General features: G+C 30.6%; 65 protein-coding genes (1 of these 65 cut by a window edge). 34 read left to right on the forward strand and 31 right to left on the reverse strand.

Translation table 11 applies throughout. The features are described 5' to 3' along the window. Positions 1–915, forward strand: a 915-nt coding sequence (locus AJ884_RS04120; RefSeq protein WP_002934477.1) for a methyl-accepting chemotaxis protein, incomplete at its 5' end; no start/stop codon positions are given. A 120-nt stretch (positions 916–1035) separates the two neighbouring features. On the opposite strand, the gene AJ884_RS04125 is transcribed toward AJ884_RS04120, so the two are convergent. Genes AJ884_RS04125 through ilvE form a run of 4 tightly spaced genes read right to left on the reverse strand, consistent with a single transcriptional unit; the run spans position 1036 to position 4100 of the window. After that, positions 1036–1545 (reverse strand): DUF2393 family protein, encoded by a 510-nt coding sequence (locus AJ884_RS04125; protein ID WP_002861050.1) that lies wholly within the window; start codon positions 1543–1545, stop codon positions 1036–1038. After that, complete coding sequence (locus AJ884_RS04130) at positions 1545–2075, reverse strand: DUF2393 domain-containing protein (RefSeq protein WP_002861051.1); 531 nt, start codon at positions 2073–2075, stop codon at positions 1545–1547. The genes AJ884_RS04125 and AJ884_RS04130 overlap by 1 nt, the downstream gene beginning before the upstream one ends. 12 nt (positions 2076–2087) lie before the next feature. Continuing rightward, complete coding sequence (locus AJ884_RS04135) at positions 2088–3173, reverse strand: prohibitin family protein (RefSeq protein ID WP_070233696.1); 1086 nt, start codon at positions 3171–3173, stop codon at positions 2088–2090. Between the two features lie 12 nt (positions 3174–3185). Next, positions 3186–4100, reverse strand: coding sequence for a branched-chain-amino-acid transaminase (gene ilvE / locus AJ884_RS04140; RefSeq protein WP_044780359.1), 915 nt, complete (start codon positions 4098–4100; stop codon positions 3186–3188). A 175-nt stretch (positions 4101–4275) separates the two neighbouring features. Here ilvE and AJ884_RS04145 point away from each other — a divergent pair, with 175 nt between their 5' ends. From AJ884_RS04145 to AJ884_RS04200, 12 genes are all read left to right on the forward strand, one after another. Then, positions 4276–4482: a 4-oxalocrotonate tautomerase family protein gene (locus AJ884_RS04145; RefSeq protein ID WP_044779567.1), complete on the forward strand. Its 207-nt coding sequence runs from the start codon at positions 4276–4278 to the stop codon at positions 4480–4482. Further along, a complete protein-coding gene (bcp, locus tag AJ884_RS04150) occupies positions 4479–4934 on the forward strand; it encodes a thioredoxin-dependent thiol peroxidase (RefSeq protein ID WP_052858462.1) in 456 nt (151 codons plus the stop codon). Before AJ884_RS04145 ends, bcp begins: the two co-directional genes overlap by 4 nt. Continuing rightward, positions 4934–6025 carry an epoxyqueuosine reductase QueH gene (locus AJ884_RS04155; RefSeq protein WP_070233695.1) on the forward strand — a complete coding sequence of 364 codons (1092 nt, stop codon included), beginning with the start codon at positions 4934–4936 and terminating at the stop codon, positions 6023–6025. Before bcp ends, AJ884_RS04155 begins: the two co-directional genes overlap by 1 nt. Positions 6026–6119: 94 nt before the next feature. Next, positions 6120–6560, forward strand: a complete 441-nt coding sequence (fabZ, locus tag AJ884_RS04160) for a 3-hydroxyacyl-ACP dehydratase FabZ (protein ID WP_002851782.1) — start codon at positions 6120–6122, stop codon at positions 6558–6560. Further along, entirely contained in the window at positions 6560–7351 is a 792-nt protein-coding gene (lpxA, locus tag AJ884_RS04165; protein ID WP_002861057.1) for an acyl-ACP--UDP-N-acetylglucosamine O-acyltransferase, read from the forward strand. Before fabZ ends, lpxA begins: the two co-directional genes overlap by 1 nt. Beyond that, complete coding sequence (gene clpX, locus AJ884_RS04170) at positions 7344–8567, forward strand: ATP-dependent Clp protease ATP-binding subunit ClpX (protein WP_002860329.1); 1224 nt, start codon at positions 7344–7346, stop codon at positions 8565–8567. Before lpxA ends, clpX begins: the two co-directional genes overlap by 8 nt. Before the next feature lie 10 nt (positions 8568–8577). After that, positions 8578–9618 (forward strand): rod shape-determining protein, encoded by a 1041-nt coding sequence (locus tag AJ884_RS04175; RefSeq protein ID WP_002861059.1) that lies wholly within the window; start codon positions 8578–8580, stop codon positions 9616–9618. Beyond that, the gene (gene mreC / locus AJ884_RS04180) at positions 9608–10357 is read left to right on the forward strand and encodes a rod shape-determining protein MreC (RefSeq protein ID WP_070278332.1); all 750 of its coding nucleotides are present in this window, start codon (positions 9608–9610) and stop codon (positions 10355–10357) included. The genes AJ884_RS04175 and mreC overlap by 11 nt, the downstream gene beginning before the upstream one ends. A 260-nt stretch (positions 10358–10617) precedes the next feature. Beyond that, positions 10618–13884 (forward strand): carbamoyl-phosphate synthase large subunit, encoded by a 3267-nt coding sequence (gene carB, locus AJ884_RS04185; protein ID WP_070278330.1) that lies wholly within the window; start codon positions 10618–10620, stop codon positions 13882–13884. Then, complete coding sequence (locus tag AJ884_RS04190; RefSeq protein ID WP_070278328.1) at positions 13881–14732, forward strand: DNA-methyltransferase; 852 nt, start codon at positions 13881–13883, stop codon at positions 14730–14732. Before carB ends, AJ884_RS04190 begins: the two co-directional genes overlap by 4 nt. Continuing rightward, positions 14729–15250 carry a PD-(D/E)XK nuclease superfamily protein gene (locus tag AJ884_RS04195; protein ID WP_070233690.1) on the forward strand — a complete coding sequence of 174 codons (522 nt, stop codon included), beginning with the start codon at positions 14729–14731 and terminating at the stop codon, positions 15248–15250. The genes AJ884_RS04190 and AJ884_RS04195 overlap by 4 nt, the downstream gene beginning before the upstream one ends. Then, positions 15250–15672 carry a hypothetical protein gene (locus AJ884_RS04200; protein WP_002861062.1) on the forward strand — a complete coding sequence of 141 codons (423 nt, stop codon included), beginning with the start codon at positions 15250–15252 and terminating at the stop codon, positions 15670–15672. The genes AJ884_RS04195 and AJ884_RS04200 overlap by 1 nt, the downstream gene beginning before the upstream one ends. On the opposite strand, the gene AJ884_RS04205 is transcribed toward AJ884_RS04200, so the two are convergent. The 11 genes from AJ884_RS04205 to AJ884_RS04255 all read right to left on the reverse strand — a co-directional run bounded on the left by AJ884_RS04205 (position 15673) and on the right by AJ884_RS04255 (position 25841). Beyond that, positions 15673–16650 carry a transaldolase gene (locus AJ884_RS04205; protein WP_070233689.1) on the reverse strand — a complete coding sequence of 326 codons (978 nt, stop codon included), beginning with the start codon at positions 16648–16650 and terminating at the stop codon, positions 15673–15675. Beyond that, the gene (serB, locus tag AJ884_RS04210; RefSeq protein WP_070233688.1) at positions 16650–17273 is read right to left on the reverse strand and encodes a phosphoserine phosphatase SerB; all 624 of its coding nucleotides are present in this window, start codon (positions 17271–17273) and stop codon (positions 16650–16652) included. The genes AJ884_RS04205 and serB overlap by 1 nt, the downstream gene beginning before the upstream one ends. Next, positions 17273–17794: a chemotaxis protein CheW gene (locus AJ884_RS04215; protein ID WP_002826355.1), complete on the reverse strand. Its 522-nt coding sequence runs from the start codon at positions 17792–17794 to the stop codon at positions 17273–17275. The genes serB and AJ884_RS04215 overlap by 1 nt, the downstream gene beginning before the upstream one ends. Before the next feature lie 4 nt (positions 17795–17798). Next, positions 17799–20108: a chemotaxis protein CheW gene (locus AJ884_RS04220; protein ID WP_070233687.1), complete on the reverse strand. Its 2310-nt coding sequence runs from the start codon at positions 20106–20108 to the stop codon at positions 17799–17801. Between the two features lie 3 nt (positions 20109–20111). Next, the gene (locus tag AJ884_RS04225) at positions 20112–21068 is read right to left on the reverse strand and encodes a chemotaxis protein (protein WP_002934096.1); all 957 of its coding nucleotides are present in this window, start codon (positions 21066–21068) and stop codon (positions 20112–20114) included. Continuing rightward, on the reverse strand, positions 21061–21819 hold the full coding sequence (locus AJ884_RS04230; RefSeq protein WP_350223087.1) for a UDP-2,3-diacylglucosamine diphosphatase: 759 nt from the start codon (positions 21817–21819) through the stop codon (positions 21061–21063). The genes AJ884_RS04225 and AJ884_RS04230 overlap by 8 nt, the downstream gene beginning before the upstream one ends. Positions 21820–21828: 9 nt before the next feature. Beyond that, positions 21829–22314 (reverse strand): transcription elongation factor GreA, encoded by a 486-nt coding sequence (gene greA / locus AJ884_RS04235; RefSeq protein ID WP_070233686.1) that lies wholly within the window; start codon positions 22312–22314, stop codon positions 21829–21831. A gap of 11 nt (positions 22315–22325) precedes the next feature. Next, positions 22326–23420 carry a lipid-A-disaccharide synthase gene (gene lpxB, locus AJ884_RS04240; protein ID WP_070233685.1) on the reverse strand — a complete coding sequence of 365 codons (1095 nt, stop codon included), beginning with the start codon at positions 23418–23420 and terminating at the stop codon, positions 22326–22328. 210 nt (positions 23421–23630) lie between these two features. Beyond that, positions 23631–24203: a cytochrome c oxidase subunit IV gene (locus AJ884_RS04245; RefSeq protein WP_044779556.1), complete on the reverse strand. Its 573-nt coding sequence runs from the start codon at positions 24201–24203 to the stop codon at positions 23631–23633. A gap of 14 nt (positions 24204–24217) precedes the next feature. Further along, a complete protein-coding gene (locus AJ884_RS04250) occupies positions 24218–25024 on the reverse strand; it encodes a cytolethal distending toxin subunit B family protein (RefSeq protein ID WP_070233684.1) in 807 nt (268 codons plus the stop codon). 16 nt (positions 25025–25040) lie between these two features. Next, positions 25041–25841, reverse strand: a complete 801-nt coding sequence (locus AJ884_RS04255) for an RICIN domain-containing protein (protein WP_070233683.1) — start codon at positions 25839–25841, stop codon at positions 25041–25043. A gap of 479 nt (positions 25842–26320) precedes the next feature. Between AJ884_RS04255 and surE the strand changes: the two genes are divergently transcribed. The 3 genes from surE to AJ884_RS04270 are packed head-to-tail and all read left to right on the forward strand — an operon-like array spanning position 26321 to position 28522. Beyond that, entirely contained in the window at positions 26321–27097 is a 777-nt protein-coding gene (gene surE / locus AJ884_RS04260; protein ID WP_070233682.1) for a 5'/3'-nucleotidase SurE, read from the forward strand. Beyond that, positions 27087–27752 (forward strand): ThiF family adenylyltransferase, encoded by a 666-nt coding sequence (locus AJ884_RS04265; RefSeq protein ID WP_074470129.1) that lies wholly within the window; start codon positions 27087–27089, stop codon positions 27750–27752. The genes surE and AJ884_RS04265 overlap by 11 nt, the downstream gene beginning before the upstream one ends. Further along, entirely contained in the window at positions 27749–28522 is a 774-nt protein-coding gene (locus tag AJ884_RS04270) for an OXA-184 family class D beta-lactamase OXA-614 (protein WP_070233680.1), read from the forward strand. Before AJ884_RS04265 ends, AJ884_RS04270 begins: the two co-directional genes overlap by 4 nt. Here the strand turns inward: AJ884_RS04270 and AJ884_RS04275 are convergent. The 7 genes from AJ884_RS04275 to AJ884_RS04305 are packed head-to-tail and all read right to left on the reverse strand — an operon-like array spanning position 28478 to position 33654. Further along, entirely contained in the window at positions 28478–29359 is an 882-nt protein-coding gene (locus AJ884_RS04275; RefSeq protein ID WP_070233679.1) for a sulfate/molybdate ABC transporter ATP-binding protein, read from the reverse strand. The two genes, AJ884_RS04270 and AJ884_RS04275, sit on opposite strands and share 45 nt — an antisense overlap. Continuing rightward, positions 29356–30030: a molybdate ABC transporter permease subunit gene (gene modB, locus AJ884_RS04280; RefSeq protein WP_070233678.1), complete on the reverse strand. Its 675-nt coding sequence runs from the start codon at positions 30028–30030 to the stop codon at positions 29356–29358. Before modB ends, AJ884_RS04275 begins: the two co-directional genes overlap by 4 nt. Then, on the reverse strand, positions 30023–30424 hold the full coding sequence (locus AJ884_RS04285) for a molybdopterin-binding protein (protein WP_070233677.1): 402 nt from the start codon (positions 30422–30424) through the stop codon (positions 30023–30025). Before AJ884_RS04285 ends, modB begins: the two co-directional genes overlap by 8 nt. Next, positions 30421–31170, reverse strand: coding sequence for a molybdate ABC transporter substrate-binding protein (gene modA / locus AJ884_RS04290; protein ID WP_070278324.1), 750 nt, complete (start codon positions 31168–31170; stop codon positions 30421–30423). The genes AJ884_RS04285 and modA overlap by 4 nt, the downstream gene beginning before the upstream one ends. 50 nt (positions 31171–31220) lie before the next feature. Continuing rightward, the gene (gene bioC, locus AJ884_RS04295; protein ID WP_070233675.1) at positions 31221–31907 is read right to left on the reverse strand and encodes a malonyl-ACP O-methyltransferase BioC; all 687 of its coding nucleotides are present in this window, start codon (positions 31905–31907) and stop codon (positions 31221–31223) included. Next, a complete protein-coding gene (locus AJ884_RS04300) occupies positions 31904–32515 on the reverse strand; it encodes a pimeloyl-ACP methyl esterase BioG family protein (protein ID WP_070233674.1) in 612 nt (203 codons plus the stop codon). The genes bioC and AJ884_RS04300 overlap by 4 nt, the downstream gene beginning before the upstream one ends. Then, positions 32512–33654, reverse strand: a complete 1143-nt coding sequence (locus AJ884_RS04305; protein WP_070274992.1) for an aminotransferase class I/II-fold pyridoxal phosphate-dependent enzyme — start codon at positions 33652–33654, stop codon at positions 32512–32514. The genes AJ884_RS04300 and AJ884_RS04305 overlap by 4 nt, the downstream gene beginning before the upstream one ends. A gap of 67 nt (positions 33655–33721) precedes the next feature. Here AJ884_RS04305 and AJ884_RS04310 point away from each other — a divergent pair, with 67 nt between their 5' ends. After that, a complete protein-coding gene (locus tag AJ884_RS04310; RefSeq protein ID WP_070233672.1) occupies positions 33722–35005 on the forward strand; it encodes an adenosylmethionine--8-amino-7-oxononanoate transaminase in 1284 nt (427 codons plus the stop codon). On the opposite strand, the gene AJ884_RS04315 is transcribed toward AJ884_RS04310, so the two are convergent. From AJ884_RS04315 to AJ884_RS04325, 3 genes are read right to left on the reverse strand one after another with little or no spacing between them, the layout of a single operon-like run. Further along, positions 34992–35597: a dethiobiotin synthase gene (locus AJ884_RS04315; protein WP_070233671.1), complete on the reverse strand. Its 606-nt coding sequence runs from the start codon at positions 35595–35597 to the stop codon at positions 34992–34994. The two genes, AJ884_RS04310 and AJ884_RS04315, sit on opposite strands and share 14 nt — an antisense overlap. 9 nt (positions 35598–35606) lie before the next feature. After that, positions 35607–35921: a DMT family transporter gene (locus tag AJ884_RS04320; protein ID WP_002794052.1), complete on the reverse strand. Its 315-nt coding sequence runs from the start codon at positions 35919–35921 to the stop codon at positions 35607–35609. Positions 35922–35923: 2 nt separating this feature from the next. Then, entirely contained in the window at positions 35924–36262 is a 339-nt protein-coding gene (locus AJ884_RS04325; RefSeq protein ID WP_002892867.1) for a DMT family transporter, read from the reverse strand. Positions 36263–36393: 131 nt separating this feature from the next. Between AJ884_RS04325 and AJ884_RS04330 the strand changes: the two genes are divergently transcribed. The 17 genes from AJ884_RS04330 (at position 36394) to AJ884_RS04410 (ending at position 53181) form a co-directional block, all read left to right on the forward strand. Then, positions 36394–36930: a 50S ribosomal protein L25/general stress protein Ctc gene (locus tag AJ884_RS04330; RefSeq protein ID WP_002791314.1), complete on the forward strand. Its 537-nt coding sequence runs from the start codon at positions 36394–36396 to the stop codon at positions 36928–36930. Continuing rightward, a complete protein-coding gene (gene pth / locus AJ884_RS04335) occupies positions 36927–37472 on the forward strand; it encodes an aminoacyl-tRNA hydrolase (RefSeq protein WP_002892865.1) in 546 nt (181 codons plus the stop codon). The genes AJ884_RS04330 and pth overlap by 4 nt, the downstream gene beginning before the upstream one ends. A 1-nt stretch (position 37473) precedes the next feature. Next, positions 37474–38532: an LptF/LptG family permease gene (locus tag AJ884_RS04340; protein WP_070239976.1), complete on the forward strand. Its 1059-nt coding sequence runs from the start codon at positions 37474–37476 to the stop codon at positions 38530–38532. Between the two features lie 43 nt (positions 38533–38575). Beyond that, a complete protein-coding gene (gene lysA, locus AJ884_RS04345) occupies positions 38576–39784 on the forward strand; it encodes a diaminopimelate decarboxylase (RefSeq protein ID WP_070239978.1) in 1209 nt (402 codons plus the stop codon). Position 39785: 1 nt separating this feature from the next. Beyond that, positions 39786–40547 carry an HAD-IIA family hydrolase gene (locus tag AJ884_RS04350; RefSeq protein WP_070239980.1) on the forward strand — a complete coding sequence of 254 codons (762 nt, stop codon included), beginning with the start codon at positions 39786–39788 and terminating at the stop codon, positions 40545–40547. Then, positions 40541–41614 carry a prephenate dehydratase gene (pheA, locus tag AJ884_RS04355; protein WP_070239982.1) on the forward strand — a complete coding sequence of 358 codons (1074 nt, stop codon included), beginning with the start codon at positions 40541–40543 and terminating at the stop codon, positions 41612–41614. The genes AJ884_RS04350 and pheA overlap by 7 nt, the downstream gene beginning before the upstream one ends. Next, a complete protein-coding gene (gene hisC, locus AJ884_RS04360) occupies positions 41604–42698 on the forward strand; it encodes a histidinol-phosphate transaminase (RefSeq protein ID WP_002922251.1) in 1095 nt (364 codons plus the stop codon). Before pheA ends, hisC begins: the two co-directional genes overlap by 11 nt. A 53-nt stretch (positions 42699–42751) precedes the next feature. Beyond that, on the forward strand, positions 42752–44434 hold the full coding sequence (gene fliF, locus AJ884_RS04365; protein ID WP_002861099.1) for a flagellar basal-body MS-ring/collar protein FliF: 1683 nt from the start codon (positions 42752–42754) through the stop codon (positions 44432–44434). Further along, positions 44434–45462 (forward strand): flagellar motor switch protein FliG, encoded by a 1029-nt coding sequence (fliG, locus tag AJ884_RS04370; RefSeq protein WP_002854670.1) that lies wholly within the window; start codon positions 44434–44436, stop codon positions 45460–45462. Before fliF ends, fliG begins: the two co-directional genes overlap by 1 nt. A gap of 7 nt (positions 45463–45469) precedes the next feature. Next, complete coding sequence (fliH, locus tag AJ884_RS04375; protein WP_070233667.1) at positions 45470–46300, forward strand: flagellar assembly protein FliH; 831 nt, start codon at positions 45470–45472, stop codon at positions 46298–46300. Next, a complete protein-coding gene (dxs, locus tag AJ884_RS04380) occupies positions 46293–48140 on the forward strand; it encodes a 1-deoxy-D-xylulose-5-phosphate synthase (protein ID WP_070233666.1) in 1848 nt (615 codons plus the stop codon). The genes fliH and dxs overlap by 8 nt, the downstream gene beginning before the upstream one ends. Positions 48141–48225: 85 nt before the next feature. Further along, positions 48226–48636 (forward strand): peroxide-responsive transcriptional repressor PerR, encoded by a 411-nt coding sequence (perR, locus tag AJ884_RS04385; protein ID WP_070233665.1) that lies wholly within the window; start codon positions 48226–48228, stop codon positions 48634–48636. Positions 48637–48681: 45 nt separating this feature from the next. Further along, complete coding sequence (locus AJ884_RS04390; RefSeq protein WP_070233664.1) at positions 48682–49878, forward strand: hypothetical protein; 1197 nt, start codon at positions 48682–48684, stop codon at positions 49876–49878. A gap of 2 nt (positions 49879–49880) precedes the next feature. After that, positions 49881–50588 carry a bifunctional demethylmenaquinone methyltransferase/2-methoxy-6-polyprenyl-1,4-benzoquinol methylase UbiE gene (gene ubiE, locus AJ884_RS04395; protein WP_070233663.1) on the forward strand — a complete coding sequence of 236 codons (708 nt, stop codon included), beginning with the start codon at positions 49881–49883 and terminating at the stop codon, positions 50586–50588. Continuing rightward, on the forward strand, positions 50585–51748 hold the full coding sequence (xseA, locus tag AJ884_RS04400; protein ID WP_002859429.1) for an exodeoxyribonuclease VII large subunit: 1164 nt from the start codon (positions 50585–50587) through the stop codon (positions 51746–51748). The genes ubiE and xseA overlap by 4 nt, the downstream gene beginning before the upstream one ends. 9 nt (positions 51749–51757) lie before the next feature. Further along, complete coding sequence (gene serC, locus AJ884_RS04405; protein ID WP_002858670.1) at positions 51758–52834, forward strand: phosphoserine transaminase; 1077 nt, start codon at positions 51758–51760, stop codon at positions 52832–52834. Then, complete coding sequence (locus AJ884_RS04410; protein WP_002854323.1) at positions 52831–53181, forward strand: RidA family protein; 351 nt, start codon at positions 52831–52833, stop codon at positions 53179–53181. The genes serC and AJ884_RS04410 overlap by 4 nt, the downstream gene beginning before the upstream one ends. On the opposite strand, the gene AJ884_RS04415 is transcribed toward AJ884_RS04410, so the two are convergent. The 6 genes from AJ884_RS04415 to AJ884_RS04440 all read right to left on the reverse strand — a co-directional run. Beyond that, complete coding sequence (locus AJ884_RS04415) at positions 53178–54152, reverse strand: beta-ketoacyl-ACP synthase III (protein WP_002858639.1); 975 nt, start codon at positions 54150–54152, stop codon at positions 53178–53180. The two genes, AJ884_RS04410 and AJ884_RS04415, sit on opposite strands and share 4 nt — an antisense overlap. Further along, a complete protein-coding gene (gene plsX, locus AJ884_RS04420) occupies positions 54145–55131 on the reverse strand; it encodes a phosphate acyltransferase PlsX (RefSeq protein ID WP_070233661.1) in 987 nt (328 codons plus the stop codon). The genes AJ884_RS04415 and plsX overlap by 8 nt, the downstream gene beginning before the upstream one ends. Positions 55132–55136: 5 nt before the next feature. Beyond that, positions 55137–55283 (reverse strand): 50S ribosomal protein L32, encoded by a 147-nt coding sequence (rpmF, locus tag AJ884_RS04425; RefSeq protein WP_002858674.1) that lies wholly within the window; start codon positions 55281–55283, stop codon positions 55137–55139. A 23-nt stretch (positions 55284–55306) separates the two neighbouring features. Beyond that, entirely contained in the window at positions 55307–55660 is a 354-nt protein-coding gene (locus tag AJ884_RS04430) for a hypothetical protein (protein ID WP_070282973.1), read from the reverse strand. Continuing rightward, positions 55661–56074 (reverse strand): nucleoside-diphosphate kinase, encoded by a 414-nt coding sequence (gene ndk / locus AJ884_RS04435; protein ID WP_044780421.1) that lies wholly within the window; start codon positions 56072–56074, stop codon positions 55661–55663. A gap of 112 nt (positions 56075–56186) precedes the next feature. Next, positions 56187–56242, reverse strand: partial view of a DUF362 domain-containing protein gene (locus tag AJ884_RS04440; protein WP_002854354.1) — the end only. Its footprint extends 229 nt past the window's final position; 56 of the gene's 285 nt are visible here — the last part of the coding sequence; its start codon lies beyond the right edge, outside the window; the stop codon is at positions 56187–56189.

The following is a 56242-nucleotide window of genomic DNA, read 5'->3' on the forward strand; positions in this document are numbered from 1 at the left end:
ATCAACGAAAACATCCTTGCTACTAAAAAAGGTTTAGAACAAGACAATCAAGCTGTTAAAGAATCAGTTCAAACCGTATCAGTTGTAGAAGGTGGTAATTTAACAGCAAGAATTACTGCTAATCCAAGAAACCCACAACTTATTGAACTTAAAAATGTTCTAAATAAACTTCTTGATGTTTTACAAGCTAGAGTAGGTTCTGATATGAATGTTATTCATAAAATATTTGAAGAATACAAAAGCTTAGATTTTAGAAATAAAATCTCTAATGCTTCAGGAAGTGTTGAATTAACTACTAATGCTTTAGGCGATGAAATAGTTAAAATGCTAAAACAAAGTTCAGACTTTGCTAATGCTTTAGCTAATGAAAGTGGAAAATTACAAACTGCTGTTCAAAGCTTAACCACTTCTTCAAATTCTCAAGCTCAATCTTTAGAAGAAACTGCAGCAGCTTTAGAAGAGATCACTTCTTCTATGCAAAATGTTTCAGTTAAAACTAGTGATGTTATCACTCAATCTGAAGAGATTAAAAATGTTACAGGTATTATAGGAGATATTGCAGATCAAATTAATCTTCTAGCTTTAAATGCAGCTATTGAAGCTGCACGTGCTGGAGAACATGGTAGAGGCTTTGCTGTTGTGGCTGATGAAGTTAGAAAACTAGCTGAGAGAACTCAAAAGTCTTTATCTGAAATAGAAGCTAATACTAATTTACTTGTTCAATCTATCAATGATATGGCAGAAAGTATTAAAGAACAAACTGCAGGTATTACTCAAATCAATGATAGCGTAGCACAAATTGATCAAACTACTAAAGATAATGTTGAAATTGCTAATGAATCAGCTATTATTTCTAGTACAGTAAGTGATATAGCTAATAATATCTTAGAAGATGTTAAGAAGAAGAGGTTTTAACCTTAGATAACTAGCTAAAAAGCTAGTTATCTCTATAAAATAATATATGTTTAATTCTTTAAGATTTAATGAAATGTGATATAGACAAATTCTAATTATTAATATTAAGTATTTTCTAAATCAAATACATTTTAGAGTGTGATAAAATTCAGGGTTATCAAAACTTGGAGGAAAAGGAACACTGGCTCTAAATTCTTTATAAGTATTACCCGGAAGTTTGTCTATAATTTCTATAGTGTAAGAAACACTTGTATTTTGCATTTTGGCATTGCGAATATTTTTATCATTGAAAATTTCTCCCCCTACTTTTTTTTGGTTTAATATGCTAAGTATCAAATAGCATTTTCTGATTTCAAATTTAGTAAGATTTTGAACCTTTCCGCTCACGATAACACTTTCATGTCTTAGATCTCTTGTATAGGTTAGTTTGCTAAGATCGGCTTGAGTGGTGAATTGATTGATTGTTAGAAAAATAGAATATATCAAAAGTGCGGTAAAAATAGTAGCTATGGTATAAGAAATTAAAGCCATTTCTTTCTGTTTGACTTTTAGAAAGATTAAAATACAAATCAAGGCAAAGCAAATAAGTAAAATGATAAAAGCTATAATATGGAAAATCGTAAAATGCATTAAAAACACTCCGAAACTAAGCGTATGGTATAGTTATTTTCATAGTTAAAATTTTCAAAAGCAATTCTTTGAACTTGGGTTGCGTTTTTCTTTAGATCTTTAATTTCTCTACTTTTTTGTCTAAAAGGGATAAATTTCTTTTTATATTCTTCTATGATATTATCATTAGGTATTTTATCCGCAAAAATTTTAGCTGTAATTTTACATTCTTTAAAATTATTTTTTGAATTATTTGTAATGTTAAAATCAACAATTAAATCATTTGAGCTTTGTATTATTTTTTGATCCGTAATAGCGGTTTTTCGAGTTCTTACTTCATTGTCTATTAGTTTATACCCATAGATATAAACTAAAAAACAAATAATAATATCAAATGCAATAATAAAAAGTGCTGCTATAGGTCTATGGCGTAAAAATACACAAAGAAGTAAAACACAAGTGAAGAGAAAAAAAACTAATAAAATCAGCATATAATCCACTAAATATAAATGAGTAGTGTAAAAAAGCACGATTTCTCTTAGTTTTTCCATTTGCGTATCCTTTTAGTTCATGTTGGCAGAACTTTGCTTTTTAGTATCTTTGGTATCAACCCAAATGTTTGGTACTGCTCCACCTGGAGTTAAGAAAATTTTAGCATCTTGATTGACTTTTAAAGCTTCATTAAATTCTTTTTGAGTTTCAATTTGCTTTAAATTTAGTAAAGGAGTGTTTAAGCTGTTTGCGATTTCTTTATTAGAATAAGCTTGTGCATCTGCTTCTATTTTAACAGCCATAGCTTTACCTTTAGCACTAATTATGGTTGCGTTTGCTTCCCCTTCAGCTAAGGCGGCTTTTTTTAAGGCTTCTTGATTAGCTCTTTCTACTTCATACTTAGTTCTTTCAGCTTCTTGTTTTGCAATTTGTACGCGTTCGATTTGCTCTTTTACTTTTGAAGGTAAAATAATTTCTCTAAGTTGTACAGCACGAAGTTCTACAGGTTCATTTGGTTGAGCTTCTATAGTTTTTCTTATGCCTTCTTCTATTTGAGCGGCTATTGTATTACGATTAGTAGGAAGTTCCTCGGCTGTATATTTTCCTACAACACTTCGCACTACATCACGAACAACTGGATCGATAATTTTATTTTCCCAATTTAAGCTCCAAGTAGCTATGGTTTGAGGAACTTGCAAAGGATTTAAACGGTATTGCACTGTAACATCAATAGATACAGGCAATCCACGAGAGTCAAGTACAGAAATACTATTTTTATTAATAACACCTGAACCTGAAGATAAATTTTCATTACTTCCCTCTATAGAAGCATAGTTGATTTGTCTTACTCTAGTATCGATTATGGTTATTTTTTGTACAAAAGGCAAGAAAAAGTGAAGTCCTGGTTCTAATGGATTTGGGTCATATTTACCTGTTGTTGATTTAATACCCATTTCTCCAGAATTTATTACCATAAAAGGTTTTGCAACGATTAAAAATAAGATAATAATAATCACCCCATAAATAAGCGGAGAAAATTTTCCAAAACCTTTAAAATTAAATTCTGGTGCTTTGAAATTGAAATTTTGACGGTTGTTTCCGTTATTATTAGAATTTCCATTTTTTTTATTGAAATAATCATTCAAATCAGCTGGCATTTATTTCCTTTTTTAAATATAAGTTAGCATAGATGCGTATTTTTGATTGCGTCCATAAACTACATCAAAATAAGCATCTTGAAGTTTTTTAGTTACAGATCCTCTTAAACCATTTCCTATTATTCTTGCATCAATATTGTTAATAGGTGTGATTTCAGCGGCTGTTCCGGTAAAAAATGCTTCATCAGCAGTATAAACTTCATCTCTTGAAATTCTTTGGCGAAGCACAGTGACACCAAGATCATGAGCGATTTTAAGCACTGTATCTTGAGTAATGCTTTTTAAAGAAAAATCATTTGGAGGTGTGATTAAAACCCCATCTTTTACAATAAAGAAACATTCTCCTGTTCCTTCTGCGATAAAACCTTCTTCATCAAGCATTAAAGCTTCTTCATAACCTGCTTCAATAGCTTCAAATTTTGCAATTTGAGAGTTAAGGTAATTCGCGCTTGCTTTAGCTTTTCCCATGCATGATTTAACACTATTTCTTGCAAAAGACGAAATTTTTACTTTTATGCCTTTTTCTAAGCCTTCTTCTCCAAGGTAAGCGCCCCATTCCCAAGCTGCAATTCCAACTCTTACAGGAGCTTTTATATGATAAAGTCCCATAACTCCATCGCCTAAAAAAATCAAAGGGCGGATATAGACATTGCTTTTAAAATTGTTTGCTTTTAAGAGTTCAATTTGTGCATTTTCAAGCTCTTTTTGAGAAAAAGGACAATTTAAAAGAGTAATTTTTGCAGACTCTAAAAGTCTTTTGGTGTGATCTTCAAGTCTGAAAATTGCTAAGCCTTTATCTGTTTTATAGGCTCTAGTTCCTTCAAAAACAGCATTGCCATAATGTAAAGAATGGGTTAAAAAGTGCAAAGTTGCATCTTTAAAATCAACTAATTTTCCATCCATCCAAATTTTATCTGCTGAGATCATTTTTTTACCTTTTATAGTTGTTTATTTCTTAAAAAATATTATTTTAAGAATAAATCGGGATTTTATCAAAAATATACTAACAATAAGCTTTTATTAAATTAAGGTTTTTTGTTAAAAAAAATATTAGGTATTTTTTGAAATAATTATGAAAAATTATCGTTAAAAAGGAGAAATTATGCCATTGGTAAATATTAAATTAGCAAAGCCGTCTTTAAGCAAGGAACAAAAAGCGGAGCTTATAGCTGATATTACCAAACTTTTAAGCACGAAATATAATAAAAGTAAAGAAAGAGTTGTGGTGGTTTTAGAAGATGTAGAAAGTTATGACATAGGCTTTGGCGGAGAAAGTGTAGAAGCTATCAAAGCAAAGGCAAACAAATGAGTTTAAATATAGGAGATAAAGCGCCTCAGTTTGAGCTTTTAAATCAAGATGGGGTAAAAATAGCATTAAAAGATTTTATTGGTAAAAAGGTGATTTTGTATTTTTATCCAAAAGATAATACTCCAGGTTGCACTACAGAAGCTTGTGATTTTAGTTTAAATTATGATAAATTTGGTGATAAAAATGCAGTGATTATCGGTATCAGTCCTGATAGCGTGGCAAGTCATGAAAAATTTATCTCTAAATTTGATTTAAAGCATATTTTACTTAGTGATAGCGAAAAAGAAGTTGCTAAAGCTTATGGAGCTTGGGGGATTAAGAAAAATTACGGAAAAGAATACGAAGGTCTTATCCGATCTACTTTTGTTATCGATGAAACAGGTAAGATTGCTCAAATTTATAGTAATGTTCGTGTAAAAGATCATGCTTTAAAAGTACTTGAAAGTCTTTAATGTTAGTGCATATTTGTTGTAGTGTGGATAGTCATTATTTTGTTGAAGAACTTAGAAAGACCTATCCTGATGAAAAAATCATAGGGTATTTTTATGATCCAAATATCCATCCTTTAAGCGAATACGAACTAAGATTTTTAGATGTAAAAAGATCTTGTGATAAACTTGGTATTAAGTTATATAAGGGCGAGTATGAGTATGAAAAATGGCTTAATGCTGTGCGTGGTTATGAAGATGAGCCTGAAAAAGGTGCAAGGTGTGAAATTTGTTTTGATGTAAGAATGGGATCTAGTGTTAAATTTGCTGCTAAAATAGGAGAAAAAAAGCTTACTACTACGCTTTTAACCAGTCCTAAAAAAGATTTAGAACAGTTAAAAAATGCTTTGCAAAAAGAATGTGAGCCTTATGGAGTAGAGTTTTTAGCTCCTGATTTTCGTAAAAATGGCGGCACTCAAAGGCAGTTTGCTTTAGCAAAAAAAGAAATGCTTTATCATCAAAACTATTGTGGTTGTATTTATGGGCTTAAAAAACAAAAACAAGATAAGAATTTTATTGATGAGTTAATATCTCCTGTAAATAAGCAAATTTTACCTGCAAGTATAGAAGCAAGAATAGCTTTTTATAAAAAAGTAGTTTTATGGGAAAAAAAGGGTATAAAATTTGAAATTTTAAGAGAGAAATTTTTAAATTATCGTCTTTTAAGCGCTTTGATAAAATTAGACAAAAAGCCTGTTAAATCTCATATTTTATTTTATTCGCATTTTAAAAACGTTTATACAAGATTTTCTTTGGATGAGGAAAAATTAAAACAAAATTTAAAAGAAGGCTTTTATAGAAGTACTAAAGATGAAATGGTTTTTGTGGAATTTTGGCGTTTTAATGCATTTTTTAAAAACAAATGGAAAAATTTTGAAGATTTTTTAAAAAGACCTTTGAGTGTTCAAGCAGAAATTAAATGGCGTAATAAATTGTTTGGAGCTTATAATCTTAGCCCTATTATCATCCTTGAAAATATTTTACCTTCAAGATATGAAGTGATAGCAAAAAGTGAAATTTATCATGATAATCAAGAGATACTTGTAGAAATTTAAGAAATTTATTAAGAAAAACTTTTTTTGTTAATATAATTTTTAATGATTTTTTTATATAATAAAATTTTTAATTGTTTTCAAGGTTAATTTAATAATGATAGATGTAATGCAAATTCAAGAAATCTTACCACACCGTTACCCTTTTTTACTAGTAGATAAAATTACAGAATTAAAAGTTAAAGAAGTGGTTCGAGGATATAAAAACATCAGTATAAGTGACCATGTTTTTATGGGACATTTTCCAGGGCATCCTATTTATCCTGGAGTTTTGATTTTAGAAGGTATGGCTCAAACAGGCGGAGTTTTAGCTTTTGAAAGTATGGAAGATAAAGTGGATCCAAAAAGTAAAGTAGTTTATTTCACAGGCATAGATGGAGCAAAATTTAGAAATCCTGTGCGTCCTGGAGATAGGCTTGATTATGAAATGAGCGTGGTTAAAAATCGTGGTAATATGTGGATTTTTAAAGGGCAAGCTTTTGTAGATGGAAATTTAGTTGCAGAGGCTGAGCTTAAAGCTATGATAGTGGATAAATAATGAAAAAAATTCATCCAAGTGCGGTGATTGAAGAGGGTGCACAACTTGGTGACGATGTTGTAATAGAAGCTTATGCTTATGTAGGTAAAGATACTAAAATAGGTAATGATGTTGTCATCAAACAAGGTGCTCGAATTCTTTCAGATACAACTATAGGTGATCATTCTCGTGTATTTTCTTATGCTATAGTAGGCGATATTCCTCAGGATATATCTTATAAAGAAGAGCAAAAAAGCGGTGTTGTTATAGGAAAAAATGCAACTATTAGAGAATTTGCAACGATAAATTCAGGTACAGCTAAAGGAGATGGTTTTACTCGTATAGGCGATAATGCTTTTATTATGGCTTACTGTCATATTGCTCATGATTGTCTTTTAGGTAATAATATTATTTTAGCTAATAATGCAACTTTAGCAGGACATGTAGAGCTTGGAGATTTTACGGTTGTAGGCGGGCTTACACCTATTCATCAATTTGTCAAAGTAGGTGAGGGTTGTATGATAGCAGGAGCTAGTGCACTCTCTCAGGATATAGTACCGTTTTGTTTAGCAGAAGGAAATCGTGCAAGTATTAGAAGTTTAAATTTAGTAGGTATTCGTCGTCGTTTTGATAAAGATGAAGTAGATAGACTTAGCAGAGCTTTTAAAACTTTATTTAGACAAGGAGATTTAAAAGAAAATGCTAAAAATTTGCTTGAAAATCAAGAAAGTGAAAATGTTAAAAAAATGTGCCATTTTATATTAGAAACAAAGCGCGGAATTCCTGTCTATAGGGGTAAAAATAATGCCTAGAAAATGTAGTTTTTGCAATGAAGTGGAGAATCCACAAAGAAGAATTTTAGCAAATGAAAATGATGATGCTTTTATTTGTGAATATTGCGTTGAAGGTGCTTATAGTATTATTTATGGAGAAGAAAAAGAATTTAAAGAACCTAAACAAAGCCATAATACAGAATTTAAAGATATCACTCCAAAAGAATTAAAAGCTTATCTAGATCGTTATGTCATAGGACAAGATAGAGCTAAAAAAGTTTTTAGTGTTGGAGTATACAATCATTATAAAAGACTTTTTAAAGCCGAACTTCAAGATGATGATACAGAGCTTTTTAAGTCAAATATTTTACTTGTTGGGCCAACAGGAAGTGGAAAAACTTTATTGGCGCAAACTTTAGCTAAATTTTTAGATGTACCTATAGCAATTTGTGATGCAACTTCTTTAACTGAAGCAGGATATGTAGGTGAGGATGTGGAAAATATTTTAACACGTCTTTTGCAAGCTGCAGATGGAGATGTGCAAAGAGCTCAAAAAGGTATAGTGTTTATTGATGAGATTGATAAAATTGCTAGAATGAGTGAAAATCGTTCTATTACTCGTGATGTAAGTGGAGAGGGTGTGCAACAAGCTTTACTTAAGATTATCGAAGGAAGTTTGGTAAATATTCCACCAAAAGGGGGAAGAAAACATCCAAATCAAGAGTTTATACAAATTGACACTTCAAATATTTTATTTGTTTGTGGTGGAGCTTTTGATGGTTTGGAAACTATCTTAAAAAGAAAACTTGGCGATAAAGTTGTGGGCTTTTTTGATGATGCAAAAGAAGAAAATAAAGCTTTGCTTGAGAAAATCGAACCTGATGATTTGGTGCATTTTGGTTTGATTCCTGAGCTTATAGGTCGTTTGCATGTGATTGCATCTTTAAATGAGCTTAATGAAGAGGATATGGTAAGAATTTTAACTGAGCCTAAAAATGCCATTATTAAACAATATCAAAAGCTTTTTGCTATTGATGGGGTAAATTTAAAATTTGAAGAAGATGCTCTAAGAGCTATCGCGCAACTTGCATTGGAGAGAAAAACAGGAGCTAGGGGACTTAGAAGTATTATAGAAGAAATGATGGTAGATTTAATGTTTGAGTTACCAGAGTATAAAAATTATGATATTGTAATAACTAAAGAAGTTGTTAAAGACAATGCAAAAGCATTATTAATAAAAAGAAAAATAAGTTAAAAGGATAGAAATGATATTAGATCAACTTATAGGATTTTTTTCTAGTGATATGGGGATTGATTTAGGAACAGCTAATACGCTAGTTTTGATAAAAGATAAGGGTATAGTGATAAATGAGCCTTCTGTTGTGGCAGTTGAAAGAGAAAGGTATGGTTCCAAAGCAAAAATTTTAGCCGTAGGTAAAGAAGCTAAAGATATGGTGGGAAAAACTCCAGGCAATATCGAAGCTATTCGTCCTATGAAAGATGGCGTGATTGCAGATTTTGATATGACTGAAAAAATGATCCGCTATTTTATAGAAAAAACACACCGTAGAAAAAGTTTTTTACGCCCTAGAATTATCATTTCTGTTCCTTATGGTTTAACTCAAGTAGAAAGAAAAGCGGTAAGAGAAAGTGCTTTAAGCGCAGGTGCAAGAGAGGTATTTTTGATTGAAGAGCCTATGGCAGCAGCTATTGGTGCAAGTTTACCTATACAAGAGCCTAAAGGAAATTTGGTAGTAGATATAGGGGGCGGAACTACTGAAATTGGAGTGATTTCTTTGGGTGGACTTGTGATTTCAAAGTCTATTCGTACGGCTGGAGATAAGCTTGATATGAGTATAGTTAATTATGTAAAAGAAAAATACAATCTTATCATAGGTGAAAGAACAGGCGAAGAGATCAAAATCACTATAGGTTCAGCAATACAACTTCCAAAAGAGCTTTCTATGGTGGTAAAAGGACGCGATCAAGTAAGTGGACTTTTAAGTCGTATTGAACTTACAAGCGAAGATGTAAGAGAAGCGATGCGTGAGTATTTAAAAGAAATTGCTGATGCTTTAAAAATGGTTCTTGAAATGATGCCGCCTGATTTAGCAAGTGATATAGTAGAAAATGGTGTAGTTTTAACAGGTGGCGGAGCATTGATTCGTGGTCTTGATAAATACTTAAGTGAAATTGTACGTTTGCCAGTTTATATCGCAGATGAACCGCTTTTAGCTGTAGCAAAAGGAACAGGTAAAGCTTTAGAGGAAATTTCATTATTGCAACAATTAACCAATGAAGAATAAGATTTTTTATGTTCTTGTCTTAGCCTTTTTGGTTTTTATATCTTTTTATTATGGAGGACTTATTAAGCAAAATGTTCTCCGTGTTAATGATTTTGTTATAGGTAATTTTTATAATATTAAAGATTATTTGGGAGAAAAAATTTCAGAACACTTTAATCAAGCAAATCAAATTCAGCAACTAAAAGCTAGAAATAAAGAATTAGAAGATATTGCTGTAAAGGTAACTAGTTTTGCAAATCAATTAAATCGTATTTTAGAGGATCAAAATTCTACAAAATATTTACCTCAAGTTTCTTTAACTAGAGTTATTTCTTATGTTCAATTGAATGATTATAAAAAATTATGGTTAGATTGGAGCAAAATTCCCGTTGGTAAAAACCGTGGTTTGATATATCAAGGATATACTGCAGGTATAGCTATTAATAAAAATGGTAGAGCAATGGCTCTTTTACAAGGTGATGATCAGTGTGTTTTTTCTGTTTATATAGGAAAATCCAAAGCTCCAGGTTTAATCCAGGGTGAAGATGGCAGGATTGTGGTTAAATTTATTCCAAAGTGGGCGAAAATTAATGTCGGAGATGAAATTTTAACAAGTGGACTTGATAATATTTTCTTTTCAGATATACCTGTCGGTATTGTGAATAGAGTTAATGATGAAGATATGTATCAAAGTGTAGAAGTAAAGCCTTATGTTAAGATTAGTATTCCTGCTTATTTATATGTAGTTGATAATTTATAAGTCAAGGATTAGACTTTTTAAAAATTTTCTATATTTTTGCTAATTATTATAACTTTGTTTAATGCTAAAAATTTTGTTAAATTATCAAATAAATGTTTATAATTGAATGAGAATTTTATAAAAAATCTTAAATTTCTTTATGTATTATTTCCTAGATTAAAAGCAGAGTGTTTATTTTTTAAAATTATATCGATAATTTCAAAGTTTATAAAACTAATTTTTGTTATAATCAGCCCAAATTTATGCTCTTAGGAAAATTTATGCCAAAACGAACAGATATTAAAAGCATTTTACTTATAGGAAGTGGTCCTATTGTGATAGGACAAGCTTGTGAATTTGATTATTCTGGAACTCAAGCCGCAAAGACTTTAAAAGAATTAGGATATCGTGTAGTATTAATCAACTCAAATCCTGCAACCATCATGACAGATCCCGAATTTGCAGATGCGACTTATATAGAACCCATAACAAAAGAAAGTATTTTAAGTATTATTAAAAAAGAAAAAATTGATGCAATTTTACCAACCATGGGTGGACAAGTAGCGTTAAATGTTGCTATGGAAGTTTATGAAAGTGGACTTTTAGGAGATGTGAAATTTTTAGGTGCAAACCCTGAGGCGATTAAAAAAGGTGAAGATCGTCAGGTCTTTAAAGAATGCATGAAAAAAATCGGCATGGATTTACCAAAATCGATGTATGCGTATAATTATGATGAAGCTTTAAAAGCTGTAGATGAAATTGGCTTTCCTTTGATGATCCGTGCTTCTTATACTTTAGGAGGTGCTGGAAGTGGTGTGGTTTATAATATGGACGAATTTAAAGAACTTGCCAATACTGCTTTAGCTTTATCGCCTATCCATGAAATTTTGATTGAAGAAAGTTTGTTGGGTTGGAAAGAATATGAAATGGAAGTTATGCGTGATAGAGCGGATAATTGTATCATAGTTTGTAGTATAGAAAATATCGATCCTATGGGAGTTCATACAGGAGATAGTATTACAATAGCTCCAGCATTAACTTTGACGGATAAAGAATATCAAGTTATGCGTAATGCTTCTTTTGCTATTTTGCGTGAAATTGGCGTAGATACAGGCGGAAGTAATGTGCAGTTTGCTATCAACCCAAAAAATGGAAGAATGATAGTTATAGAAATGAATCCAAGAGTTTCAAGATCAAGTGCTTTAGCTTCTAAGGCAACGGGCTATCCTATAGCAAAGGTTGCGACACTTTTGGCAGTAGGCTTTAGTTTAGATGAGATTAAAAATGATATTACAGGAACTCCTGCATCTTTTGAGCCTGTGATTGATTATATTGTAACAAAAATTCCTCGCTTTACTTTTGAAAAATTTCCAGGGGCAAACACAACTTTAGGTACAGCTATGAAAAGTGTGGGTGAGGTGATGGCTATAGGACGTACTTTTAAAGAAAGTATACAAAAAGCACTTTGTTCTCTTGAGCGCTCTTTGAGTGGTTTTGATAGAGTAAAATTTGAAGATAGAAATGATCTTGTTTTTAAAATTCGCAATGCCAATGAAAAGCGTTTACTTTATATTGCTCAGGCTTTTAGGGAAGGTTTTAGTGTAGAAGAACTTCATGAGCTTTGCAAAATAGATCCTTGGTTTTTAACACAGATTAAAGAAATTGTAGATTTTGAAGAGCAAATTGATATGGATATTTTAAACAATAAAGCTCTTTTGAGAAAAGCAAAAACTATGGGCTTTTCAGATAAAATGATAGCCTTGCTTGTAAATTTGAAAGATAATTTAGAATTAAGCCAAAATGATATTTATTATGCAAGAATGAAGCAAAAAATCATCGCAGAATTTAGTGAAGTGGATACTTGTGCGGGTGAATTTGAAGCCTTAACTCCTTATCTTTATTCAAGTATCAATGTAAGCGAACTCACTCAAAGTAAGAGTGAAACTAGGGATAAAAAAGAAAAAAAAGTGATGATTATAGGTGGGGGGCCAAACCGCATAGGACAAGGTATAGAATTTGACTATGCTTGCGTACATGCTTCTTTTGCGCTTAAAGATATGGGTATTAAAACCATTATGTATAATTGTAATCCTGAAACCGTTTCGACTGACTATGATACAAGTGATATTTTGTATTTTGAACCTATTGATTTCGAACATTTAAGAGCGGTGATTGAGCGTGAAAAACCTGATGGAGTGATTGTGCATTTTGGTGGACAAACTCCTTTGAAATTTGCTAAGCGTTTGAGTGCTTTTGGAGCTAAGATTATAGGTACTAGTGCAAGAGTAATTGATATGGCAGAAGATAGAAAGAAATTTGCCGAATTTATTACAAAGCTAGGTATTAATCAGCCAAAAAATTCTACCGCGACAAGCGTAGAAGAAGCGGTGCTTAAGGCTAGTGATATAGGATATCCTGTGCTTGTAAGACCAAGTTATGTTTTAGGTGGGCGTGCGATGCGTGTGGTAAATGATGAGTCTGAACTTAGACTCTATATGCAAGAAGCTGTGGATGTGAGTGATAAAAGTCCTGTTTTGATCGATCAGTTTTTAGACAATGCTACAGAAATTGATGTTGATGCGATTTGTGATGGCAAAGATGTTTATATGGCAGGAATTATGGAGCATATAGAAGAAGCAGGAATTCATTCAGGCGATAGTGCTTGTTCTTTACCACCTTGTAATATCGATGAAAAAATGCAAGAATTTATTGCACAAAAAACCGCAGATATTGCTTTAAATTTAGGAGTTGTAGGGCTTTTAAATATACAATTTGCTTTACATAATAATGAGCTTTATATGATAGAAGTAAATCCTAGAGCTAGTCGTACTGTGCCTTTTGTTAGTAAAGCTACGGGTATTCCTTTAGCAAAAGTGGCAACGCGTGTGATGTGGCAAGGAAATTTAAAAGAAGCTTTAAAATTTTATGATACTTTCAAAGTGGTTAATTTTGATACTAAAATTTTACGCCCTAAAACTCCAAAATATATGAGTGTAAAAGAAGCAGTATTTCCATTTGCAAAACTTAGCGGAAGTGATTTAGAATTAGGCCCTGAAATGCGTTCAACGGGTGAAGTTATGGGTATAAGCAAGGATTTTGCAAATTCTTATGCAAAAAGTCAAATCGCATCGTTTAATCATCTTCCAGAGCAAGGCGTGGTATTTATCTCCTTAAAAGATAAGGATAAAAAATATACCAAAAAAATCGCCGCAGAATATGTAAAGCTTGGCTTTAAACTTATGGCAACTGGGGGAACTTGTAAGGAAATTTTAGAAAGTGGTTTTGAGTGCGAACTTGTACATAAAATTTCAGAAGGACGCCCCAATGTTGAAGATAAATTGAAAAATGGGGAAATTCATTTAGTTATCAATACAAGCGATAGTCACAGTTTTAAAGGTGATACGAAAAAAATTCGTGAAAATATCATTCGTTTTAAAATACCTTATTTCACAAATTTACGTTCGGCTTTAGCAGGTGCAAAATCGATTAAAGCTATACAAAACGAAAGTTATTTAGAAGTAAAAAGCTTGCAGGAGTATCTTAAGTGAATTTAAAAGAAAAGTTTATTTTCGCTAGCAAAGATAAAAATTTTACCCTTTATCAAAATGATTGTAATAAATTATTGCCCAAATTTGAAAAACAATTTGATTTGATTTTTGCTGATCCGCCTTATTTTCTTTCAAATGATGGTTTAAGTATTCAAAATGGTAAAATAGTTAGTGTAAATAAAGGAAACTGGGATAGGGGTGATGATATTGAAAAAATAGATAAGTTTAATTTAAAATGGCTATCTAATGCAAAAATAGCACTTAAAGATACTGGAAGTATTTTAATTAGCGGGACTTACCATAATATTTTCTCACTTGGTAGAATTTTGCAAAAACTTGATTTTAAAATTTTAAATATCATTACTTGGCAAAAAACAAATCCTCCGCCAAATTTTAGCTGTCGCTATCTTACGCATTCGACAGAGCAAATTATTTGGGCTAGAAAAAGTCATAAACATAAGCATATTTTTAATTATGAAATTTTAAGATTTTTAAACAAGAATAAACAAATGCGTGATGTTTGGGCTTTTAATGCTATTGCCCCTTGGGAAAAAACAAATGGAAAACATCCCACACAAAAACCTTTAGCCTTGCTTGCTAGACTTATTTTAATGGCAAGCAATGAAAGCTCATTAATCTGCGATCCTTTTAGTGGGAGTTCAACTACGGGCATTGCGGCGAATTTATTAAATAGAAAATTTATAGGTTTTGAGAAAGAAAGTGAATTTATTGAAATATCAATAGCTAGAAAAAAAGAATTAGAAAATAATTTTAATACTATTAAAAATAAAATTAATGATTTACGATTATTGGAAAAAAATAATTTATTTCAAGGAGATTATTTATGATTACAGGTGGAATTGGCGGAAGTAATACTCAAACTGGATTAGTATTTGAGGGAAGAGTGGATTTAGCAACCTTTTTGTCGCAACAAAATGGTTATACTCTTAATGAAAAACAAGAAGTCTTTTTTAATAATAAAAAAGTAGCAAGAATTTTTAAAAAACACAAGCTTTATGAATTTTTAGAAGAATTGAAAATTAATTGGAAAGAGTGCATTTCTAAAAAACTTTTGCCAGATGATAGTATTTATGTGATTATTAACAATACTTTGCATATTATTGAGTGTAAATTTCAAAGTGTGCCTGGATCTGTAGATGAGAAACTGCAGACTTGTGATTTTAAGAAAAAGCAATATCAAAAACTATTTTCTAGGGCAAATATCGAAGTAGAATATATTTATCTTTTAAATGATTGGTTTATGAAGCCTGAATATAAAGATGTTCTAGACTATATTATTAGTGTACGTTGTCAATATTATTTTGAGTATATTCCTTTGCAAAAATTAGGCTTACCAGTTCCTTGATGATTTATTTAGCTCAAACAGATACTACGGTAGGATTTTTAAGTAAAAATTTAGAAGAGATTAATGCTTTAAAAGGTAGAGGTAAAAATCAACCTTGCTTAATCACTTCTGCGAAATTTTGCGAGTTAAAAAGTTTAGCAAGAATTCCAAAATCTTTTAAAAATTTAGTACGTCGTTCTAAAAAAACAACTTTTATCTATCCAAATAATCAGGCCATTCGTATTGTGAAAGAGTGTAAACATGCGAATTTTTTAAGTAAAAATGGCTATTTTTATTCATCTTCGGCAAACAAGCATGGAAAAGAATTTGATGAAGAATGGGCTAGAAGTGTTGCTGATATAATACTTGATGAGAAATTTTTCGAAAATATCCCATCAAAAATATTAAAACTTTCAAAGAATAAAATGATAAAAATACGTTAATTAAAGAGCTTTTAAAATATCTTCAAAAGCAATACAAAATTGCTCTAGGCCATCACTTAATAAATCATTGCAAGCTTTTTCTCGTTCACTTTGAGAAATGATTTGATTAAGTTCTGTATAAATTTCAAAATTCATTAAAGGTTTTTTAAAATCCATTTTTCCTTTAAATACCTCTATTGCATCAAGAGGAGCAGTATTAACAGAATTCTCAAAAAGAAGTTCTTTGATATAATAGTCTTTTGGCAGATCATCTCCTTTAACTCCAGTGCTTGCAAACAAGGCGCGAATATTAGGTTCATTTTTTGAGTAGATATTGTTATAAGCTAAATTTGCATTTAAAATTCCAATACGATTTTGCTCTTTGGCTTTAGGATTTAAAAGTCTATCAAAACGACTTACAAAAATACTTATAACAGCTTGTGGTGTTCTAGTATTTTGTTCTTTTAAGGCTATATTGTTTTTTCTAAATTCGACTAAACCTGCATTTAAAGCTTCAAAACATTTTTGACTTTGTTCAAGAGAAAAAATTAAGGTAGCATTGACGCTAATACCATTTTTCATAAGTTCATACATTACTTCATAAGAAGCTTTTGTAGCTGGAATTTTAATCATTACATTTTCTTTGCTAATAGCACTATAAAGTCTTTTAGCTTCGCCTAAACTAAGAGTCGTGTTATCATGAAGTCTTGGATCTATTTCAATACTTATAAATCCATCGTTTTTTTGATAAAAAAGAGGAGCTAATTTATCGGCTGTTTTTTGAATATCGGAAATTGCTAATTCTTCATAAATATCTTTTGTTTTTTTTCCTTTTAATTTAAGAATTTTATCTTTATAAATCGGAGAATTTAAAATAGCATTTTTAAAAATAGCAGGATTTGAAGTAGCACCATTAATTCCATGTGATAATAAATTTAAAAATTCATTATCTAAAAAACTATTTTCTATAAAATCACACCAAAGAGAAAAATTTTTCATTATATTACCTTTATTATTTCTTTTAAGTCTTTTATATCTATGCAAATATCAGCTTGAGAACGTAAAATTTCTTTAGCACAAAATGCAATCTTTAATCCACTTTCATTAAACATTGCCAAATCATTTGCCCCATCGCCAACACACATCACTTCATCTGTTTTCAAATTTAAAAAGCTTTTTAATCGTTGTAGCATTAAGCCTTTTGAATTTGAAAACATCATTTCTCCACCAACTAGCCCTGTTAAAATGTCATTTTTATGATGCAGATAATTTGCAAAACCAAGGTTAATTCCAAGTTTTTGCATAGCAGGATCTATGCCTTCATGAAAACCACCGCTAAAAATAACAATTTGTATATTTTTAGATTTTAAATATTGGATAAGTTCATGTGCTCCATGCATTAGTGGAAATGTGCTACTTAATTCTAAAACTTTTTTATAAGACATACCTTTTAAAAGGCTTGCTCGTTTTTGAAGACTTTCGAAAAAATCAAGTTCTCCAGTCATAGCATGGCGGGTAATTTCGCTTGTTTGATCACCCTTGCCATGCGCTGTAGCTAAAATATCGATGGTTTCACCATCCATTAAAGTAGCGTCAAAGTCAAAAACACAAAGTTTAATCATTAAAATTCGCGTTTAAGTAAAGCTTCTACTTTGAGTATAGTTAAGATATTTTCATCTCTTTTTCCTATACCATAAATCATACCTTTGTCTTTAACTAAAGTTTCAGGTGGTGGATCGATTCTGTTTCTGTGAATTTTAATTGCTTCAGTTAATCTATCTATAACAAAACCAGCATTTCCTCCAACTCCAGTTCCATTTGTCTCACCCCTTAAAACAATATATCTTGTTTGAGGTGTCATTTTAGAACTCCCTAAATGAAAGCGTTGAGCTAGATCAATAAGTGGCATAACATTACCACGCATATTAAAAACCCCTAGAACATAATCAGGTACACTAGGAACTCTAGTATATTCTATAGGTTTGATGATTTCTTGTATATTAAGAATTGGAATCGCATACTCCTCATCTCCAACTACAAAGCCGACAAGTTGGATGATATCATCTTCTCTTTGATCGACATCAGGACCAGCCATCTGAGTTTGCTGTTTTTGCAAAATTTGCTCTAATTTTTCATTACTCATATTCTTATCCTAGTTTCAAATTTTTTCTAACCACATTTTCCAAGTATTCTGGAGAATAAGGTTTAGTGATATATTCAGTCATACCCACTTCAACACCTCTTAAGCGGTCAGTTTTACTTGTTCTTGAAGTAACTGCAATGAGTGGTAAGTTACGATATTTAGAATACTTTCTAATTTCACCAGCTAAGGTGTATCCATCCATTCTTGGCATTTCGATATCTATAAGCATTGCATCAATATCATGTTCGCCAGATTTTATAATATTCAATGCTTCAACACCATTTGTTGCTTCAACTAAACTAACTCCTAGTGGTTCTAAAGCTTTTTGCATTAAAGTTCTATCCATTTTAGAATCATCTACAATTAAGACTTTATAGTCACTTGGTTGTTCTTTGGGTTTTTTTGCACTTGATTCTAATTGCGCTTTAATATCAACTTTAATTTCTTTGGCCATATCCATCATAGCACCTACATCAATGATTAATGTCACTCTACCATCGCCACGGATTGTAGCTCCTGCTATACCTTGGATATTTTGTAAATAATCACCCATAGATTTAATAACTATCTCTTCTTGTCCTACAAGAGTATCTACTATAATACCAAGCTTGCTTTCTGCTACCCCTATAACAACGACATAAGTTTGATCGCCGCTTTCAAGGACTTGTTTAACTCCAAATACATCTGAAAGTCTCACAAGAGAAAGCACTTCATCTCTTAAGCGTAATACATTTTTACCTTCGATAGTATAGATATCATCAATTGGCACTCTAACTGTTTCAAGAACGCTTGCAAGTGGAATTGCATAGAATTCCTCTTGAGTTCCTACAAGTAAAGATTGAATGATTGCCAAGGTAAGAGGAATTTTAAGTTTAAACGAACTTCCTTTACCTAACTCACTATCAATTTCAATTACCCCATTTAGTTTTTCGATGTTGGTTTTAACAACATCCATTCCTACGCCACGACCTGAAACATTTGTTACTTTAGCCGCAGTTGAAAAACCAGGTTTGAAAATCAAAGCAAAAGCTTCTTTGTCTGTCATTTGATCTGCTTCTCTTTCGGTAATCAAATTTTTCTCTATAGCTTTTGCTTTTAAACCATTTGGATCAAGTCCTTTACCATCATCTGTAATTTCTACAACGATGTGATTGCCTTCATTATAAGCTTTAAGTTGAACTATACCTTTTTCAGGTTTTCCATTCGCTGCACGAGTTGCTGGATCCTCAACACCATGGTCACATGAATTTCTAATCATATGCATGATAGGATCGCCAATTTCCTCTACGATAGATTTATCAAGTTCAGTTTCTTCACCTGTAATTTCAAGTTCTATTTGCTTTCCTAATTCACGACTCAAATCACGAACAACTCTTGGAAATTTATTGAAAACTTTTGCTATAGGCTGCATTCTTGTTTTCATTACAGCAAGTTGAACATCGGTTGTAATGATACTTAGCTGACTTACGACTTGATTAAGCTCTTCAAGGAATTTTTCTCCTTCATAACGCTCTTCAACATCATCATAAATTTTAAGCAAACGGTTTTTGCCTAAAACAAGCTCCCCAATTAGATTCATTAAGTGATCTAATCTTTTTACTTCCACGCGTATGGTTTGATCCATACTGCTAGCATTGCTACCTGAAGCAGGAACCTTTTTCTCTCCACTTTCTGCAGGTTTATTTGCTGTATTGTTAGTCGGTTTAGGTGCTGCATTTGTTGTTTGTTTCTTTTGTGCACGACGAGCTTGATCTTCAGCTTTTCTAACTTTTAAAAGTCTTTCTATTTCAGCTTCAACTTCAGAATCACTTAATTGATTAACATCTACTTCAGGTTCAGGAGTAGTTGTTTCTTGTTTTGGTGCTTCTGGTTCTGCTTGTGGAGTAGATTTTTCATTTAAATCTGTTGCCTCAACAGGAGACTCTCCCTCTGAAATAGCTGTTAATCTTGCGCAAATTGGTTCTATGTCCATACCAATAGCAGTATCGTTGCCATTATCGCGAATAGAATTAAGTAGAGTTTTCATTCTATCAATAGACTCTAAAACTACATCCATGATATCTGGAGTTATTTTTAACTCGCCATGTCTTGCTTTGTTTAAAACATCTTCCATGTGGTGAGTTAACTTTGTTAAAACATCAAAATTTAAGAAACTTGATGATCCTTTAACCGTATGTGCAACACGGAAAATTCTATTTAATAATTCTAAGTCTTCTGGATTTGATTCAAGCTCTACTAAATCATGGTCGATTTGCTCAACAAGCTCAAAAGCTTCAACCAAAAAGTCTTCAAGTATTTCTTGCATATCTTCCATATTTTACCCCTGTTCTTGAGATTGATGTTTTTTAATAACCTTTGCAATTTCATTGAAGAAATCGCTAGCGTTAAATTTGACAAGATAGCCTTCTCCACCAGCTTCTTGAACACCTTTCTCATTCATAAATTCATTTGATAAAGACGAGTTAAAGACTATAGGAATATCTTTAAATCTTGGATCTTCTTTAATGCGTGCAGCAAAGTGGAAACCATCCATTTGTGGCATTTCGACATCGCTTACTATAATTTTTAAAGTATCATTTAAACTTTCACCATAAACTTGGCTTAATTCTTCTAATTTGTTTATGCCCTCTACGCCGTCTTTAGCTTCAACAACTTGAAAGCCCATCTGTTGCATCATTTCTTTGACGCGTTTTCTAGCAGTCATGCTGTCATCAAGTATAAGTGCTGTTCCAGTAAATTTTTCTATTTTTCCAAAATCTATATCTGTTTTTGGAGCGTAAATTCCTAAATCTTCAACAACACTTTCAAGATCTAAAATTAGCAACACTTCATCATTTTCAATGCGTGTTACACCTGTGATTTTACCTTTATCTAAAGCACCTGATCCTGTAGAAAAAGTTGCTGGTTCTATATCCTTCCAGTTTATTCTACGAATTCTTTTTGCTTCGTGAACTATAAAACCAATAAGAATATTGCTAAATTCAGTGATAATAACTCTAGGTTTTAGCATAGCGCTTTCTGGCTCAGTGATTTGCATCCATTTGGCAAGATTGACTACAGGTATAACCACTCCACGAAGATCAAAGATACCTTCGATGTAATCAGGTACACCTGGAAGTTCTGTAAGGCTTGGGATTTTTATAATTTCCCTTACCTTAGAAACATTTACACCATAAATTCCTTCATAGACTTTATCGTGTCCTTGCTTAAAGATACGGAAATCGACAAGCTCCATTTCATTTGAACCCGTTTTCACGATATTTTCATCAAACATTTTGACCCCTCAATTTCTGTTCTCGAAATTTGATTTCTTGTTGATATTCTACTACAAAAAAACTTCTCTCATATGCAAAACTAGCTAAGTTAAGATATTTAATGTTTTCTTTGTTGATTTGATGATTTTGATGATAGTGTCCTTCACATACCCAAAATCCTAAATTTTCATATCTTTCATATCTTTTTTTTGCTAAATTTTCAAAATCTTTTATTTGATAAAAAAGGTTTTTTTTGTTTTGATTTTGAAGAATTTTATTTGAAATAAAATTACAAGTAATAATATTTAAAAAATTCAAAAATATAAGCAAATAATGATTTCTTAATGTTTTAAGAGTAAATTGTAAAAGAGGTGGTAAAAAAATATCTCCGTGAGCTAATTTTATAAAAGCGTTATTTAAAACAAGATTATTACCTTTACTTGTATGCAAATTAAGCTTTATGGGTTGCTTTTGTAAGTTAAAAATTTTTACCCTTTTAAAAAAACAAGAAAGATTAAAATCATGATTGCCTTCTAAGTAGATAATTTCAATCTTTAAGGCCAATTCTTCTAAAAGTTCTATGTAAGGTTTAGCAAATTCATGCGTAGCAGAGATTTCACCTATAAGTAAATCAAAAATATCACCCATAAGTATGAGTTGAGGGGTGGAAATTTTACCTTTTTTTAAGATTTGTAAAAATTCCCAAAATCCCTTTCTCTGTTCATTTTCATGAGCATCCGCGATTAAAATCGCTCCATTTTGTAGTAAAATTTTTTATCCTTAAAATTTCAAAGGCTCATAATTTATAGAAAGGATTTCAAATTCACTCTCACCTTTTGGCAAACGCACTTTAAAATCATCTCCTTCTTTTTTCCCAAGCATAGCTTTTGCTATTGGAGATGCGATGGAAATATAACCCTTATCTAAATCTCCTTCGCAAATTCCTACTAGAGTATATTTGCTTTCTTTTTCTGTATCCAAATCCATGATCACAACACTTGAGCCAAATTTCACACTATCATGTTCATAGCTTGAAGGATCGATCACTTGAGCTCTTGCTAGCAAGTCACTAAGCTCTGCCATACGACTTTCTATCAAAGCTTGCTTTTCTCTTGCAGCATGGTATTCCGCATTTTCTTTCAAATCCCCGTGACTTCTTGCTGTATCGATTTCTATTACAACAGCAGGGCGTTGATTGTCTTTTAAATCTTTTAATTCTGCGGCTAACTTATCATAGCCAAATTGACTCATTGGTTCTTTTTGCATGATTTATCCTTTTATATTTCGTTTAGGATTTTTGCTAAATTTTTAGCACTTCCAAATTGTAAATATTCTTTTAAAAAATCAACTTTAGCAAAAAATGCCTTATAATCATATTTATTGTAAGCTTCATATAAATTTAAAACATTGACTTTATCTTGTAAAAATTCAGGATTTAAAGCTTCTTTTCCAGCAAAATCACAAAAAATATTTGCAAGTCCTATGTGTTTTAATTTTACAAAAAGTTTTGCGATAAAAATATCAATCGCTTTTGCTTTGTAAGTAAGAACAAAAGGAGTTCCCACTAAAGCCGCCTCTAAAGTAGCCGTTCCACTACAAATAAAAGCAAAATCAGCTTTTTTAAGCACTTTTGGAGTGTTACTTTCTATTTTAAATTCACTAATATCACCATAAATTTCTAATTTTTCAAGATTAAATGGGGGAACGCAAAGAATTTTTTCACCCTTAAATTTTTGCGAGAGTTCTTTAAAAATAGGCATTAAACGCCTAATTTCACTACGCCTTGAACCTGGTAAAAAGGCTATAGTTTTTTCATCATCTTTTTTTGAAAGTGCATGATTAATGTCTTCTTTATTTTTAAATTCTTTTATCTCATCTAAAAGCGGATGGCCTACATAAGTGCTTTTGTTAAAAAACTGATTATCAAAGGGCAAAATAGAAGCTAAAATATCAAAATGACTTTCTATGATAGGTATGCGACCTTTTTTCCACGCCCAAACTTGAGGTAAAATATAATAAATGCGTGGAATTTTACTGCCTGCTTTTTTTAAAGCCTTAGCAAAAGGTATGTTAAAAGCGGGCGAATCTATACATAAAATCCCATTTATTTTTTGAGTAAAACTTAAATTTACAAGTTCTTTTATAGCTTTTTTTCCTTTAAAAATCAAAGGCAAAACTTCTATGAAACCCATGGCACTAAATTCATGTGAGCTATAAAGCGGCTTAGAATTTAGATCGAATTCTTTACATAAGCTCTCATCATAAATCCCATGAATTTCAAATTTACCAAAGTCTTTTTTATAAGCTTTTAACACTTCTTTTAAATGCAAATTTGCCGAAGGTTCTAAGGCACAAACTAAAAAGGTTTTCAAAAAAATTTCCTTATAAATATTTTAAATATTTTAAATATTTTATCTTATTTTGGCTTAATTAAAAGAAGTTGTGGAAAAATACACGCTAAAAGTGTATATGAAGGTTTATTTTCTCCAGTAGTATTTTTTGAAAATTATTTATTTTTTGCATCGATTTATTAAATATTTTAATTACTCACAAGCTTATTATTTTAGCTTGCTTGCAAGTAATTAATAAATAGGGGTTGCTTCTATAATGGCTGGGGTAAAAAACATTAATTCATTTAAATCTAAAAATAAAGCTGGATCTAAAGTACATGGTTGTATACCAAAACGTTTTTCTATTGGAACATTTGGATTATAAAATATTTTCATACATTCTCTTCCACCTTCAACTAAAGATCTTATTTGAACTGCTGAGCTAGTTGTTGGCATAATAGAAAATATAGTTTCTAACTTTCCATCTTTTAAATCTTGTTTGCATGATTTCCCTCCAAAAAAACCACTTTCTAGTATCGCCAAACAAATATCATCATCGTTTGGATTTACAAATTGCACATAACCAAAGTGTAACAATTCTCCTAATTCATCTTTTTGTTTTAATTCATCGCTAAGTATAATTTCTCTTAAGATCCAATTTTGGTCTTTTAAATCTTCCGAAGTCTCTCTAAAAGGGCTTAAACTAATTCCTGTCTGTAAGGATCTAATAGCAAACATTGGTGTAAAATCAGATAAATCGCCAGGTTCTTCGATAGATTTAGATAAGCTTAATAAAACTAATATTAAAATAACAATTTTTTTCATAACAACACCTTATATTAAAAAAATTTTCTAAAATTCACAGGAAAATGATCTGAAGCTAAAAATGTTCTAAGTCCAGCAGCAGCTAGTATGGCTAGTATAGCTGGGGGAGTATATCTTCTAGTTGTATCAGAATTTCCTGTAACAGCGTAATCAAGAACACCACCACTTGCTTGAGTATAAGAAGCAGGAGAAACAAAATATATACGATCCCTTAATCCTCGATCTAATAAAGATGCTAATGAGCCTGGATTTCTATTAAAATCTCCCAAGATCATCCAATTAATTTGAGGCATGTTTCTAAAATGCATATCAACAGCAGTAACTATAGCACCTGCATCATTTCCTCCTCTTGCTAAAGCATGTGCGTTGAAAAATACATCATTGCCAATACGGATTCCTATGATAGGTCTTGAAGCAACGGTTGGAGGAGGTAATACAATTACTTCATCCGCTTGTCTTCTACTTACTATTGCCATATTAACTCTATTTGCTCCTACATCAACTCTTGAATAATATATAAAAACTGAATTAGGACGAGATAAGGTTCCTAGATTCCATTCGTATTCATGGATAGGAATACCCACCCCAACAGGTTGAACTTGTCTTTGTGTCATTACTGCAGTGGATGGTAAAACACCTGCTTCTTGAATAGCTAAGACATCCATAGGATTGCTTCCCGTAACAAGTTGTCTAATACTAATATTCCATTTACTTTCTGTTGATGCTGAAGAACCTTGTAAATTCCATGTTCCAGCATTATAATCTTCTAAAGAAGCAAAGCTTAAATTTATACTTAAAATGATTAATAATATTTTTTTCATAATTAACTCCAAAAATTTATCTATAGGGACTATGAGTAGCATAAGTAGGCGGTGCTATATACCACTGTCTATCTAAATTTTTTTCTCCTGATTTTAAACAATCAGTAAGAAATATTTTATAATAACTAAAATCAAATTCTTTCATCACATCATTTATAGGCGTTTGAATGCATTTTTGAGTTGCGTAATTATAAATTTGGTAAGCACCATTACTCATAGGAAATAATATCCAAAATTGAGCAAAATTGCTTTGATCGCAAGGGTAATGGACAATCCCTTCGCCATAAGCATTGAGACATGTAAGCGTCTTAACGTTTTTAATCATAACTTTGTTTTGAGGAAATTCTATGATTTGCCAGACATTTGCATCGCCAAAAGGTATACTTGAATATAAAGTATAGCCCCATATCCAATTTCCGGGTCTTAAAGCCCATACAGTTAAAGCAGCTCCTGATGGACCCATTATGGTTACAAAATCACTAGGATATCCTCTATTTTCATATACAGATGCATCATTAAATTTTCCATTTGATTGTAATCTAGGCGAAGGTCCTTTAACAAAATCATTACCTTTAAAAGTATTTGTTTTTATTACAGGTGGTTCTAAAGGAACATCTTTTGGTATCAAATCTGAACCATCAACTAAAGCAGGAGTTTCTTGTTTGGCTGGTATTGTAGGTGTTTTTCCTATTTTAAGTGGATCGCTATCATGCAAATCACCGTAAGATCGTCCCAGAGGATTAAGCTCTTTAGAAGAGCATCCGATAAAAAATATCAATAATAAGCTTAATACTATCATAGAATGAAATTTTTGCATTTTTTCTCCTTGAGTGAATTAAGATATTGATAAGTATAATAATATAATTTTAAAAATATATAAAAAATTATAATTTAAGATTAAATAATTGTCTTCTATAAAAGAATAAAATTTTAATTTTTTGGAAAAATTATAGTTATAAAAAAATATATTAATATCAAAATGAAAGTTAATTTTAATAATAAAAAAAGTTTTTTTATTATTAAAATTTAAGCTATGGAATTTTAAGTTTTTAAGAATAAAAATATAAATGAGTATGGAATTCAAAATATTTGAACACTAGAAGAGTTACGATTAAAATCGTGATTCTAAAGTGTAGATTGGACTAAATAATAAAAATTAAGTTAATTTTGAGTTAATTGTGAATTACTTTATTGAGTTGAGAATAAAAGAATTAATTATAAAGAACATTCCGATATAGCTTTATTTGTATTTATTCTTAAAGCTTTTTATGTTAAAATATCCAATAAGGAAAAGCAATGAAAGAAATTCTTATCACTAATGATGATGGCTATGAGAGCAAAGGACTTAAAAAACTCATTAAAATGTTAAAAAAAGAATTTAAAGCCAAGATCACCATAGTAGCTCCTGCTAGTGAAAAATCAGCTTGTTCACATTCCATAACTCTAACTAAACCTTTGCGTTTTGTTAGAGTAGGAAAAAGATTTTACAAGCTTGATGATGGTACTCCAGCAGATTGTATTTATCTTGCACTTCACGCACTTTATAAAACACGCTTGCCTGATCTTGTAATCAGTGGGATTAACAAAGGAGCAAACGTAGGTGAAGATATTACCTACTCAGGAACTTGTGCAGGAGCTATGGAGGCGGTTTTACAAGGAATTCCTGCTATCGCTCTTTCTCAATTTTATAAAAAAAGCGAAAAAGAACTAGACTATAAAAATGCTTTAAAAATTACCAAAAAAATCATTCAAAATATTTTTGATAAAGGTTTTCCTTTGGAAAAAAAAGAATTTTTAAATATCAATTTTCCTGCAAAATCAAAAATCAAAGGCATTAAAATTTGTAAAGCAGGCAAAAGGGTTTATAATTTTGAAGCCCACTCAAATGTCAATCCAAGAGGAGTTGAGTATTATTGGCTTGCAGCAGCGAATTTAGACTTTGAAGATGAGAAAAATAGCGATATTGTCTTACTTAAAAAAGGCTACGCTACAATAACCCCTATAATGCTGGATCTTACAGCTTATGAAAAAATGAAAAAAGTTAAAAAATGGTTAAAGGCAAATGATGAATGATAGATTTACACGTATAAAATGGCTAGTTGGAGAAGAAAAATTTCAAAAAATTTCACAAACAAAAGTTTTGGTTTGCGGACTTGGTGGAGTGGGTGGAATTTGCGTTGATGCACTTTATCGTAGTGGTTTTAAAAACCTTACTTTAATCGATGCGGATAAATTTGAAATCACCAATCAAAATCGCCAAATTCATAGCGAAAATATAGGCGAAGAAAAAGCTAAAGTATTTGAAAGAATTTATAAGGCTAAAGGTATAGTCAGCAAAATCGATGAAGATTTTTTAGAAAAATTTGATTTAAGCGAGTTTGATCTTATCATAGATGCCATTGATGATATCCCTGCAAAAGTAGCTTTGGCTCATCTTATAGATTTTAAAAAACAAATTTTTATCTCTTCAACAGGTGGAGCTAGAAAGCTTGATCCAACACGCATTAAAACTACAAGTATTTTTAATACTCACGGCGATGCTTTAGCGAAAAAATTTCGTTATGAACTTAGAAAATCAGGCTTTAAGGGAAATTTTGATGTGGTATTTTCTGATGAAGAAGCACATTGTAAAGATTTAGGTTCTTTTATGGGTGTAACAGCTTCTTTTGGTTTGGCTTTAGCAAGTTTAGCAATGAGAAAAGTCTTATCAAAATATAAAGAGCAATGAGAAATTTTATTGTATTTATATTGTTTTTGAATATAGCCATTGGAGAGGATAAAATACTTGGTAATTTTTTTAAAGATTGTAATACAAGTGGGACTTTTATAGTCTTTGATGGAAAAAATTATGCAAGTAATGATTTTCAAAGAGCTAAACAAACCTTTTCTCCTGCTTCAACTTTTAAAATTTTTAATGCTTTAATTGCACTTGATAATGGTGTAGTTAGAGATACAAAGGAAATTTTCTATCATTATAAGGGTGAAAAAGTATTTTTGCCCTCTTGGAAACAAGATGCTAGTTTAAGCTCAGCCATAAAACGCTCTCAAGTGCCTGCTTTTAAAGAATTGGCAAGAAAAATAGGACTTAAAACCATGCAAGAAGGCTTAAATAAACTTTCTTATGGAAATACAAAAATTTCAAAAATCGATACCTTTTGGTTGGATAATTCTTTACAAATTTCTGCAAAAAATCAAGCTGATTTGCTTTTTAAACTTTCGCAAAATTCTTTACCTTTTTCCAAAAAAAGTCAAGAAGAAGTTAAAGAAATTATTCTTTTTAAGGAAGATAAAATCCAAAAAATTTATGCTAAAACAGGTTTTAATGATAATATCAATTTAGCTTGGATTGTTGGATTTGTAAAGACTGAAAACAAAATTTTATCTTTTGCTTTAAATGTTGATATAAAGGACATTAAAAATATTAAAATAAGGGAAGAATTATTAAATAAGTATTTAGCTAATTTTTCCAACAATAATAGGATTAAAAGCTTTTACTGAAAGTATGAGAGTATCGCCTATTTTTATATCTTGATAAGCTTTTAAAAATTCCTCTTCACTAAGAGTAATTTTAATAATGTCTTGATTTAAAAGCAAGGTTAAAACCACTAAAATATCACTTTTTTTAATTTCTAACAAAGTTGCACTCAAACGCAATTTTGCACTAATACTTGAATGAGTAAAAAATTCATTTTTAGGAAAATCCTTAATGATTTTTCCATTCCTAAGCTCTAAAATTCTATGACTTAACTTATAAATTTCAGCTAAATCATGACTTACCAATAAAGTACTTATCTTAAAATACTCTAAAATTTTAGCCAATTCATCTTGTAAATTGGCGCGCATTTTAAAATCCAAAGCACTCAAAGGCTCATCTAAAAGCAAAATTTTTGGTTCCCTTGCTAAAGCTCTTGCTAAAGCTACTCTTTGTGCTTGTCCTCCGCTTAAATGTTTAGGATAAATTTTAGCTAAATTTTCAAGTCCCATTAAGGCTAAAAGCTCGCTAACCTTTGCTTTAGAACTAGCGGCATAGGCGATATTTTCTTTTACATTCATATTTGGAAAAAGCGCATAATCTTGAAAAACAAAACCAATTTTTCTTTTTTGCAAAGCTAAACTAAAATTTTTTGAAGAATCAAACCAAAGTTCATTATCTACTTCTATACGCCCCAATTTAGGCTTTATAAGTCCTGCTATGATTTTTAAAAGAGTGGTTTTTCCTGCTCCACTTTCGCCAAAAAGTGCGGTAATTTTTCCTGATTCTATATCTTTTTTAAAATTTAAATCCAGTCTTCCTTTGGCGGTATTCATAGGATGATTGATATCAATTTTTATCATTGAAAACTCATTTTTTTATTGACAAAATAAAGACTAAAAAGCACTAAAAAAGAAAAAATAAACAATATAAAAGCATATTGATGGGCTAAGCTATAGTTTAAGATCTCAAGCTCATCATAAATAGCTATACTAGCTACTAAAGTTTCACCTTGTTTATGTCCTCCTATCATCATCACGACTCCAAATTCACCCACAGTATGGGCAAAACTCATCGCACAAGCACTAAAAATTCCTGCTTTAGAATTAGGCAAAATCACTCTAAAAAGAGTGTAAATTTTACTTTTACCTAAACTATAAGAAGCATCGAGTAAATTTGGATTGATCGATGAAAAGGCACTTTGCAAAGGATTTACCATAAAAGGCAAAGAAAAAATCAAAGAAGCAAAAACAAGACCTTCAAAACTAAAAACCAAAGAAAGATTAAAATATTCTTTTAAAACTTGCCCTAAAAAACTATTAGCCGAAAAAGTTACAAGCAAATAAAATCCCAAAACACTAGGAGGTAAAATCAAAGGCAAAGAAATAAAGCTTTGAAGGATTGTTTTAAAAGGAAAACGCACAAAACTTAACAAATAAGCTAAAAAAACACCGATAAAAAAAAGAATAAAAGTCGTGATAAAAGCAAGTTTAAAAGTAAGATAAAGGGTTTGTAAAAAAGCTGGTTCAAGCACTATGACTCCTTAATACAATATCATTTGCTTTTACAAAACAAAGCCATTCTTGATTTTCACAAAGTTCAAGTTCTAAGGCTTTTTCTTTGGTGATGATACTAGAAAGCTCATTACCCTTAAAATCAAAAAATACCTGATACAAAAGTTCGCCTTTTTTAATTTTTGTAATTTTAGCTAAAAAAGAATTTTCAACACTTAAAAGAGTTTTGCTTGTGCTAAAACAAAGCTCATGCTCTTTAAAAAGAAGTTCTACACTCGCACCAATTTTTAAATTTTCTAAAGACTTTAATTCAAGCATTAAAACACTAAAAATCACTTCTTTAGAAAGTATTTTAACAATAACTATATCCTCTTGATTTAAAAGCTCGTAAATTTGTCCTTTTATAAGGTTCATGGTGTGCTAAATCCGTATTTTTTAAAAATCTCTTTTGCTTTTGAAGAGCTAATAAATTCACTAAATTCAAAGGCTAATTTTTTATCCTTAGCATATTTTGTGATGACATAACTTTGCTCTAAAGGACTAAAATACTTTGGATTAATAATACTTGTTTTACCTTTAGGATGATTGATAGGAGAAACTAAAGAATAAGCCACTATAGCTATATCTGCATTTTTACTATCTACATGTAAAACAGGCACTGAGATATTTTCGCCTAAAACGATTTTGTCTTTAAAAAGCTCATTTAAATCCAAATTTTCAAGCACTTCTTTAGCTGCTACTCCATAAGGAGCTACTTTAGGATTGGCTATGCTTAGATGCGTGATTTTACCTGCCTTTTCTTTTAAATTTTCAATGCCTCTTTGGAGTAAATTTTCATCCAAACTATACAAAGCCAAAACTCCTAAAACATAAACTTTTGGCTTTATTAAGGCATTTTTATCATCATAAATAGCCTTAGTATATTTAGTATCCGCTGAAAAAAAGAGATCAAATTCTCTTCCTTGTTTTAAAAGTTCATAATATTTTCCAGAAGCACCAAAAACCAATTCTATTTTATCTTCTGGATGTGTTTTCAAAAACTCATCTTTAACTTCACTCATTGCCTTTGAAGCTGAAGAAGCTACAAAAATGCTTAAATTTTGTGCATTTAGATGTAAGGTAAAAAACAAAATCCCAAAAAATACTATAAACTTTTTCATTTAGTTTTCCTTGTGTAAAAATTTAATTTTTGGATTATAACACAAAAAATTCATTTTATATCATTTTTGCATAAAATAAATACAGGATGATAAGTGAGTTTGTTTTGAAATTTTTCTTCAAATTCTTTTAAAAAACTTTTATTTAAAGGATAAAATCCTAAAGAATTTACACCGCTAAATTTTAAATGCCTAAAAACATCTAAAGCATTATCAAAGCTTAATTCTATGAGTTCTTGAGTAATTTTTACCTCATTAAAATAGACTTTAAAAATTTGCTCTAATTCATTTAAGCTAAAATAATTTAAACCAAAACCCGTGCTTTGCTTGATTTCTTTTAAATTTTGTTCTGCAAAAGTAGAAAGAAGTAAAATCCCATTTTGATTTAGCATATCCCTAAGACTTGGTAAAATGCGTTTTAAATCAAGCCATTGCAAAGTTGCATTTGAAACAATAAGATCAAATTTCTCTTTACTTAAATCTTGTTTTGCAATTTCGTTCATATCAAAAATTAAAATATTAGAATTTTCTTTAAAATCTAAAATATCGTTTTTTAAATATTCATCAAAAGTAATGAAATTTTGAAGTTTTTTGCTCAATTCACCTCTACCGCAACCAAATTCAAACACTTTTTCAAAATGTGAAATTTTTAAATCTTTTAAAATTTCACAAAGTTTTAAACCCATAAAATCTTGCACTTTTGCATGTTTTTCATAATCTTTTGCTTTTAAAAAATTCAAATTTCATCCCAAGTTTTAAAATCAAAAAAAGCAAAATGCGGTTCATCTAAAAAAATAAGTTTTGAAAAAGCATTTTTTAAAGTATTTGGTGGAAAAATTTTATCTTCTTTACTTGAATAAACCTTATCCCAAAGCAAATTTTCTTCTTGTTTTGTTAAAGCAAAGTCAAAAAGTTTTTCAAGTTCTATTTTTAAAGCTTTTTCATCTTTAAAAATAAAATCTTTGACTAAGCTTTTGCGTTCTTCAAATAAAACTTCTTTGAAATTTTCTAATTTAAAATTTTGCAGGGTTTTTTTAAAAATTGTAGGATGAATTCCTTTTGATTTATCTATACCTAAATTTGTGCCATTTATGGCTATTTTTTGTTTAAAATTAAGCTCTTTTAAAAGTCTATTTGCTACGCAAACCCCCATAGAAAAAGCGATTAAAAAAAGTTCATCAAAAGCTTTGAAATCAAAATTTAAATCAAAATTTTCATAATCATAAAATAAAATCACATTTTTATTGCTTTTTAAATGCGAAAAATGACTAGGATGTGAAGCAAATCCCCCAAATATCACTATAAGTTTTTTTGAATCAGGATTTTTACATAAAAATTCATATTTCATAAAAGCTCTATTATCCTTTCAAGTTCTTCTGTGTTAAGTCCTGCATGTAAGGAAAAACGAATTCTGGCTTTATTCTTTGGCACGGTAGGTTCTTTGATCGCAGGAGCAAAAAATCCAGCTTTTTGGAGTTTTTGTGAAATTTCTAAGGCTTTTTTATTTTCACCTAAAAGCAAGCAAATAATATAAGCATCGCCTAAAACAGTGTGATTTTTTTCTTGCAATTTACTTTTAAAAAAAGTACTTAAAAACTCTAATTTTTCTCTTTCTTTCTTAAAATAAGGCATTTTTTTAAAAATAAATTGCGTCCAAGCTACATTAATAGGTGGCAAGGCTGTAGAATAAATAAAAGCTCTAGCTTTGTTGATGAAAAATTTTTTATATTTTTCATCACATATTATACAAGCACCTATGGAAGCAATGGCTTTACCAAAGGTAAAAACCAAAAAATCCACTTCATTTTCCAAGGCTAGTTTTTTAACAAGCCCCAAACCTTCTTCATCAAAACAACCCACGCTGTGTGCTTCATCTATATAAAGCTTAATTTTATCATAACGTCTTTTAAGCTCACACAAAGTTTTAAAATCGCTAAAATCTCCATCCATACTAAACAAAGCTTCGCTTAAAACGATGATATTTTCATATTTATCATAATGTTTTTGGATTAAACTCTCTAAATGATTCATATCTTTATGATGAAAACGAAAAAAATCAGCTCCGCCAAGTCTTAAACCATCAATCATACTTGCATGAATAAATTTATCGGTTAAAAAAAGCGTCTTAGAAACGCTAGAAAGTGCTGCTATACAAGAGATATTTAGATGATAACCACTATTAAAATGTAAAATTTCCTTATCTTTAAATTTAGTCTTTAAAAAACTTTCTAATTCTTCATAAATTTCAAAATTTCCACTCAAACTTCTTGAACTCGAACTTGAAAAAAATAAATCTTGCTCTTTTAAGGTGTTCAAAAACTCAGCTTTTAACTCTTTAGAAGACGCCAAATAAAGATAATCATTTCCTGCTAAATTTAAAAGTTTTTGATCTTGCTTATAAACAAATTTATTTTCATGTTTTAAAGGCGTTAGAGTTCTTAGATTGTGATTTTGCTCTAGATCTTGCAAAATTTTTTCAAGCTTCATTTTTTTCCTGTAAATTTAAAAATTTAAAGTATTATTTTGCCAAAATATTTTTAAAAAAGAAGTTATGATGCAAAATCAAATCTTAAAAAATCTCGATTTAAAACACATTTGGCACCCTTGCACACAAATGAAAGATCACGAAACTTTACCTTTAATCCCTATAAAAACAGCAAAAGGCGTGTGGCTTTATGATTTTGATGATAAAGCTTATATGGATTGTGTGAGTTCTTGGTGGGTAAATCTTTTTGGTCATTGTAATGAAAAAATCGCAAATGCCATTAAAAAACAAGTTAATGAGCTTGAACATGTGATTTTAGCAGGTTTTACACATGAGCCTATCATCAAACTTTCGGCTAGACTTTGTGAAAAAGTGGGGCGTGATTTTAATAAATGTTTTTATGCAGATAATGGCTCAAGTGCCATTGAAGTAGCACTTAAAATGAGTTTTCATTATCATTTAAATAAAGGTTTGAAAAAAAATAAATTTTTATCCCTAAGCAATTCCTATCATGGTGAAACCTTAGGGGCTTTAAGCGTAGGCGATGTTGCGCTATATAAAGATACTTACAAAGCCTTGCTTTTAGAGTGTTTAAGCACTCCTGTGCCACAAGGTAAAGACTATACTAAAGAGCTTGAAATTTTAAAAGATATTTTAGAAAAACACTCGAGTGAAATTTGTGCTTTTATTCTTGAACCCTTGGTGCAATGTGCGGGAAATATGCACATGTATGAAGTTGGTTTTATCGATGAAGCGATCAAGCTTTGCCATGATTTTAATGTGCAAGTGATTTTTGATGAAATTGCAGTGGGTTTTGGACGCACAGGAACTTTGTTTGCCTTGCATCAATGCAAACAAAGCCCTGATTTTATCTGTCTTTCAAAGGGAATTACAGGAGGATTTATGCCTCTTTCTGTGGTGCTTACAAAGGATGAAATTTATAATGCCTTTTATGCACCTTATAGCGAGCAAAAAGCCTTTTTACATTCTCATAGTTATACAGGAAATACTCTAGCTTGTGCAGCGGCTAATGCGGTTTTAGATATCTTTGAAAATGAAAATATTTTAGAAAAAAATCAAATTTTAAGCGCCTTTATCCAACAAGAATTTTCAAAACTTAAAAAATTTGATTTTTTAGGAAATTTTAGAACTTGCGGAATGATTAGTGCTTTTGATATTTTAAGTTATAAATATGAACGCGTGGGGCTTTTTGTATTTCAAAAAGCCTTAGAAAAAGGTTTGCTTTTAAGACCTTTGGCAAATACGATTTATTTTATGCCTCCTTACATCATCACAAAAGAACAAATCGTTTATGTAGTAGAGAGTTTAGAGCAGATTTTTAAGGAATTTTAAGTTGTAAAATTTCTTGCATTTGTTCTTTAAAATCTTTATTTAAAATACTATTTTCATCAAAAAAATCAAGATTGATTATAGGAATTTTTGCATAATTTTTTATAAAATCATCTTGTAAGATATCTTTTTTACCCATCATCACAAGGGCTAAAATATTGATATTTCTTTGCTTTAAAGCTTCAATGCTAAGCAAGATATGATTAATACTTCCAAGATAGTATTTTGCTACTAAAATCGTAGGGTGTTTAAAAATATTCATAAAATCAATCATAGTGTAATTTTCATCCATAGGAGAAAAAAGCCCACCCGCAAGCTCAATAAGTAGGTTTTTGCTTTTTGGTAAAATGATATCTAAGGCTTTATAATCAAGCTTTTCTTTGATTTTTCCAAGATGAGGAGAAGCTGGAGTTTGCAAAAAAATACCTTCTTTAAAAATCTTTGTTTTTGGGCTAAATTTTGCAATAAAATCGCTATCTGTTGGAGTTCCTGCTTGAATGAGTTTAAAATAGTCATAGTTAAAATTCGCGCAAAAAGCTGCACTAAAATGTGTTTTTCCTACATCAGTATGTATTCCACTCACATAAATTTGCACAAAAAATCCTTAAGAAAGAAATTTTAAACCTACTGTACAAGCAATAATCACAGCGATTAAAAAAAGTTTTAAAAAACTTTTACTTTCTTTATAAAAAAGTACTCCTATCATTACCCCACCAGCAGTTCCAGCTCCTGTCCATATAGCATAAGCAACACTCATAGCGATATTTTGCATACTTAAGCTTAAAAAAGTAAAAGAAAATCCAAAACACACAATCAAAGCCAAAAGGTAAAGCTTGTTTTTAGTGCTTACAAGTTCTTTCATGATCACCACACCAAAAATTTCACAAGCAGTAGCTAAAAACAAATAAAACCATTCCATAACTAAGCTTCCTTGCTTACCCATTTAAGGGCTATAATGCTTAAAAGTAAAATCGCTATAAGCACAAGTTTAACTATAGAAACAGCCTCGTTAAAAATAAACATTTCATTTAAAACCACCCCAACAGTGCCAATGCCTACAAAAACACTATAAGTAATACTTACTTCAAGTCTTTCACAAGCTTTTAAAAAGCAAGTAAAAGAAATACAAACCCCAATGGCTGTTAAAATATAGTGCCAAATTTCTGTAGAATACTTAAGTCCGCTTACCCAAAAGCATTCTATAATCCCACCTAAGATTATTAAAAACCAAGCTATATTGATATTGAATTTTTCATTCACATGAAGCCTTAAATTAACATAATTTATAAAACAAATTATATCTTAAAGAAATTAAAAGAAGCTATAAATTTACTTTTCCATAAGCCAAAATTAGATATAATCAAAGCTCATTTTTTAAGAAAGGACAAAAGATGTTAGAAGGTATCGTTAGAGAGAGTATCGGTAGAAAAGCTGCTAAAGCTTTAAAAAGAGATGGTTATCTAATCGCAAACATCTATGGAAAAGGATTAGAAAACATCAATGCCGCTTTTAAAGTAAATGAGTTTATTAAGGAAGTTCGTAAAAAAACTACTTTAATTTTTGATGTAAAAGTAGGTTCTCAAACTTTAAGCGTTGTAGTTGTGGATTATCAAAAAGATCCTGTAACTGCAGAACTTAAACATGTGGATTTAAAAGTTGCACAAAAAGGTGTGATTTCTAAATACATGGTTCCAGTTAAAATCACAGGAACAGCTATAGGTCTTAAAAATAAAGGTGTTTTAATCCAATCAAAAAGAAGATTAAAAGTAAAATGTGCAGCTGAAAATTTGCCAAATTTCTTCGAACTTGATGTAAGTAAGCTTGATGTGGGTGATGCTTTGCTTGTTCGTGATATTGTAGTTCCTGCGGGAGTAACTATGATTGATGCTGATAGAGTAGCGGTTGTAGGTGTAGAAAAAGCTAGATGATTTTAGTCGTAGGGCTTGGCAATATAGGCGTAGAGTATGAAAATACCCGTCATAATGTCGGTTTTATGCTAATTGACTTGCTTTTAAAAGAAAGCAATTTTACAAATCTTACAAACTCTAAATTTAAAGGAGAACTTTTTAAAATAGGTTCTTCTTTGCTTCTTCTTAAACCTAGTACTTATATGAATAATTCAGGACTTAGTGTAAAAGCAGTGAATGATTTTTATAAATGCGAAAGAATGATAGTTATCCATGATGATATAGATATAAATTTAGGAGCCTTGCGCTTTAAAAAAGGCGGTTCAAGTGGTGGACATAATGGGCTTAAAAGCATAGATACTTTATGTGGAAATGATTATGAAAGAGTGCGTATAGGAGTGGGAAAGGGTGAAAATGTGATTTCCCATGTTTTGGGCAAGTTTAAAGCCGAAGAAGAAATAACTTTAAGCAAAGTTTTAGAGCATACAAAAAAAGCTTTGCTTGAGCTTATTGAAAATGATGATTTGTCTGCTATATCATCTAAATACAGCCTAAAGGCTTAAGATGTGGATATTTTTTCGTTTTATTTCAGGGATTTATCTAAAAAATTTTTTTATTATATTTTTTTCTTTACTTGGTTTTTATTGTGGTATTGATTTGCTCTTAAATTTTAAAGATCTACCAAAAGCCGCAAATCTTGATTTGCTTTATATTATGTTTTTATCTTTCTCGGCAGTACCTTATGTATTACCCATTTCTTTGATTTTTGCCTTGGTAGTTTCTTTGATTTCCATGATCAGGGCAAATGAATTTGTAAGTCTTTATGCATTAGGACTGAGCAGAAATTATGTTATTTTATTTCCTTTTTTATGGGCTTTATTTTTTTGTTGTATTTATATAGGATTGAATTTTACTTCTTTTGCTTATGCAAATGATTATAAGAGAAATATTTTAAAAAATGGCACTATTATGAATCAAAGTGGAGAAGTGTTTTTGAAATTTAACAATAATTTTGTTTATATTTCAAAGATAAATCATGGACAAAATAGTGCTCAAAATATAAAAATTTTTAATATCAATGATTTAAATTTAAGCTCTTTTGTAAGTGCTAAAAATGCCCATTTTGAAGGTGAAAGTTGGATTTTGCGAGATGGTAATATTACATTATTACCTAAAAATTATGAACTTGCTAATGATGGTTTAAAGATACAAGATTTCTCCGAGCTTAAATCACTTGAGGGTTTTAAACCAAAGATTATAGAAGGGGTTGCTAGTAATAGTGATTATTCAATATCTGACGCACTTGAAAGTTTTGAGCTTTTTAAGGCGCAAAATGTCAATACAGATGCTCTTAAAATCAATCTTTATAAATTTGTTTTTACTCCTTTTTTTGCACCATTTTTAATGCTTATTATGTATTATTTTTTTCCTGTAATAGCAAGATTTTTTAATCTTGCTTTTGTAACTTTTATAGCTTTTGTAGTGACTTTGATGATTTGGGGAGTCTTGTTTTTGCTTACTAGATTAAGCGAAAATAGTGTGATTGCAAGTGAAATTGGCATTGTAGTGCCTATTATAATTTTGGGTTGTTTAAGTGCTTATATGTATTATAAGCATCGATAAATTAAGCTTTGTGTAGTAAAATTATAAAAATTAAAGGTTAAATATGGATTATAAACAATTAAAGCAAGAATTTAATACTCCTTTTTATATTTACAATTTTGATTTCATAAAAGAGCGTTTTTTAAATCTCAAAGAGGCTTTTAAGGCTAGAAAATCTCAAATTTTTTATGCTGTAAAAGCCAATTCAAATTTAAGTTTGTTGCAAATGCTTGCAAATTTAGATAGTGGATTTGATTGTGTGAGTATAGGCGAGGTAAAGCGTGCCTTAAAAGCAGGGGCAAAAGCTTATAAGATTATTTTTAGTGGAGTAGGAAAAACCAAAGAAGAGTTAAGACAAGCTTTAGAATATGATATTTTATATATTAACCTTGAAAGCGAAGCTGAAATGATGCTTTTAGAAAGTGTGGCTAAAGAACTTAATCTAAAGGCAAGAATTAGTATTCGTGTTAATCCAAATGTTGATGCAAAAACTCATCCTTATATTTCTACAGGATTAAATGAAAATAAATTTGGTGTTGAAATTGATATAGCAAGAAAAATGTATCTTTATACAAAAAATTCATCTTTTTTAGAGCCTGTTGGAGTGCATTTTCATATAGGTTCGCAACTTTTAGATATTTCTCCTATTCATGAAGCAGCAGCCATTGTCGCAAAACTTGTAAGAGAGTTAAAAGCCTTGCAAATCGATCTTAAATTTTTTGATATAGGCGGTGGCTTGGGTGTGGCTTATGAAAAAGATGAGTGTGAAGTTGATCTTTATAATTATGCACAAGGTATATTAGCACAACTTCATGGGCTTGATTTAACCATAGGAATGGAGCCTGGAAGGTATTTAGTTGCTAAAAGTGGAGAATTTGTTTGTTCAGTACTTTATGAAAAACAAAATAAAACCAAGCGTTTTGTTGTAGTAGATGGAGCGATGAATGATCTTATACGCCCAAGTTTATACGAGGCTTATCATGAAATAATCTTACCTTATACTCAAGCCCAAGAGAGTTTATGTGATGTTGTAGGTGGAATTTGTGAGAGTGGAGACTTTTTTGCTAAAGCAAGGTCTTTACCTAGCACTCAAAGTGGTGATATAATGGTTATTAAAAATACTGGAGCTTATGGTTTTAGCATGAGTAGTAACTACAATACTCGTAATAAAGTTTGCGAATTAGCCCTTGAAGAAGGACAGGTAAGATTGATCCGTCAAAGAGAAAATTTTGAAAATCAAATCGTTTTAGAAGAGAAATTTTTAAAGGCTTAAAATGTTTTTTTTAGATGTTCAAGGGACTTTAATTTCTGATCATGATAAGAGTTTAATCCATGGTGCTAAAGAATTGATCGATTTTTTAAATGCAAAAAATCTTCCTTATGTTATTATTACTAACAATACAAAAAAACTTGATTTTTTAGAAAAATTACAGCAAAAAGGATTGGCTATAAAAGAAAATGCTTATATTGATCCTTTTAGCGTTTTAAAACACCTTTTAAAACCTTGTAAAGTTGTGGCTTTTGGTGCAGATGAGTTTGTAAAAAGTCTTGAAAATCTTGGTTTTGAACTTGATTTTGTAAATCCTAGTGCTGTGCTTGTAGCTAGTTATGATGATTTTAAATTTAAAGATTTTGCTAGTATGATAGAATTTGCTAGAAGAGAAGTTAGGTTTATAGCTATGCACGAAACTAGCATTTATAAAAAAGATGGCAGGCCTTATCCTGGTGTAGGTAGCATTATGGCTATGCTTAAAAATGCTATTGATTTTAAATACGAGGTTGTGGGTAAGCCTAGCATTGCTTTTTATAAAGAAGCTTTAAATTTGATAAGAAGACAAAATTCAAAAATCGATTTTGAAGATATTAAAATCATTAGTGATGATTTTAGAGGAGATTTGCTTAAGGCAAAAGAACTCGGCATGAAAACCTTGTTAGTTTTAAGCGGCAAAATAAGCGACACAAAAGGGCTTGATACGGATTTGCTTGATGGAGTTTATCCTAGTGTTTTTGAGTTTTTAAAGGAGCTAAAATGCTAAATTTAGAAGAATTTAGAAATAAAATCGATGCGGTTGATGATAAAATTTTAGAACTTTTAAACGAAAGAATGACTTATGTTAAAAGCATAGGCGAGCTTAAACAAAGTAGCGGGGGAAGTATTTATCGTCCTGAGCGCGAAAGAGCCATTATCAATCGTTTAAAAAATGCAAATTTAGGACTTTTAGATCAAAATGCCATAGAGGCAATTTATCAAGAAATTTTTGCAGTTTCAAGAAATTTAGAAATGCCTCAAACTATAGCTTATTTAGGGCCTGAAGGAACTTATACTCATCAAGCAGCAAGAAGTCGTTTTGGAGCGATGAGTCGTTATATAGCCTTGGCTAATATCGAAGATGTTTTTAAAGAGTTAAGCAACAAAGAAGCAAAATACGGTGTTGTGCCTATAGAAAATAATACCGAAGGTGCAGTAGGTATTACTTTAGATTGTCTAGGTAGGTATAATGAGCTTAAAATTTTTGGTGAAATTTATATGGATATTCATCATTCTTTTGTGGGAATTAATGAAAATTTAAAAGAAATCAAACGTATTTATTCGCATCCACAAGGTTATAATCAATGTCGTAAATTTTTAGAAAGTCATGAACTTAGTGCTATAGAATTTGTTCCTTCAAAATCTACAGCTAATGCGGCTTATCTAGCTTCGCAAGATAAATATGCAGCAGCAATTTGCTCTAAAATAGCGGCTAAGCTTTATAATGTGCCTGTGCTTTTTGATAAAATAGAAGATAATGCAGCCAATAAAACAAGATTTTTAATTTTAAGCGATATTAAAAATCCTAAAATGCCAAATTGTAAAACTTCTATTTTAGCACACACAGCACATAAACCTGGGGGGCTTAGCTTTTTATTAGAGCAGTTTAAAAAAGAAAATATCAATCTTACCAAGCTTGAATCTCGTCCTGTAAAATCAAAAGAATTTTTACACAGTTTTTATATAGATTTTGAAGGGCATATTGATGATGAAAATGTAAAAAAAGCTTTAAAAGATATACAAGAGATTGTTTGGCTTGGATCTTATTTATCAGGAGAGAAAGATGAAATTTAATGAATTTTTAAATCATTTAAGCAATTATGAACCCGGCAAAGATATAGAAGTTATTGCTAAAGAATATGGCGTTAAAGAAGTGATAAAATTAGCAAGTAATGAAAATCCTTTTGGCACGCCACCAAAAGCTATAGAATGTTTAAGACAAAATGCAAACAAAGCCCATCTTTACCCTGATGATAGTATGATAGAACTTAAAAGCACATTGGCTCAAAAATACAAAGTTCAAAATGAAAATATTATTATCGGTGCAGGCAGTGATCAAGTGATTGAATTTGCTATACATGCTAAGTTAAATTCTAAAAATGCTTTTTTGCAAGCTGGAGTTACCTTTGCTATGTATGAAATTTACGCCAAACAATGCGGTGCAAAGTGCTATAAAACTCAAAGCATTACTCATAATTTAGATGAGTTTAAAAAGCTTTATGAAACGCACAAAGATGAAATTAAACTCATTTTCTTATGCTTGCCAAACAATCCTTTAGGCGAGTGTTTGGATGCAAGTGAAGTGACCAAATTTATTAAAGGTGTGGAGGAGGATTGTTTAGTTGTGATTGATGCAGCTTATAATGAATTTGCAAGTTTTAAAGATAGCAAAAAACATTTAGAACCTTGTGAATTGATTAAAGAATTTGACAATGTACTTTATTTGGGAACTTTTTCTAAGCTTTATGGATTAGGAGGCTTACGCATTGGTTATGGCATAGCTGATGCTAGTATTATTAGTGCATTTTACAAGCTTCGTGCGCCTTTTAATGTGAGCAATCTTGCTTTAAAAGCAGCAGTTGCAGCAATGGATGATGATGAATTTACTGAAAAAACTTTAGAGAATAATTTTTCTCAAATGGAGCTTTATAAAGAATTTGCTAAAAAACATAATATCAAAATCATTGATAGTTATACAAATTTCATCACTTATTTTTTTGATGAAAAAAATAGTACAGATTTGTCTGAAAAATTGCTTAAAAAGGGTATAATAATAAGAAATTTAAAAAGCTATGGTTTAAATGCTATACGCATTACTATAGGAACATCTTATGAAAATGAAAGATTTTTTACAGAATTTGATAAGATTTTAAGATAGATATAAATCAAATAAAAATATGTAAAATTCGCCAAACTAAGGGATGAGAATTAATGGATTTTAAAAATATGTTTCATCAAATTGGGCAACTTTATCAAAATTTAACTCGCAAGCAGCGTATAGTGATTGCTGCATCTATTGTAGTGGTGGTTGGGTTTTTGGTTTTTTTAGCTTTATTTCGCGGAAGTGGTAGTAATGCAAATAATGGATATGCAGTTTTAGTTGAAAATGTAAGTCCAAGTTCTTCTGCTGCAATTGTAGCTAAACTTGAACAAAATAATATTCCCTATAAATTAGAAAGTGAAAATAAAATTTTAGTTCCACAAGATCAGGTTTATCGTCAAAGAATGTTTATTGCAAGCGAAGGTCTTATAAAAGATAGTCGCGTGGGTTTTGAAGCTTTTGATACTCAAGCTTTTGGAGCTACAAATGAAGAACAAAAGGTAAAATACCAAAGAGCCATAGAAGGCGAACTTGCAAGAACTATTGAGACTTTAGAACCTATTCGTAGCGCTGTTGTACACATAGCATTTCCTAAAGATAGTGTTTTTACCGAAAGGCAAATTCCGCCTACAGCTTCAGTTGTTGTTAATGTTCGCGAAGGCTTAAAGCTTACTAGAAAACAAATTGATGGTATAAAAAATATTGTTTCAGCGGCGGTTCCAAAACTTACTAAAGAAAATGTTAAGATTAGTGATCAAAGTGGTGTGCCTTTAGATGAGCAAGAAGCATATGAAGATGATTTGGTTCGTGCGCAAATTAAATTTAAAAGTGATCAAGAAAAAGCTTTAGAAGATAAGATTATAGAAAATTTAGCTCCTTTTGCAGGTGGTATGGATAAAGTAAAAGTGAGTGTAAATATAGATTTTGATTTTTCCAAGCAAGAATCTCAAAGTGAAATTTATGATCCAAATCCTATAGTGCGTAGCGAGCAAACTTTAAACGAGGAAAGAACAGGTAGAAAAGATCCAGAAATTCAGGGTGTTCCAGGTGCTGTTTCTAATATAGGTCCTGTTGAAGGACTTGACAATAAGGGTCAAATTGACACTTATAAAAAAAATCAAGTTACTACGAATAATGAACTTTCTAAAACTATTACAAATACCAAAAAACAATTTGCAACAGTTTTACGCACTTCAGCAGCTGTTACTATAGATGGAAAATATCAAGATGTGGTTGATGAAAATGGGGATGTGAAAAGCGAATATGTTCCATTAACCAAAGAAGAGCTTGCAAGTGTTGAGAGTATAGTTAAAAATACTATTAATTTTAGTGCTACTAGAGGTGATAGTGTTGTAGTTCAAAATTTACCATTTCATCGTGAGTCGATTAGAGTTGAGAGTAAAGTTAAAACTTTTTATAATCGTTTTATTGAGCCGTTTATTCCACCGGTTAAGTATTTTATTGCAGCGATTTTACTTTTTATTTTTTACAAAAAAGTTATTACTCCATTTACTCAAAAAATGCTTGAAGATGTCGCAGCGCAAGAAGAAATGCAGCAAGGTCCAAATGCTGTTTTAGATGATGTTGAAGATACTTTGGAAAAAATGAATGCAGCAAGGAAAAAAGTTGAAGAACAACTTGGTTTTGGAGATAATTTCAATGAAGATTCTATCCAGTATGAGGTTTTGCTTGAAAAATTGCGTGGTTTGGTAAGTGATAAAAGCGAGGAAATTGCTGCACTTTTGCAAAATTTAATTCAAAACGATAGTGAATTTGGTGAAAAGGATATGTGATGATAAAGCTAAGTGAAGAACAAAAAATGGTCTATGATGATTTATCGATGCCTGAAAAGGTGGCGATATTTCTTATACAACTTGGCGAAGATGCAACAACTTCTGTGTTTTCACATATGGAAATTGATGTAATTACAGAAATTTCACGTTATATTGCTATGGCTAAAAATGTTGATAGATCCGTAGCTACTGCAGTTTTAGAAGAATTTTACACTCTGCTTCAATCAAATCAATATATTAAAAGCGGTGGTTTGGAATATGCTAAAGAAATACTTTTTCGTACTTTTGGACCAGAGATTGCAAATAAAATTCTTGAAAAACTCACTAAAAGTATGGAGAATAATCAAAATTTTGCTTATTTGGCGCAAATTAAACCACAGCAACTTGCAGACTTTATTACCAAAGAGCACCCACAAACCATCGCTCTTATTTTGGCACACATGGATTCTATTCATGCGGCAGAAACTTTAGAGTATTTTAGTGATGAATTAAGGGCTGAGGTGGTTATAAGAATGGCAAATCTTGGCGATATTTCTCCAAGTATTATTAAAAGAGTTTCTGCAGTGCTAGAAAGCAAGCTTGAAAGTCTTACCTCTTATAAGGTTGAAGTGGGCGGCCCAAGAGCAGTAGCAGAAGTGCTTAATCGTTTGGGACAAAAAGCAAGCAAATCAACCATTACTTATATTGAACAAAGTGATGAACGCTTAGCAGAGACTATTAAAGAGCTTATGTTCACTTTCGATGATATACAAAAACTTAGTACTCAAGCTATAAGAGAAATTTTAAAAGTAGCTGATAAGCGTGATTTAATGATAGGTTTAAAAGGCGCAAGTGAAGAGTTAAAGCAAAAATTCTTAGCCAATATGTCTACGCGTGCAAGCGAAGCTTTTCTTGAAGAAATGGGTTTTTTGGGTGCTGTGCGTGTTAAAGATGTTGAAGATGCACAAAGAAAGGTTGTTGAAGTGGTGCAAAAACTTGCAGAACAAGGTCTTGTTCAAACAGGCGATGCGGATGAAATGATAGAGTAGGTGAGAGATGGTTAATCGTAGCAATGTAATTTCTGGTGGGGCTTCTGATCAGCATGTTGTTGAAGGATATCGTTTTAAAGTTATTTCAGAATTTGATAATCATATAGGTGAAAAAAAACATACTCAAACTCCAGATGAAGAAAATGCTAATATATCTTTAAATGATGAAAAACCAGTCGAAGAAAATCATGCTATTGCCCCTACGCAAGCTGTTATGGAAACTCAAATTCCAACATTTCAACCAAGTTTTGTTGAAGATTTGCTTAAAAAAACAGATGAAATGTCAAGCAATATTATTAAACTTCAAATGCAAATAGAAAGTCAAGAGAATGAATTTAATAACCGCTTAAATTCAGAACTTGAAAATGCTAAAGAAAAATTTGCCAAAGAAGGTTATGAGAAAGCAAAAGAAGAATTTCAAAAGGAATTGAGTGATTTTAAAGATAAGTATTTAAAAAGTATAGCCAAGCTCGATAATGCTTGTGAAAATCTTGAAAATTTTATAGAAAAAAACGAGAAAGAATTAGCAGATACTGCTATAGATATCGCTAAAGAAGTAATCTTAAAAGAACTTGAACTAAATTCAAGTAAGATAGCTTATGCTTTGGCCAAAGATTTAATCGGCGAGCTTAAGGGTGCTAGTGCAATTGAGCTTAAGGTTAATGCAGAGGATTATGAGTATTTAAAAGAGCAATTTGATCAGAATGCTCATATTAAAATAAGTCTTGATGATGCAATTAGCAAAGGAAGTGTTATTATTATAAGTGACGCAGGCAATATAGAATCCAATCTTAACTCTCGTCTAACTAAAATTAAAAAAATGGTGAATAATGAGTAAAAAATTTGCCCATACTCAAGAAGAGTTAGAAAAGCTAAGTTTAAAAGAATTAGAAAATTTAGCAGCATCTATACGTGAAAAAATCATACAAGTTGTGAGTAAAAATGGTGGACATTTAAGTTCAAATTTGGGTGCTGTAGAACTTAGTATAGCAATGCATTTGGTTTTTGATGCAAAAAAAGATCCTTTTATTTTTGATGTGTCACATCAATCTTATACACACAAGCTTTTAAGCGGAAAAGAAGAAATATTTGATACTTTAAGACAAATCAATGGTTTAAGTGGTTATACAAAACCTAGCGAGGGAGATTATTTTGTAGCAGGGCATTCTAGCACCTCTATTTCTTTGGCAGTAGGTGCTTGTAAGGCCATTGCTTTAAAGGGTGAAAAACGTATTCCTGTTGCTTTGATTGGAGATGGTGCTTTAAGTGCGGGTATGGCCTATGAGGCTTTAAATGAATTGGGTGATTCTAAATTTCCTTGCGTAATACTTTTAAATGATAATGAAATGAGTATTTCAAAACCAATTGGAGCAATTTCAAAGTATCTTTCTCAGGCTATGGCAACGCAGTTTTATCAAAGTTTTAAAAAGCGTATTGCTAAAATGTTGGATATATTGCCTGATAGTGCTACTTATATGGCCAAGCGTTTTGAAGAGAGTTTTAAACTTATTACTCCTGGGCTTTTGTTTGAAGAATTAGGGCTTGAATATATAGGGCCTATTGATGGACATAATTTAGGTGAAATTATTTCTGCATTAAAACAAGCAAAAGCTATGCAAAAGCCTTGTGTGATACATGCTCAAACCATAAAGGGTAAAGGCTATGCTTTAGCTGAAGGAAAACATGCTAAATGGCACGGGGTGGGAGCTTTTGATATAGATAGTGGAGAGAGTGTTAAAAAAAGTGATGCTAAAAAATCTGCTACTGAAATTTTTTCTAAGAATTTGCTTGATTTAGCCTCAAAATATGAAAATATTGTTGGGGTTACGGCGGCTATGCCAAGTGGAACAGGTCTTGATAAGCTTATAGAAAAATATCCAAATCGTTTTTGGGATGTGGCTATTGCAGAACAGCATGCAGTAACTTCTATGGCCGCTATGGCAAAAGAAGGATTTAAACCTTTTATTGCAATATATAGCACCTTTTTACAGCGTGCTTATGATCAAGTGATTCATGATTGTGCGATTATGAATTTAAATGTGGTTTTTGCTATGGATAGAGCAGGGATAGTAGGCGAAGATGGGGAGACGCATCAAGGTGTTTTTGATCTTAGTTTTTTAGCTCCTTTGCCAAATTTCACTCTTTTAGCTCCAAGAGATGAACAAATGATGCAAAATATAATGGAGTATGCTTATTTACATCAAGGACCTATTGCTTTTCGTTATCCTAGAGGGAGTTTTATTTTGGATAAAGAATTTAATCCTTGTGAGATAAAACTTGGTAAGGCGCAATGGCTTGTAAAAAATAGTAGTGAAATTGCTTTTTTAGGTTATGGACAAGGTGTGGCAAAAGCGTGGCAAGTTTTAAGAGCCTTGCAAGAAATGAATAATAATGCTAATTTGATTGATTTAATTTTTGCTAAACCTTTAGATGAAGAGCTTTTGTGTGAGCTTGCTAAAAAAAGTAAAATTTGGTTTATTTTTAGTGAAAATGTTAAAATTGGCGGTATAGAAAGTTTAATTAATAATTTTTTACAAAAATATGATTTGCATGTAAAAGTTATTAGCTTTGAATATGAAGACAAATTTATTGAACATGGAAAAACAAGTGAGGTGGAAAAAAATCTAGAAAAAGATGTCAATAGTTTGTTGACGAAAGTTTTAAAATTTTATCATTAAATAATAAAAAATATTATTTAATATAAACTTCTTTTAATAAAAATTTTATTATTATTTCCACTTAAAAAAGCAAGGAATAAATACAATGGAATTACTACAAATGCTTAAAAAACATGAGTTAAAAGCTACTCCGCAAAGACTATGTGTTTTAAAAATTTTAAAAAGACATGAGCATCCTAATATTGATGAATTATATACAGAAATTAAAAAAGAATACCCTTCAATCTCTTTAGCGACGGTTTATAAAAATCTTAATACTTTACAAGAACAAGGTTTAGTTGTTGAAATCAATGTTTTAAATCAAAAAACTTGTTACGATATCTATGAAGAAGAACATATTCATGTTGTTTGCGCCAAATGTGGTGGTATAGAGGATTTAAGTTTTAAAGATGCTAAGCTTTATGAATATCAAGAGCATTTAGAAAAAAAGATAGGCAATCTCATCAATCATCTGTCCGTTTGTGCTTATGTTGATAGTTGTAAAAAGTGTCATTAAGCAAAATAAGGTTAAAATAACCCATATATTTTAAGGGTTATTTTAATGGTTTATGAAATTCAAAAAAACTTTTTACTATCTGATTGTACTCTTTTAGGGAATTTAAAAAAAGATAATATACCTTTTCGAAATTCTAAATTTGAAACTTTTTATACTCAAATAACTTCAAATCATAGTGTTAAATTTCAAAGTTTTTGCAATGAATTTTATAAAATTACAAAATTTAATAATTCAATTTTAGAACAGAATCAAGAAGAGAAAATTTCTAAAAAAAAATTTGAAAAAGCTCGAAAAAAGATTATAGGAAAGAGTATTAAAAAAGAACGCTTCGAATTTAAATTTTGCTCTTTAAAAAGTTATATTGATATGTATGAAGAGCCTAAAATTTGTATTTTAAAAATATTTTTTCCAACATTGGATAGTTCCAATGAATTTAAAATTCCTAAAGATTTTAAAATTCAAAAAGAATTACATCATGATTTAAATTCTAAACATATCGTTTTATATGGTTTTGAATATCAAAAGTTTGATATAGAGAAATGTTTTAAAATTATAGAAAAAAATCAGAATTTTAGCTTGGATTTTCCAAATTATATTAATGCTTATGATGGATTTAGGATTTTTTTATTTTATTTATTTAAAAAATTAAAATTTTATTGGACTTTATCTTTAGAGAGAAAAGATAAGCAAAGTTTATGTGAATTTTTATTTTGTTCAAGAAGTTTGTATATAGTTTTATCAAGCATGAATACTATTTTAGATAAAAATTTGAGTAATATTTTGGCTTTAAAGTTTAAAGATATAACGAAAAAAACTCAAGATATTTTAGCAAGTGAAAATTCAAATCAAGATTTATTGCTATTTTTAAGCGATGAAAAAATCCAAGATTTGTTTAATGATTTTGATTTTTTCATAAAGGAAAATTCTTTTTATGAAGGCGATTGCAAAGATAGGTTTTTTAAACAACTTGTTGCGTTAGAACTTAGAAAAAAAATTATTTTATTTAGAAAAAATATACTAAAAAATTTTGATTTAGAGCTTTTTGAAAATAGTTTTTTTGAATTGGCAATATTTTTAGAATATTTTTATCGTTTTTTAGAGATAAAAAATTTAAACAAACTTTATGAAAAATATTGCAAAGATAGAGATAAAAATATTTTTTCGAAAATAATCAATAATAAAAATAAATTTTGCAAATTGCTTAAAAAATCAAGTAAAAATTTGAAAATTTACAAAGGATAAAAATGCAAAAACAAGAAAAAATTATAGAAATGTTTAATCAAATTGCACCTACTTATGATAAGGCGAATAGAATTTTAAGCTTTGGAGCTGATGTAGCGTGGCGCAAAAAAGCTTGTCAAAGAGTGATGAGTTTGTATTTAAAAAAAGATTTAAAAATCGCTGATATTGCCTGTGGCACAGGGGATATGATAGAGATTTGGCAAGAGAGTGCTTTAAAAATGGAAAAAAATATTTTAAATATTAAAGGTATTGATCCAAGTAGTGGCATGCTAAATATTGCAAAAGAAAAATTTCCAAATGTCGAATTTATAGAAGCAGGGGCGCAAAATTTACCTTTAGAAAGTCAAAGTTTAGATATTTTAAGCATTAGTTATGGCATTCGCAATGTTGTAGAAAGACAAAAAGCCTTAAGTGAATTTGCTAGAGTACTTCAAAAAGATGGTATTTTGGTAGTTTTGGAATTTACAAAAAGAGAAAAGGGTGGATTTATAGCAGCTTGTAGAGATTTTTATCTTAAAAATATTTTACCAAGTATAGGTGGGATAATCAGTAAAAATAAAAGTGCTTATGAGTATTTGCCAAACTCTATTGAAGGATTTTTAAGTAAGGAAGAGTTCATCTTAGAACTTAAAAATGCTGGTTTTGAAATACTTGATTATAAAAGTTTTAGCTTTGGCGTGAGTTCAATGTTTATAGCAAAAAAACTATGACACCAACAGAATTAAATCTTAAAGCAAAGGCTTTATTAGAAACACATTTTGATGATATAGTTTTAAGTGGAGAAATTTCAAAAATTACTTTGCATGGTTCAGGACATTGGTATTTTGATTTAAAAGATGAAAGATCAAGCATTGCTTGTGCTATGTTTAAAGGAGCTAATTTAAAAGTCGGATTTAAACCAGCTGTGGGGAATTTTTTAGAGCTTTGTGGAAGTGTAAGTTTATATCCTGAAAGTGGTCGTTATCAATTTATCGCTACTAGTATGAAAAAAGCAGGTTTTGGGGATTTGGAAGCACAGTTTTTGGCTTTAAAAGAGCGTTTGCAAAAAGAAGGACTTTTTGATCCACGCTTTAAAAAATCTTTGCCAAAATTTCCTAAAAAAGTAGGCATTATCACTTCAAAAACTTCTGCTGCTTTGCAAGATATGTTAAAACTTATTCACCAAAAAGAATATTTTTTGGCAAAAATTTATATTTTTGATGCTTTAACTCAAGGAAATAATGCTCCTTTTTCTCTTATACAAGCTTTAAAAAAAGCCGATGATATGGATTTAGATGTTCTTATTATAGCACGTGGTGGAGGAAGCAGAGAAGATCTTTTTTGTTTTAATGATGAAAATTTAGCAAGAGAGATTTTTAAAGCAAAAACTCCTATTATTTCAGCCATAGGACATGAGATTGATTATGTTATTAGTGATTTTGTTGCAGATTTTAGAGCTCCAACGCCTTCAGCTGCTATAGATACTTTGTTTTATTCTAAGTTGGATATAGAGCAAAGTTTGGATTTAATGGAAGAAAAATTAATGCAACTTTGGAATTATAAAATACAAAATTATGAAAATTTGCTTTTAAATTTAAGCAAATTTTTCAAATTTAATTCTTTGCCAAAAATAATAGATGAAAAAATAAAACAAAGCCATAATATAGAAAAGCAATTAAATCATCTATTGGCAAATCAAATGCGTTATAATGAATTAAAATTAGATAAATTGCAAAATGCTTATTTGCAACATGAGAATTTTTTTAATAAAAGCAAAAAGTTTATTTGTATCAGAAAAAATGGTAAAATAGCAAATTTAGAAGATCTTAAGAGTGATGATATCGTTATTTTAAGTTCTCAAACTTCTCAAAAAGAAGCAAAAATTTTATAAGGATAGATTATGAGAAAAATCAATTTCAGTGCAGGGCCATCGACTTTACCTTTAGAAATTTTAGAGCAAGCTCAAAAAGAACTCTGTGATTATCAGGGTAGGGGTTATTCTATAATGGAAATTTCTCACCGCACAAAAGTATTTGAAGAAGTGCATTTTGGAGCACAAGAGAAAGCTAAAAAACTTTACGAGTTAAATGATGATTATGAAGTATTATTTTTACAAGGTGGAGCAAGTTTGCAATTTGCTATGATTCCTATGAATTTAGCTTTAAATGGGGTTTGTGAATATGCAAATACAGGAGTTTGGACAAAAAAAGCGATTAAAGAAGCACAAATTTTAGGTGTCAATGTTAAAACCGTAGCAAGTAGTGAGGAAAGTAATTTCGATCATATTCCTAGAGTGGAATTTAGCGATAATGCTGATTATGCTTATATTTGTTCTAACAATACTATTTACGGCACTCAATATCAAAATTATCCTAAAACTAAAACTCCTTTGATTGTGGATGCATCGAGTGATTTTTTTTCTAGAAAAGTAGATTTTTCAAATATTGCTCTTTTTTATGGCGGAGTGCAAAAAAATGCTGGAATTTCGGGTTTAAGTTGTATTTTTATCCGTAAAGATATGTTAGAAAGATCTAAAAATAAACAAATTCCTAGTATGTTAAATTATTTGACTCATGCTGAGAATCAGTCCTTGTTTAACACGCCTCCAACCTTTGCCATTTATATGTTTAATCTTGAAATGGATTGGCTTTTAAATCAAGGTGGGCTTGATAAAGTGCATGAGAAAAATTCTCAAAAAGCTACTATGCTTTATGAATGTATTGATTTAAGTAATGGATTTTATAAAGGACATGCAGATAAAAAGGATAGATCTTTAATGAATGTGAGTTTTAATATTGCTAAAAATAAAGATTTAGAGCCTCTTTTTGTAAAGGAAGCCGAAGAAGCTGGAATGATAGGACTTAAAGGACATAGAATTTTAGGAGGAATTCGTGCAAGTATTTATAATGCGCTTAATTTGGATCAGGTAAAAACCTTGTGTGAATTTATGAAAGAATTTCAAGGAAAATATGCATGATAAAGCGTTTTGATGAGTGCGATAGAATGTCGCAAATTATTGTTTTTGATAAATATTTTAAGACTGCAGGACAAGTGGCTTTTGAACCTAGCGGAGATATTAAAAAACAAACTAAAGAAGCGCTTGCAGAACTTGATGCTTTGTTTGAAAAAATAGGCGCAAACAAAGGAGATTTGATTCAAATTCAAATCTGGTTAGCTAATATGCAAGATTTTGATGCAATGAATGAAATTTATGATGCTTGGATTAAAAATTATCCTAAACCTGTTAGAGCTTGTGTAGGAAGTGCTTTAGCAGAGGGTTATTTGGTAGAAATTCAAGCTTTTGGAAAGCTAAGAGAGAATTAAAAATTCTCTCCTCCAAATTTTAAAAGCGCAGATCCCCAAGTAAAACCACCGCCAAAAGCATCTAGTAAGATCAGATTTCCTTTTTTAAGTCGACCTTCTTCATAGGCATCATTCATTGCCATAGGTATAGAAGCAGCTGAAGTATTGCCATATTTTTGTACAGTGATCACACATTTTTCATCGCTTAGATTGAGTTTTTCTTGGACGGCTTTAATGATGCGTAGATTAGCTTGATGAGGAATAAAAAGATCAATTTCTTGTGCTAAAATGTTATTTTTAGCTAAAATTTCTACAACATCATTACTAAGCGTGTTTACTGCTATTTTAAAAACTTCATTGCCTTTCATTTGCATAGAAAGTGTTTGACATAGGCTTGATTTTTGCGATCTTTGAGTCATTAAAAGATCTCCATAATTACCATTGCTTGCAGTATGTACATCAAGGATATGATTTTCATTATCCAAACTTACAACTCCAGCACCTGCACCGTCTCCAAAGAGTATGCAAATACTTCTGTCATTGTAATCCATAATTGAACTTGTTTTTTCAGCTCCTATGATTAAAACATTTTTTTTCAAACCACTTTCTACTAAGGCTTTAGCTTGTTCAAGCAAATAGATAAAACCAGAACAAGCTGCTGAAATATCAAAAGCGCTAATATTTACAAGTCCTAAATTTGAAGCAATTTTACAAGCCGTTGAAGGCATAGTAAAATAATCAGGACTTAAAGTAGCTACAAGAATCGCATCAATATCTTCAGGTTTTAAATTTGCTCTTTCTATGGCTTTTAATGCAGCTTTTGTGCCCAAATCGCTAGTATTTTCATTTTCACTAGCAATGCGCCTTTCTTTAATACCTGTGCGTCTAGTGATCCATTCATCGGTGGTATCTACCATTTTTTCAAGATCAGCATTGCTTAAAATTTTTTCTGGAATATAAGAAGCTATACTTTTAAGACTGGCTTTAAGCATTGTATTTCCCAAGTTCATTTTCTATAAATTTATTGATATGAGATTGGCTAAAATTTATAGCTTGAAAAATTGCATTTTTAATAGCTCTAGAATCGCTTTTTCCATGACTTATGATCACGCAGCCATTAACTCCAAGAAGGGGTGCTCCGCCATATTCTTGCCAATCTGTGTGTTTTTTTAATTTTTTAAAAGATGGCTTCATAAGTAAAGCACCTATTTTAGAAATAAAAGATTGCTTTACTTCGTTTTTTAGAAGTTGAAAAATAGCTGTTGCCACACCTTCACAAGCCTTTAAGATAACATTTCCATCAAAACCATCGCAGACTAAAACATCTATTTCACCATTGAAAATATCTCTACCTTCAGCATTACCTATAAAATTTGGAATTTTTTTCATAAGCTGATGACTTTCTTTGGTAAGTTCATTACCTTTGCATTCTTCTTCACCATTAGAAAGTAAAGCAAGGCGTGGTTTTTGAATTTGCATAATTTCTTTAGCATAAACTTCACCCATTATGGCAAATTGAAATAAATTTTCAGCTTTACAATCTGTATTAGCTCCAACATCCAAAAGTAAAGTTTTGTTAACGATATTTGGCATTAAAGTGGCAATAGCAGGTCTTGAAATACCTTTAAGTCTTCCAAGCCTTAAGGTAGCCAAAGACATACTTGCTCCACTATGACCCGCTGAAACTACAGCATCTACTTTTTTTTCTTTTAATAAATTAATAGCTTTGTATATGGTTGTTTCTTTATTTTTTAAAGCATCTGTGGCATTTTCATTCATCGAAAAAATTTCACTAGCTTCTTCGTATTGTATATATTGCTCTAATTTTTTTGGTATTAAAGGTTTTAGAATTTTAGAATTTCCCACTAAGATAGCGTTAAAAGGTTTTGCTTCTAGTGCCTTTAAAACGCCTTCTATAATGGGTTTTTCTCCAAAATCACCACCCATTGCATCAATGGCAATGTTAATCATTGATTTTAATATTCCTTAGTTGTTGGATTCGCACGGTGAGGCATTTTGTAGCTTCCATCTTTGTCTTTTATAGGCATAGGAAGACTAACTTTATAGTGAGTTCTGCGTTTAGCTGCACGAGTTTTGCTCACTCTTCTCTTTGGTACTGCCATTTTTTCTCCTTTATAAAATTTAATTAATTATTGCAATTTATGCAATAAAAATAATCACTCAAATAAGCTTCAAGCTCGCTGATAGCAACTTCTATTAAATCAATATGTCCATCGAAAAATTCTATAGTATTGCTCAATTTGTTTGCTTCATCTTTAAAAATACCATCACTTGCAAAAAGTTCTAAATTTTCTTTAATTTCAAGTTCTAACTCAGTTCCACAACTATCACAAGGTCTATAGATAAAACCTTGCATAATAGCATTTATTTTAACAAGCTTAGGATTTATTTTTACTAAATTTCCTTCAAAAATCATATTCTCAAGATTAAGTTTAAAAGGATATTCCTTTGTATTAATCTTAGAAAAAGGGATTTTCATTTAGCAAATTTCGTTTGGTTTAAAGAAAAATTCAACTTCTATTTTTGCATTTTCCAAGCTGTCGCTTCCATGAACAGCATTAGCATCAATACTCTCAGCAAAATCGGCTCTAATTGTTCCTGCTTTAGCTTCTTTAGGATTTGTCGCTCCCATTAAATCTCTATTTTTTAATACGGCACCTTCTCCTTCTAGTACAGAAACAACAACAGGACCGCTAATCATAAATTCAATCAAGTCTTTAAAAAAAGGTCTTTCTTTATGAACAGCATAAAAATTTTCAGCTTGTTCTTTGCTAAGTTGAACTTTTTTCATTGCAGCGATTCTTAATCCATTGCTTTCAAAACGATCTAAAATTTTTCCTATAACACCTTTTTTAACAGCATCAGGTTTAATTATAGATAAAGTTTTTTCCATCTTTGTAATAACTCCTTGTTTTAATAAAGCTTAAAATTATACTTGAATTTGTTTAAAGAAAGTTAAATTAAAAGAAAAAGCTAGAGATTCCTAGCTTTTTCTTTTTTTAAAATTATGCAAAAACTGGAGTGTCCCCACTTCTCATATCAGCGCCAATATTATCACGAC

The organism is Campylobacter sp. BCW_6463, from assembly GCF_001762785.1.
Taxonomy (GTDB): domain Bacteria; phylum Campylobacterota; class Campylobacteria; order Campylobacterales; family Campylobacteraceae; genus Campylobacter_D; species Campylobacter_D jejuni.

What these genes read in the sequence shown, in the direction of transcription:
- AJ884_RS04125 (WP_002861050.1), bottom strand. Translation starts at nt 1,545, where the DNA reads ATGCATTTTACGATTTTCCATATTATAGCTTTTATCATTTTACTTATT.
- AJ884_RS04130 (WP_002861051.1), bottom strand. Translation starts at nt 2,075, where the DNA reads ATGGAAAAACTAAGAGAAATCGTGCTTTTTTACACTACTCATTTATAT.
- AJ884_RS04135 (WP_070233696.1), bottom strand. Translation starts at nt 3,173, where the DNA reads ATGCCAGCTGATTTGAATGATTATTTCAATAAAAAAAATGGAAATTCT.
- ilvE (WP_044780359.1), bottom strand. Translation starts at nt 4,100, where the DNA reads ATGATCTCAGCAGATAAAATTTGGATGGATGGAAAATTAGTTGATTTT.
- AJ884_RS04145 (WP_044779567.1), top strand. Translation starts at nt 4,276, where the DNA reads ATGCCATTGGTAAATATTAAATTAGCAAAGCCGTCTTTAAGCAAGGAA.
- bcp (WP_052858462.1), top strand. Translation starts at nt 4,479, where the DNA reads ATGAGTTTAAATATAGGAGATAAAGCGCCTCAGTTTGAGCTTTTAAAT.
- AJ884_RS04155 (WP_070233695.1), top strand. Translation starts at nt 4,934, where the DNA reads ATGTTAGTGCATATTTGTTGTAGTGTGGATAGTCATTATTTTGTTGAA.
- fabZ (WP_002851782.1), top strand. Translation starts at nt 6,120, where the DNA reads ATGATAGATGTAATGCAAATTCAAGAAATCTTACCACACCGTTACCCT.
- lpxA (WP_002861057.1), top strand. Translation starts at nt 6,560, where the DNA reads ATGAAAAAAATTCATCCAAGTGCGGTGATTGAAGAGGGTGCACAACTT.
- clpX (WP_002860329.1), top strand. Translation starts at nt 7,344, where the DNA reads ATGCCTAGAAAATGTAGTTTTTGCAATGAAGTGGAGAATCCACAAAGA.
- AJ884_RS04175 (WP_002861059.1), top strand. Translation starts at nt 8,578, where the DNA reads ATGATATTAGATCAACTTATAGGATTTTTTTCTAGTGATATGGGGATT.
- mreC (WP_070278332.1), top strand. Translation starts at nt 9,608, where the DNA reads ATGAAGAATAAGATTTTTTATGTTCTTGTCTTAGCCTTTTTGGTTTTT.
- carB (WP_070278330.1), top strand. Translation starts at nt 10,618, where the DNA reads ATGCCAAAACGAACAGATATTAAAAGCATTTTACTTATAGGAAGTGGT.
- AJ884_RS04195 (WP_070233690.1), top strand. Translation starts at nt 14,729, where the DNA reads ATGATTACAGGTGGAATTGGCGGAAGTAATACTCAAACTGGATTAGTA.
- AJ884_RS04200 (WP_002861062.1), top strand. Translation starts at nt 15,250, where the DNA reads ATGATTTATTTAGCTCAAACAGATACTACGGTAGGATTTTTAAGTAAA.
- AJ884_RS04205 (WP_070233689.1), bottom strand. Translation starts at nt 16,650, where the DNA reads ATGAAAAATTTTTCTCTTTGGTGTGATTTTATAGAAAATAGTTTTTTA.
- serB (WP_070233688.1), bottom strand. Translation starts at nt 17,273, where the DNA reads ATGATTAAACTTTGTGTTTTTGACTTTGACGCTACTTTAATGGATGGT.
- AJ884_RS04215 (WP_002826355.1), bottom strand. Translation starts at nt 17,794, where the DNA reads ATGAGTAATGAAAAATTAGAGCAAATTTTGCAAAAACAGCAAACTCAG.
- AJ884_RS04220 (WP_070233687.1), bottom strand. Translation starts at nt 20,108, where the DNA reads ATGGAAGATATGCAAGAAATACTTGAAGACTTTTTGGTTGAAGCTTTT.
- AJ884_RS04225 (WP_002934096.1), bottom strand. Translation starts at nt 21,068, where the DNA reads ATGTTTGATGAAAATATCGTGAAAACGGGTTCAAATGAAATGGAGCTT.
- greA (WP_070233686.1), bottom strand. Translation starts at nt 22,314, where the DNA reads ATGCAAAAAGAACCAATGAGTCAATTTGGCTATGATAAGTTAGCCGCA.
- AJ884_RS04245 (WP_044779556.1), bottom strand. Translation starts at nt 24,203, where the DNA reads ATGAAAAAAATTGTTATTTTAATATTAGTTTTATTAAGCTTATCTAAA.
- AJ884_RS04250 (WP_070233684.1), bottom strand. Translation starts at nt 25,024, where the DNA reads ATGAAAAAAATATTATTAATCATTTTAAGTATAAATTTAAGCTTTGCT.
- AJ884_RS04255 (WP_070233683.1), bottom strand. Translation starts at nt 25,841, where the DNA reads ATGCAAAAATTTCATTCTATGATAGTATTAAGCTTATTATTGATATTT.
- surE (WP_070233682.1), top strand. Translation starts at nt 26,321, where the DNA reads ATGAAAGAAATTCTTATCACTAATGATGATGGCTATGAGAGCAAAGGA.
- AJ884_RS04265 (WP_074470129.1), top strand. Translation starts at nt 27,087, where the DNA reads ATGATGAATGATAGATTTACACGTATAAAATGGCTAGTTGGAGAAGAA.
- AJ884_RS04270 (WP_070233680.1), top strand. Translation starts at nt 27,749, where the DNA reads ATGAGAAATTTTATTGTATTTATATTGTTTTTGAATATAGCCATTGGA.
- AJ884_RS04275 (WP_070233679.1), bottom strand. Translation starts at nt 29,359, where the DNA reads ATGATAAAAATTGATATCAATCATCCTATGAATACCGCCAAAGGAAGA.
- AJ884_RS04285 (WP_070233677.1), bottom strand. Translation starts at nt 30,424, where the DNA reads ATGAACCTTATAAAAGGACAAATTTACGAGCTTTTAAATCAAGAGGAT.
- modA (WP_070278324.1), bottom strand. Translation starts at nt 31,170, where the DNA reads ATGAAAAAGTTTATAGTATTTTTTGGGATTTTGTTTTTTACCTTACAT.
- AJ884_RS04300 (WP_070233674.1), bottom strand. Translation starts at nt 32,515, where the DNA reads ATGAAATATGAATTTTTATGTAAAAATCCTGATTCAAAAAAACTTATA.
- AJ884_RS04305 (WP_070274992.1), bottom strand. Translation starts at nt 33,654, where the DNA reads ATGAAGCTTGAAAAAATTTTGCAAGATCTAGAGCAAAATCACAATCTA.
- AJ884_RS04310 (WP_070233672.1), top strand. Translation starts at nt 33,722, where the DNA reads ATGCAAAATCAAATCTTAAAAAATCTCGATTTAAAACACATTTGGCAC.
- AJ884_RS04320 (WP_002794052.1), bottom strand. Translation starts at nt 35,921, where the DNA reads ATGGAATGGTTTTATTTGTTTTTAGCTACTGCTTGTGAAATTTTTGGT.
- AJ884_RS04330 (WP_002791314.1), top strand. Translation starts at nt 36,394, where the DNA reads ATGTTAGAAGGTATCGTTAGAGAGAGTATCGGTAGAAAAGCTGCTAAA.
- pth (WP_002892865.1), top strand. Translation starts at nt 36,927, where the DNA reads ATGATTTTAGTCGTAGGGCTTGGCAATATAGGCGTAGAGTATGAAAAT.
- AJ884_RS04340 (WP_070239976.1), top strand. Translation starts at nt 37,474, where the DNA reads ATGTGGATATTTTTTCGTTTTATTTCAGGGATTTATCTAAAAAATTTT.
- lysA (WP_070239978.1), top strand. Translation starts at nt 38,576, where the DNA reads ATGGATTATAAACAATTAAAGCAAGAATTTAATACTCCTTTTTATATT.
- AJ884_RS04350 (WP_070239980.1), top strand. Translation starts at nt 39,786, where the DNA reads ATGTTTTTTTTAGATGTTCAAGGGACTTTAATTTCTGATCATGATAAG.
- pheA (WP_070239982.1), top strand. Translation starts at nt 40,541, where the DNA reads ATGCTAAATTTAGAAGAATTTAGAAATAAAATCGATGCGGTTGATGAT.
- hisC (WP_002922251.1), top strand. Translation starts at nt 41,604, where the DNA reads ATGAAATTTAATGAATTTTTAAATCATTTAAGCAATTATGAACCCGGC.
- fliF (WP_002861099.1), top strand. Translation starts at nt 42,752, where the DNA reads ATGGATTTTAAAAATATGTTTCATCAAATTGGGCAACTTTATCAAAAT.
- fliG (WP_002854670.1), top strand. Translation starts at nt 44,434, where the DNA reads ATGATAAAGCTAAGTGAAGAACAAAAAATGGTCTATGATGATTTATCG.
- fliH (WP_070233667.1), top strand. Translation starts at nt 45,470, where the DNA reads ATGGTTAATCGTAGCAATGTAATTTCTGGTGGGGCTTCTGATCAGCAT.
- dxs (WP_070233666.1), top strand. Translation starts at nt 46,293, where the DNA reads ATGAGTAAAAAATTTGCCCATACTCAAGAAGAGTTAGAAAAGCTAAGT.
- perR (WP_070233665.1), top strand. Translation starts at nt 48,226, where the DNA reads ATGGAATTACTACAAATGCTTAAAAAACATGAGTTAAAAGCTACTCCG.
- AJ884_RS04390 (WP_070233664.1), top strand. Translation starts at nt 48,682, where the DNA reads ATGGTTTATGAAATTCAAAAAAACTTTTTACTATCTGATTGTACTCTT.
- ubiE (WP_070233663.1), top strand. Translation starts at nt 49,881, where the DNA reads ATGCAAAAACAAGAAAAAATTATAGAAATGTTTAATCAAATTGCACCT.
- xseA (WP_002859429.1), top strand. Translation starts at nt 50,585, where the DNA reads ATGACACCAACAGAATTAAATCTTAAAGCAAAGGCTTTATTAGAAACA.
- serC (WP_002858670.1), top strand. Translation starts at nt 51,758, where the DNA reads ATGAGAAAAATCAATTTCAGTGCAGGGCCATCGACTTTACCTTTAGAA.
- AJ884_RS04410 (WP_002854323.1), top strand. Translation starts at nt 52,831, where the DNA reads ATGATAAAGCGTTTTGATGAGTGCGATAGAATGTCGCAAATTATTGTT.
- AJ884_RS04415 (WP_002858639.1), bottom strand. Translation starts at nt 54,152, where the DNA reads ATGCTTAAAGCCAGTCTTAAAAGTATAGCTTCTTATATTCCAGAAAAA.
- plsX (WP_070233661.1), bottom strand. Translation starts at nt 55,131, where the DNA reads ATGATTAACATTGCCATTGATGCAATGGGTGGTGATTTTGGAGAAAAA.
- rpmF (WP_002858674.1), bottom strand. Translation starts at nt 55,283, where the DNA reads ATGGCAGTACCAAAGAGAAGAGTGAGCAAAACTCGTGCAGCTAAACGC.
- AJ884_RS04430 (WP_070282973.1), bottom strand. Translation starts at nt 55,660, where the DNA reads ATGAAAATCCCTTTTTCTAAGATTAATACAAAGGAATATCCTTTTAAA.
- ndk (WP_044780421.1), bottom strand. Translation starts at nt 56,074, where the DNA reads ATGGAAAAAACTTTATCTATAATTAAACCTGATGCTGTTAAAAAAGGT.